General features: G+C 39.3%; 50 protein-coding genes, 2 tRNA genes, 3 rRNA genes and 2 pseudogenes (2 of these 57 only partly in view). 19 read left to right on the top strand and 38 right to left on the bottom strand.

The window, feature by feature from the left end:
- The 5 genes and pseudogenes from EL101_RS13790 to agrA form a co-directional block, all read left to right on the top strand.
- Positions 1-118, top strand: a pseudogene (locus EL101_RS13790) (quorum-sensing sensor histidine kinase AgrC); its annotated part reaches 464 nt to the left of the window's first position; the annotation flags it as partial.
- A 157-nt stretch (positions 119-275) separates the two neighbouring features.
- On the top strand, positions 276-1472 hold the full coding sequence (istA, locus tag EL101_RS04155) for an IS21 family transposase (protein WP_241971460.1): 1197 nt from the start codon (positions 276-278) through the stop codon (positions 1470-1472).
- An 11-nt stretch (positions 1473-1483) separates the two neighbouring features.
- Complete coding sequence (gene istB, locus EL101_RS04150; RefSeq protein ID WP_096596554.1) at positions 1484-2251, top strand: IS21-like element helper ATPase IstB; 768 nt, start codon at positions 1484-1486, stop codon at positions 2249-2251.
- Between the two features lie 61 nt (positions 2252-2312).
- Positions 2313-3032 (top strand): annotated as a pseudogene (locus EL101_RS04145) (sensor histidine kinase); the annotation flags it as partial.
- A gap of 13 nt (positions 3033-3045) precedes the next feature.
- Entirely contained in the window at positions 3046-3762 is a 717-nt protein-coding gene (agrA, locus tag EL101_RS04140; RefSeq protein ID WP_019166403.1) for a quorum-sensing response regulator AgrA, read from the top strand.
- Between the two features lie 59 nt (positions 3763-3821).
- Here agrA and EL101_RS04135 read toward each other — a convergent pair whose 3' ends face one another.
- The 3 genes from EL101_RS04135 to EL101_RS04125 are packed head-to-tail and all read right to left on the bottom strand — an operon-like array spanning position 3822 to position 7257.
- Positions 3822-4766 carry a carbohydrate kinase family protein gene (locus EL101_RS04135; RefSeq protein ID WP_096598723.1) on the bottom strand — a complete coding sequence of 315 codons (945 nt, stop codon included), beginning with the start codon at positions 4764-4766 and terminating at the stop codon, positions 3822-3824.
- Positions 4767-6254 (bottom strand): sucrose-6-phosphate hydrolase, encoded by a 1488-nt coding sequence (locus EL101_RS04130; RefSeq protein ID WP_096598725.1) that lies wholly within the window; start codon positions 6252-6254, stop codon positions 4767-4769.
- A 55-nt stretch (positions 6255-6309) separates the two neighbouring features.
- Entirely contained in the window at positions 6310-7257 is a 948-nt protein-coding gene (locus EL101_RS04125) for a LacI family DNA-binding transcriptional regulator (RefSeq protein WP_096598727.1), read from the bottom strand.
- 233 nt (positions 7258-7490) lie between these two features.
- Between EL101_RS04125 and EL101_RS04120 the strand changes: the two genes are divergently transcribed.
- Together EL101_RS04120 and EL101_RS04115 are read left to right on the top strand one after the other, a co-directional pair.
- On the top strand, positions 7491-8576 hold the full coding sequence (locus EL101_RS04120; RefSeq protein ID WP_096598729.1) for a YeeE/YedE family protein: 1086 nt from the start codon (positions 7491-7493) through the stop codon (positions 8574-8576).
- 24 nt (positions 8577-8600) lie between these two features.
- The gene (locus EL101_RS04115) at positions 8601-8825 is read left to right on the top strand and encodes a sulfurtransferase TusA family protein (RefSeq protein ID WP_096542339.1); all 225 of its coding nucleotides are present in this window, start codon (positions 8601-8603) and stop codon (positions 8823-8825) included.
- 120 nt (positions 8826-8945) lie between these two features.
- On the opposite strand, the gene EL101_RS04110 is transcribed toward EL101_RS04115, so the two are convergent.
- Positions 8946-9593: a redox-sensing transcriptional repressor Rex gene (locus tag EL101_RS04110; RefSeq protein ID WP_019166397.1), complete on the bottom strand. Its 648-nt coding sequence runs from the start codon at positions 9591-9593 to the stop codon at positions 8946-8948.
- Between the two features lie 152 nt (positions 9594-9745).
- Here EL101_RS04110 and EL101_RS04105 point away from each other — a divergent pair, with 152 nt between their 5' ends.
- On the top strand, positions 9746-11698 hold the full coding sequence (locus EL101_RS04105) for an ABC-F family ATP-binding cassette domain-containing protein (protein ID WP_096598731.1): 1953 nt from the start codon (positions 9746-9748) through the stop codon (positions 11696-11698).
- Positions 11699-12061: 363 nt separating this feature from the next.
- Positions 12062-13645, top strand: a complete 1584-nt coding sequence (locus tag EL101_RS04100; protein WP_096598733.1) for a MutS-related protein — start codon at positions 12062-12064, stop codon at positions 13643-13645.
- A gap of 806 nt (positions 13646-14451) precedes the next feature.
- Here EL101_RS04100 and EL101_RS04095 read toward each other — a convergent pair.
- The 5 genes from EL101_RS04095 to tsaE form a co-directional block, all read right to left on the bottom strand.
- Positions 14452-15651 (bottom strand): IS110 family RNA-guided transposase, encoded by a 1200-nt coding sequence (locus EL101_RS04095; RefSeq protein WP_338419002.1) that lies wholly within the window; start codon positions 15649-15651, stop codon positions 14452-14454.
- Positions 15652-15992: 341 nt separating this feature from the next.
- The gene (tsaD, locus tag EL101_RS04090; protein ID WP_096598665.1) at positions 15993-17015 is read right to left on the bottom strand and encodes a tRNA (adenosine(37)-N6)-threonylcarbamoyltransferase complex transferase subunit TsaD; all 1023 of its coding nucleotides are present in this window, start codon (positions 17013-17015) and stop codon (positions 15993-15995) included.
- Positions 17008-17433: a ribosomal protein S18-alanine N-acetyltransferase gene (gene rimI, locus EL101_RS04085; protein WP_164715591.1), complete on the bottom strand. Its 426-nt coding sequence runs from the start codon at positions 17431-17433 to the stop codon at positions 17008-17010. The genes tsaD and rimI overlap by 8 nt, the downstream gene beginning before the upstream one ends.
- Positions 17434-17456: 23 nt before the next feature.
- A complete protein-coding gene (gene tsaB / locus EL101_RS04080; RefSeq protein WP_096598663.1) occupies positions 17457-18113 on the bottom strand; it encodes a tRNA (adenosine(37)-N6)-threonylcarbamoyltransferase complex dimerization subunit type 1 TsaB in 657 nt (218 codons plus the stop codon).
- Complete coding sequence (gene tsaE, locus EL101_RS04075; protein WP_096598661.1) at positions 18094-18552, bottom strand: tRNA (adenosine(37)-N6)-threonylcarbamoyltransferase complex ATPase subunit type 1 TsaE; 459 nt, start codon at positions 18550-18552, stop codon at positions 18094-18096. Before tsaE ends, tsaB begins: the two co-directional genes overlap by 20 nt.
- 543 nt (positions 18553-19095) lie before the next feature.
- On the opposite strand from tsaE, the gene ilvD reads away from it, so the two are divergent.
- From ilvD to ilvA, 9 genes are read left to right on the top strand one after another with little or no spacing between them, the layout of a single operon-like run.
- Positions 19096-20784, top strand: coding sequence for a dihydroxy-acid dehydratase (gene ilvD, locus EL101_RS04070; RefSeq protein ID WP_096542326.1), 1689 nt, complete (start codon positions 19096-19098; stop codon positions 20782-20784).
- 20 nt (positions 20785-20804) lie between these two features.
- Entirely contained in the window at positions 20805-22559 is a 1755-nt protein-coding gene (ilvB, locus tag EL101_RS04065; RefSeq protein ID WP_096598659.1) for a biosynthetic-type acetolactate synthase large subunit, read from the top strand.
- Entirely contained in the window at positions 22556-23029 is a 474-nt protein-coding gene (gene ilvN, locus EL101_RS04060) for an acetolactate synthase small subunit (protein WP_096598657.1), read from the top strand. The genes ilvB and ilvN overlap by 4 nt, the downstream gene beginning before the upstream one ends.
- 35 nt (positions 23030-23064) lie before the next feature.
- A complete protein-coding gene (gene ilvC, locus EL101_RS04055) occupies positions 23065-24069 on the top strand; it encodes a ketol-acid reductoisomerase (RefSeq protein WP_096598655.1) in 1005 nt (334 codons plus the stop codon).
- A gap of 21 nt (positions 24070-24090) precedes the next feature.
- Entirely contained in the window at positions 24091-25623 is a 1533-nt protein-coding gene (locus EL101_RS04050; RefSeq protein WP_096598653.1) for a 2-isopropylmalate synthase, read from the top strand.
- The gene (gene leuB, locus EL101_RS04045) at positions 25620-26669 is read left to right on the top strand and encodes a 3-isopropylmalate dehydrogenase (protein ID WP_096598651.1); all 1050 of its coding nucleotides are present in this window, start codon (positions 25620-25622) and stop codon (positions 26667-26669) included. The genes EL101_RS04050 and leuB overlap by 4 nt, the downstream gene beginning before the upstream one ends.
- Positions 26670-26672: 3 nt before the next feature.
- Positions 26673-28046 carry a 3-isopropylmalate dehydratase large subunit gene (gene leuC, locus EL101_RS04040; RefSeq protein WP_096598649.1) on the top strand — a complete coding sequence of 458 codons (1374 nt, stop codon included), beginning with the start codon at positions 26673-26675 and terminating at the stop codon, positions 28044-28046.
- A complete protein-coding gene (gene leuD, locus EL101_RS04035) occupies positions 28046-28618 on the top strand; it encodes a 3-isopropylmalate dehydratase small subunit (RefSeq protein WP_019166383.1) in 573 nt (190 codons plus the stop codon). Before leuC ends, leuD begins: the two co-directional genes overlap by 1 nt.
- A 12-nt stretch (positions 28619-28630) precedes the next feature.
- The gene (gene ilvA / locus EL101_RS04030) at positions 28631-29899 is read left to right on the top strand and encodes a threonine ammonia-lyase IlvA (RefSeq protein ID WP_096598647.1); all 1269 of its coding nucleotides are present in this window, start codon (positions 28631-28633) and stop codon (positions 29897-29899) included.
- A 69-nt stretch (positions 29900-29968) separates the two neighbouring features.
- Here ilvA and EL101_RS13470 read toward each other — a convergent pair whose 3' ends face one another.
- The 23 genes from EL101_RS13470 to EL101_RS03920 all read right to left on the bottom strand — a co-directional run bounded on the left by EL101_RS13470 (position 29969) and on the right by EL101_RS03920 (position 52074).
- Complete coding sequence (locus EL101_RS13470; RefSeq protein ID WP_240622768.1) at positions 29969-30532, bottom strand: MFS transporter; 564 nt, start codon at positions 30530-30532, stop codon at positions 29969-29971.
- 76 nt (positions 30533-30608) lie between these two features.
- Entirely contained in the window at positions 30609-31154 is a 546-nt protein-coding gene (locus EL101_RS13465; RefSeq protein WP_240622767.1) for an MFS transporter, read from the bottom strand.
- A 386-nt stretch (positions 31155-31540) separates the two neighbouring features.
- Positions 31541-31655 (bottom strand): 5S ribosomal RNA (gene rrf / locus EL101_RS04020).
- A gap of 78 nt (positions 31656-31733) precedes the next feature.
- Positions 31734-34655, bottom strand: a 23S ribosomal RNA gene (locus EL101_RS04015).
- A gap of 544 nt (positions 34656-35199) precedes the next feature.
- Positions 35200-36751: ribosomal RNA gene (locus EL101_RS04010) — 16S ribosomal RNA — on the bottom strand.
- The 16S, 23S and 5S rRNA genes sit together here with 2 tRNA genes alongside, the layout of an rRNA operon.
- A 134-nt stretch (positions 36752-36885) precedes the next feature.
- Positions 36886-36959 (bottom strand) — tRNA-Gly (locus EL101_RS04005).
- 30 nt (positions 36960-36989) lie between these two features.
- Positions 36990-37072, bottom strand: a tRNA-Leu gene (locus tag EL101_RS04000).
- A gap of 352 nt (positions 37073-37424) precedes the next feature.
- The gene (locus EL101_RS03995; protein ID WP_096597938.1) at positions 37425-37877 is read right to left on the bottom strand and encodes a SprT family protein; all 453 of its coding nucleotides are present in this window, start codon (positions 37875-37877) and stop codon (positions 37425-37427) included.
- Entirely contained in the window at positions 37870-40020 is a 2151-nt protein-coding gene (locus EL101_RS03990) for a Tex family protein (RefSeq protein ID WP_096597940.1), read from the bottom strand. The genes EL101_RS03995 and EL101_RS03990 overlap by 8 nt, the downstream gene beginning before the upstream one ends.
- 279 nt (positions 40021-40299) lie before the next feature.
- Positions 40300-41070 (bottom strand): RNA polymerase sigma factor SigB, encoded by a 771-nt coding sequence (sigB, locus tag EL101_RS03985; protein WP_096597942.1) that lies wholly within the window; start codon positions 41068-41070, stop codon positions 40300-40302.
- Positions 41045-41524 carry an anti-sigma B factor RsbW gene (gene rsbW, locus EL101_RS03980; protein ID WP_026067010.1) on the bottom strand — a complete coding sequence of 160 codons (480 nt, stop codon included), beginning with the start codon at positions 41522-41524 and terminating at the stop codon, positions 41045-41047. Before rsbW ends, sigB begins: the two co-directional genes overlap by 26 nt.
- Positions 41524-41850: an anti-sigma factor antagonist gene (locus EL101_RS03975; RefSeq protein WP_096597944.1), complete on the bottom strand. Its 327-nt coding sequence runs from the start codon at positions 41848-41850 to the stop codon at positions 41524-41526. Before EL101_RS03975 ends, rsbW begins: the two co-directional genes overlap by 1 nt.
- Before the next feature lie 78 nt (positions 41851-41928).
- The gene (locus EL101_RS03970) at positions 41929-42933 is read right to left on the bottom strand and encodes a SpoIIE family protein phosphatase (RefSeq protein WP_019165832.1); all 1005 of its coding nucleotides are present in this window, start codon (positions 42931-42933) and stop codon (positions 41929-41931) included.
- Between the two features lie 57 nt (positions 42934-42990).
- Complete coding sequence (locus tag EL101_RS03965; RefSeq protein ID WP_014613379.1) at positions 42991-43344, bottom strand: type II toxin-antitoxin system PemK/MazF family toxin; 354 nt, start codon at positions 43342-43344, stop codon at positions 42991-42993.
- Complete coding sequence (mazE, locus tag EL101_RS03960; RefSeq protein ID WP_014613378.1) at positions 43345-43515, bottom strand: type II toxin-antitoxin system antitoxin MazE; 171 nt, start codon at positions 43513-43515, stop codon at positions 43345-43347.
- A gap of 83 nt (positions 43516-43598) precedes the next feature.
- Positions 43599-44747 carry an alanine racemase gene (gene alr / locus EL101_RS03955; RefSeq protein ID WP_096598058.1) on the bottom strand — a complete coding sequence of 383 codons (1149 nt, stop codon included), beginning with the start codon at positions 44745-44747 and terminating at the stop codon, positions 43599-43601.
- A gap of 33 nt (positions 44748-44780) precedes the next feature.
- A complete protein-coding gene (gene acpS / locus EL101_RS03950; RefSeq protein WP_096597946.1) occupies positions 44781-45131 on the bottom strand; it encodes a holo-ACP synthase in 351 nt (116 codons plus the stop codon).
- Positions 45128-45646 carry a PH domain-containing protein gene (locus tag EL101_RS03945; RefSeq protein ID WP_096597948.1) on the bottom strand — a complete coding sequence of 173 codons (519 nt, stop codon included), beginning with the start codon at positions 45644-45646 and terminating at the stop codon, positions 45128-45130. The genes acpS and EL101_RS03945 overlap by 4 nt, the downstream gene beginning before the upstream one ends.
- The gene (locus tag EL101_RS03940) at positions 45630-47159 is read right to left on the bottom strand and encodes a PH domain-containing protein (protein ID WP_096597950.1); all 1530 of its coding nucleotides are present in this window, start codon (positions 47157-47159) and stop codon (positions 45630-45632) included. Before EL101_RS03940 ends, EL101_RS03945 begins: the two co-directional genes overlap by 17 nt.
- A complete protein-coding gene (locus tag EL101_RS03935; RefSeq protein ID WP_096597952.1) occupies positions 47152-47625 on the bottom strand; it encodes a PH domain-containing protein in 474 nt (157 codons plus the stop codon). Before EL101_RS03935 ends, EL101_RS03940 begins: the two co-directional genes overlap by 8 nt.
- A gap of 235 nt (positions 47626-47860) precedes the next feature.
- The gene (gene cshA, locus EL101_RS03930) at positions 47861-49348 is read right to left on the bottom strand and encodes a degradosome RNA helicase CshA (RefSeq protein ID WP_019165826.1); all 1488 of its coding nucleotides are present in this window, start codon (positions 49346-49348) and stop codon (positions 47861-47863) included.
- Between the two features lie 279 nt (positions 49349-49627).
- A complete protein-coding gene (locus EL101_RS03925) occupies positions 49628-50992 on the bottom strand; it encodes a UDP-N-acetylmuramoyl-tripeptide--D-alanyl-D-alanine ligase (protein ID WP_096597954.1) in 1365 nt (454 codons plus the stop codon).
- A gap of 11 nt (positions 50993-51003) precedes the next feature.
- Entirely contained in the window at positions 51004-52074 is a 1071-nt protein-coding gene (locus EL101_RS03920; protein ID WP_096597956.1) for a D-alanine--D-alanine ligase, read from the bottom strand.
- Positions 52075-52227: 153 nt separating this feature from the next.
- Here EL101_RS03920 and EL101_RS03915 point away from each other — a divergent pair, with 153 nt between their 5' ends.
- Positions 52228-53436, top strand: coding sequence for an FtsW/RodA/SpoVE family cell cycle protein (locus EL101_RS03915; RefSeq protein WP_096597958.1), 1209 nt, complete (start codon positions 52228-52230; stop codon positions 53434-53436).
- A 49-nt stretch (positions 53437-53485) separates the two neighbouring features.
- On the opposite strand, the gene EL101_RS03910 is transcribed toward EL101_RS03915, so the two are convergent.
- The 6 genes from EL101_RS03910 to csoR form a co-directional block, all read right to left on the bottom strand.
- Positions 53486-54220 carry a peptidase gene (locus EL101_RS03910; RefSeq protein ID WP_096597960.1) on the bottom strand — a complete coding sequence of 245 codons (735 nt, stop codon included), beginning with the start codon at positions 54218-54220 and terminating at the stop codon, positions 53486-53488.
- Positions 54221-54674: 454 nt separating this feature from the next.
- The gene (locus tag EL101_RS13460) at positions 54675-54782 is read right to left on the bottom strand and encodes an Lmo0850 family protein (RefSeq protein ID WP_394371199.1); all 108 of its coding nucleotides are present in this window, start codon (positions 54780-54782) and stop codon (positions 54675-54677) included.
- Between the two features lie 124 nt (positions 54783-54906).
- Positions 54907-57087, bottom strand: a complete 2181-nt coding sequence (locus EL101_RS03905; protein ID WP_096597962.1) for a heavy metal translocating P-type ATPase — start codon at positions 57085-57087, stop codon at positions 54907-54909.
- Between the two features lie 100 nt (positions 57088-57187).
- Complete coding sequence (locus EL101_RS03900) at positions 57188-57394, bottom strand: cation transporter (RefSeq protein WP_096597964.1); 207 nt, start codon at positions 57392-57394, stop codon at positions 57188-57190.
- A gap of 3 nt (positions 57395-57397) precedes the next feature.
- Positions 57398-57619 (bottom strand): putative copper chaperone CsoZ, encoded by a 222-nt coding sequence (gene csoZ / locus EL101_RS03895; protein ID WP_096543014.1) that lies wholly within the window; start codon positions 57617-57619, stop codon positions 57398-57400.
- A 12-nt stretch (positions 57620-57631) separates the two neighbouring features.
- On the bottom strand, positions 57632-57671 hold the end of the coding sequence (gene csoR, locus EL101_RS03890) for a copper-sensing transcriptional repressor CsoR (RefSeq protein ID WP_019165818.1). It continues 248 nt past the right edge of the window; 40 of the gene's 288 nt are visible here — the last part of the coding sequence; its start codon lies off the right edge, out of view; its stop codon occupies positions 57632-57634.

Below are 57671 nucleotides of genomic sequence, written 5' to 3'. Positions count from 1 at the left end.
TTTAGCTTCAGGATTTCTAAGCTTTTTCTCGTTATTGAATAAAACTGTCGGGGACTTATATGAGTTTCGAAATTTTGGTATCATTTATTTTATTTCTTTTTCGGTTTTCGCTATTGTAAATGGCGGTTATAAAATGTAGGAAAATGGCGGAATGAAAATGCTGTTTTTCCTACATTTTTTATTTTCTAAAATATATAATCATGTCTTAACTCAATCTTTGAATGGAGGTTGTTTGATTGAGACATGATATATACGAAGGAGTGTCATTTTACATTATGAAAGGCATAAAACCAAATTACGCTGAACTGGCTAGACAATATCATTGTGATCCAAGGACAGTAAAAAAATATTATGAAGCTGGGAAAGGCAATGAGTTGAAAAAATTAAAAACAAGGAAAACGACAAAGAGAGTATCAAAATTAGAACCCTATAAAACGCTCATAGACGAAAAATTAGAGCTAGGTTGTACGGCTATGGCGATTTATAAATATATTACTAAAAAAGGATATGAAGGCAAATATACGATTCTTAGAGAATATTGTAAGAATAAAAAAGGAAAGGAAATTAAAAAAGCAACTATACGGGTAGAAACACGCCCCGGTATAGCTGCTCAAGTAGACTGGAAAGAAGATATGGTCATGCATGATAAATTTGGGAAACGTTATCAATTTAATATCTTTCTTTACGTTCTACACTATTCAAAAATGAAGTATATCACATTAACTTGGGATAGAAAACAAGATACATTATTTCAATGTTTGAAAGAATCTTTTGAGTACACTGGAGGTGTTCCTAAGGAAATATGGTTCGATAATATGAAAACGGTCGTTGATCGTCCTAGAACACAATATAGAAAAGTGGTATTTAACACCCTTTTTCATCAATTTAGTAAAGATGCAAACTTTGAACCCATCGCGTGTAGGCCTTATAGGCCGCAAACCAAGGGCTCTGTGGAATCTTTAGCTAAATTTGTGGAACAACGTTTAAGGCCCTACGATTACGAATTTTATGACGCTGTTGAACTTATCAGTCTTGTCAATCACTTTTGTCATGAAATGAACCATAACGAAATATCGCAAGCAACTGACTGCTATCCAATTGATTTATTCAATTCTGAAGAAAAACATCTATTGAACCCGTTTAATGTGCAGTTACTAAACACCTATGTCGAAGATGAATGCATTCGAATTGTTTCTAAAGAGTCGATGGTTAATTTTAGAAAAGGTAAATATTCAGTACCTACAAAGTTTATTGGTGAGGAGGTTGAATTAATCTTTAATGAATTGACTGACAAATTATCCATCTACTTTGATGCCGAGTTAATTAGAACCCATCATTTATCGGAAAAGAAATTCAATTATGTTACCAAAGATATGTGTGAGATATTGAAGTCTGACGCATTCAAGCACAAAGACGATCAAGAAATTCTTACGTATATCGAAGATTCATTATTAAAATATGACGAGGTATAGGAGAAACAGATATGTATACAGACCATCAAAAGCTATTAGAAAACTTTCAACAGCTCAATCTAAAAATGATTAAAGACTATTATCCGAAGTATTTAGAATCACTATCCAAGAATCAAAAATCTTTAACTGAAATTTTACTTGAGTTGACAGAAAAGGAAGTAGAATATCAAGCTGAACAAAAATTTAAACGTGCTATTAAGTTAGCACGTTTCCCTAAGGTTAAATATTTAAATGACTTTGATTTCACGTTTCAGCCAAGCATTAATAAACAAGAAATACTCACATTAAAATCCATGCATTTTCTAGAGAAGAGTATCAATATATGCTTCTTAGGTAATAGTGGTGTCGGTAAGACACATCTAGCAATATCGCTAGGCGTAGAAGCTTGTAAACAAAATATCAAAACTCGATTCTATACTTTTAAAGAATTAATTGAACTCTTAACCACTTCAGAGGAGAAAGGAATCATCAATAAAACTTTAAAACAATTAAACAGAATTGAACTACTTATTATTGATGAGATAGGCTATACACCCATTTCAAAAGAACAGGCAGACCTCTTCTATCAATTGATGTCACTAAGATATGAAATGAAATCCACGATCATAACGACGAATATCCCTTTTTCTAGTTGGGGCGACTCATTTAGTAACAAGATAGCGTCAGCAGCCATTATTGATAGACTTATTCACCATTCAAAAATATTTAAAATTACAGGCGATTCATACCGACTTAAAGACTATAAAAGTGAAAAAAGTTTAAACATACGTCATTCTTAAACCGCCAAAAAACGACATTTTCAAACCGCCATAAAACAACATTTTCAAACCGCTATTGACAGCTATATTAATTATAGCAACCACTTTAACGATAGAACGCGAAATCAATTATAAACGGAAAAAGCAAGAATTAGATGATTATTATAAATATACAGTACAAATTGAAAAAATTAACAACAAAATGCGTAAATTCCGACATGACTATACGAATATTTTATTAACGATGTCCGAATATTTACGTGAAGATGATTTAGAAGGTTTGAAGAAATATTATCATGAACATATTAGTCCTTTAAAAAGCGAATTTGAATCCAATACGATGCGACTGAATGGTATTGAGAATCTAAAAGTCCGTGAAATTAAAGGCTTAATTACGACAAAAATTTTACAAGCGCAAGAAAATAATATTGAAATCACTGTTGAAGTGGCGGATGAAATCACGCAAATTGATATGGATGCGATTCAACTTAGCCGTGTACTAGGTATTATTATGGATAATGCGATAGAAGCTTCCAATACGATTGAGGACCCTATTATTCAAATCGCATTTATTAAGACGGATGAGTCCGTAATGATTATTATTATGAACAAAGCGCCAAAAGATATGCCTAAGCTACATACCTTGTTCCAGGATGGCTTTTCAACTAAAGGAAACAATCGAGGTATAGGATTAACAACATTAAAAGAGATTATTGATCAAACGGACAATGTATTCCTTGATACGACGATCGAAAACCATTATTTTATTCAGAAACTAGAGATTATGAACGATTACGAATAAGGATGTGTGTATCATGAAAATTTTGATTTGTGAGGATGATCCTAAACAACGCGAACGCATGGTGTCCATTATTGAAAACTATATTATGATTGAAGAGAAGCCGATGGAAATTGAGCTTGCTACTAATGACCCTTACGCTATTTTAGAAACTTCTAAAAACATGACTGATATTGGCTGCTACTTTTTAGATATTCAATTAGAGTCTGATATTAATGGGATTAAATTAGGGAGCGAAATTCGTAAACACGACCCTGTCGGGAATATTATTTTTGTGACGAGTCATAGTGAACTGACGTACTTGACGTTTGTCTATAAAGTGGCTGCCATGGATTTTATTTTTAAAGATGATCCTGAAGAATTAAGAACACGCATTATCGATTGTTTAGAAACAGCATTAAAACGGCTTGATTTATTAACAAAAGATCATACTGTTGAAACTTTGGAACTCAAACGTGGGACGAGCTCGGTTTACGTGAACTATGATGACGTGATGTTTTTCGAGTCCTCACCGAAGTCACATCGTTTAATCGCGCATTTAGACAATCGTCAAATCGAGTTTTACGGCAATTTGAAAGAGTTAGCTCAACTCGATGACCGGTTCTTCAGATGTCACAACAGTTATGTGCTGAATAGAAGGAATATAACGCGTGTCGATACGAAAGAACGGATTGCTTATTTCAAAAATGAAGAATTTTGTTACGTCTCGGTGCGTAATTTGAAGAAAATTTAAAAGCGCTATCTCGCATTAAAAAGCCAATCTCCCACCTATCCGGGAACTTGGCTTTTTAATTAAAGTTCTTCTAATGTTGGTAAGCTTGAAATGGCGCCGTATTGCGACACGACACAACCTGAAACTTGATGTGCAAATTTCAAAATATCATGCCCGTGTTGGCGTAGCGTATCAATAGGCTGTTGCTCAGACTGACATAATTTCGCATTGATAGCACCGATAAATGCATCTCCTGCGCCTGTAGTATCCACCACTTGTGCTGGCGGTGTCGGCACTTCAATTGTTGCGCCATCTTTGAAAATTAAAGATGCCCCGCGACTACCTTTCGTGTAAATGACTGCTTGAACATTGCCGACAAACAGTGATTTTAATGCTTCCGTTTCATCATCTTGTCGTGTAACAAATGACAGTTCCTCATCTGAAACTTTAACCACATGTGCGCGTGGTAAAAATGCTTGCAATGTGTCGTAATAAAGATCATGGTCATCCCATAAAGGTAAGCGTACATTCGGATCAAACACAATCGTTGCGCCGACTTGTTCCGCTTTATCCAGTAATCTTAAATGCGCTTCTTTCATAGGACTATCGACTAATGCAACCGAACAAAAGTGTATTAAATCACCTTGTTGCAACTCAATGGTGTCGATATTTTTAGCTTCATACAGCATGTCTGCACTCGGTTTTCGATAAAATGAAAAGTCTCGTTCCCCTTCATGAGATAAACTGACAAATGCAAGTGCTGTATTCGCTTTTTTTGTCGTTAAAACATGTGAGGTGTCGACTTCAACCCCTTGTAACGTCTCGATGATTTTGTCACCAAAAGCGTCTTCCCCCACTTGTGTGATCAAATGACTGTTGCCACCTAATTTTTGAACAGCTGCAGCTACGTTACAAGGCGCACCACCGACTTGTGGTTCAAACCCTGTCACATCTTTTAATGACGTCTCTCTTTGTGTAGGAATAAAATCGATGAGTGCTTCACCTATTGCATAAAAACGTTTCATTTATGATTCTCCTTCCACAATATCGTATTTGGTCATTTTTAAATACACTTGACCTGAATCGGTAACGACTTTAAACTTGTTTGATGTTGCTTTAGGGAATATACGTGACGTCAACACACGTTCCCCTTCATTACAAAAGATTTCAATGCTTGATGTATCCACGAAAATACGTAATTGCTTCAAATCCGTATGTAATTGCGTCACCCTCATCGTTCCTTCAACTGGATACGGTAATGCCCCACTATCAAAGCGCTCCAATGAAACCTGACGTGTCGTTGCATCATACCGAATCGTTGTGGATTCATTGCGTGATGCACGGAGTTGTAATTCAAAAGCAGAAGCCTCATTTTCTAAAATATCAACGACAAGTTCATACTGCACCCCTTCATAAGGATGGAGTTGTTTAATAAATTTGTTCGCGTAACCGAGCGCAACTTCTTCATTTTTACGTAACTTTCTTAAATGCATATGTGGTTTTTGTTTTAATTTACCATCTTCAATCGTCAATGTTCTTGGCAAAGTTAAACAGTGCGCCCAACCGTCATCATCTGTCGGATATTCGGTGTCAGGTAGACCCATCCAACCGATTAACACACGTCGTCCCGCTTCATCAGTCATCGTTTGCGGGGCATAAAAATCAAACCCGTGGTCAAGTTCAATAAACGGACCATGATCAAATGCTAACGTATCAAAATTTAACGTTCCCATTATATAACCACTTTGGTAAATATTTTGATACGCATCGCCTTTAGATTCTAAGCCTTGTGGACAGAATAGCAAAATATCTTTTCCATGAATTTGAAAATAATCTGGACATTCCCACATATAACCAAAATCTTCTAATTGCGTTTGAATTTCACCTTTAAACTGCCACGGTCCTTCAGGGCGTTCAGCTTCGTATAATACGGCACACCCTGTTTCATTTTCACGTTGTGCCCCTAGCAATGCATACAGTTTTCCATCTTTCTCAAACACTTTAGGATCGCGAAAGTGCTGTGTATACCCTTGAGGAGGTGCCGGAATGGCTGGAGGTAACAATTTACGAACCGACCCATCTGCTTGTACTTCTGCTACGATTTGACTACTGTGACGGTTCCACTCATTGTCACGGTGATTACCTGTGTACATATAGTACAATTTTTGATTAAACGAAAATGCACTCCCACTGTACACGCCATGACTATCAAACGTTTGATCAGGACGTAATACGACACCACGATCTTCAAACTGTACGAGATTGTTACTTGTAAGCAAACGCCAATATTTTAAACCATGTACTGCACCTAACGGAAACCATTGATGTGCGATATAATATTGACCATTAAAAAAGATCAGGCCGTTTGGATCATTTAATAATCCTGTTGGGGGCTGAATATGGTAGGTTTGTCGAAATGGCGAGCGCTTCACTTTGGCCGTTAATATCTCCATTTCTTCATGTGTTGCTTCTTCATACTTTCGATAACGCTTTTCTCTACTCCATTGTTCCATGATGTACCTCCTTTTAACGATTTGGTAACGGTTCCACCTCTTTTAAGATAAATCCTCAACATTTGGAATCCACGTCAAGTTGACGACTTTGAATTAAATCTGGCTGTTCCATTTGAAGCTGTAATTGTTCAAATGCGATACGTCCTGCCGCTTCATATTGGTAAGGTATGGTGAAAATCGCTGGATGAACAATTTGTGTCAGAGGATCTCCGCCAAAACCAGCAATCCACGGCGTTTCTGTCATGTGGTCGTGCATCAACGCTTGATAGAGCGCCAACGCAATCGTATCTGTCGCACCGACATACGCCACAGATGGTTGTTGCGTGAGCTGCCCTTTAATCGATTGTAGTGCAGTTTCATAATCAAACGATGCTATCAATGTCTCATATGTGATGTGATGTTCGGTTAACACTTCCATTAAACCCTGAAAACGTTGCTCACCAACCGCGACGTCATCTTCTTGAATACTCGCATAAATGACATGTTGCTTCCCTTGTGCCACAATTTCCCGTCCCATTAATTGACCAGCTTGATAATCATTGTGGTAAACCGAGCTTAACGACGCATGTGCTTGACCAATGATGATAACTGGTTTATCAATTTCTTGAATGACAGACATATGTGCATCTGTCACAGTAGTCGCCATAAATAAAATGCCATCTACTTTACTTCTTTTAAAAGATTTCAGCGCATCCAGTTCCTGTTCCACATGACGCTCAGTCAAATTCATTAACATTTGATAGCCAAATGCGTCACATTTCGCTTTAATCCCTTTAACCGTTTGGGACACGGCATGAGAATACATTCGCGGGAAAATAATGCCAATCATCATGCTTTTTTGTGCTCTTAAACTTTGAGCAAACTGGTTCGGTTCATAACCGTATGTATCAATGACGTGTTGAATTTTTCGCTTTGTCTTTAAACTAATCGACCCTTGATTCAAATACCTTGAAACTGTACTTTTAGAAACACCCGCTAGATTGGCAATATCCTGTATATTCAATTGTTCATCACCTCACAGTCTCAATAGCTATTTTATCATAAAACCCCTCATGATTACTGTATAAAATACGATGCAGTGTAAAAATAAAGTGTAGCATTCAAGTCTTAGTGAGCAATTTCAGTATGTAGTGACGCATGCGTATTTTCCAAAATTATTTTATGGATTATATTGCATTCTTTTTACATATACCATATAATACCTATTTAAATAGTCGGATATAGAAAGGAGTTATTTTGATGTGGACAATAATTAGTGGTTTAACTGTTGGGGTTTTACTCGGTTTCGTGATGCAACGTACACGATTTTGCCTAACAGGAGGCTTTAGAGATATGTATGTGCAAAAAAACAATAAAATGTTCTATGCCTTACTGGTTGCTATTTCAATACAAGCGGTCGGGTTATTTGTTTTAACGTCCTTAGGTGTGTTGACGATACATAATGGTACCTTCCCTATTATCGGCACCATCATTGGATCATTTATTTTTGGTGTAGGTATTGTATTGGCTGGTGGATGTGCAACGGGAACGTGGTATCGTGCTGGTGAAGGCCTTATAGGAAGTTGGATTGCACTAGTGATGTATGGATTGTTTGCTGCGATTTCAAAATTTGGCATTTTATTACCACTGAAAAATGTGGTTAACAGCCAAACTGTCGCTAATGCAGATATTTCTACTTCAACTGGTATACCGAGCTGGGTTTGGACCACCGCTTTAGTAAGTATTACAGTATTTTTAGTCATCAAAACTTTACGTAAGCCAAAACCTAAAGTGATGATTCCGAAATTAAAATCACGTTATACAGGTGTACGTTACTTTTTATTTGAAAAACGTTTCCATCCATTTGTTGCAGCGATTGCAGTAGGACTAATTGCGTTAATCGCTTGGCCGCTGAGTTATTCAACTGGTCGTGAAGGTGGGTTAGGTATTACGACACCTTCTGCACATATCATTCAATTTTTAACTACAGGCGATTTCTCTCTAATCGATTGGGGTGTCTTTCTTGTTTTAGGAATTTTCTTAGGTTCTTATGTTGCTGCGCGTGGTGCAAAAGAGTTTAAATGGCGTCTACCAGATATTAAAACCATTCGTAACAGTGCTATTGGCGGCGCTTTTATGGGGTTTGGTGCAGCAGTCGCTGGAGGTTGCTCTATCGGTAATGGCTTAGTTGCTACAGCAGCACTTTCATGGCAAGGATGGTTAGGTTTAGCTTCAATGATACTAGGGACATGGTTCATGAGTTATTTCTTATTTGTAAAACCATTAAATGCCGCACGACGTCAAACGCAAATTGTTAGTACTTCAGCAAATGCATCTCATTAAATTATTAAAGAAAGGTGATAAAAAATGAAACATGAATTAGGCACTATTGGAATGGTATGCCCTTTCCCATTAATAGAAGCACAAAAGAAAATGGAAGATTTAAATATTGGTGATGAGTTGAAAATAGATTTCGATTGCACACAAGCTACAGAAGCTATACCTCAATGGGCAGCAGAACAAAATTATCCCATTACTGAATTCGAGCAATTAGGTGATGCTTCTTGGACCATTACCGTTCAAAAAGCTTAATGATTGACACACAAAAAAGCAACGCCTACCTTATTCACAAGGACGTTGCTTTTTTGTGTTCTAGTCATTATTAGCAAACGCTCAACTGAGCTATTGTTTATAAGCTCAGTTCGTCAATTTTTATTCTTCCGTTACACCATAATTTTTCATAAAGAAGAGTAGCGATTGGAGTTCAATCCCTAAGTCAATTTGATGTACTTGTACTGATTGTGGCGCGTGAACACGTTTAGGCGTAAAATTCAAGATACCTTTGATACCTGCTTCGACTAATTGATCGGTCACTGCCTGTGCTGCTGATTCAGGTGTCGCAATTATGACAACTTCTAATTCTCCTGAAGCAATGGTTTCTTTAATGTCATCCATCGACTTAATCGTAATATCCCCAACTGTCGTACCGATGATGTCTTCTCTAATGTCAAAGGCTTCTGTAATGGTCATATCATCATGGATTGAAAAGTTATACGAAATTAATGCTGTACCTAAGTGACCGACACCGACGATACCAATTTTGATAATATCTGAATCACTTAATTCTGATTTAAAAAATTCTAATAAACTATCAATATTATAACCGTAACCTTTTTTGCCTAATTCACCAAAATAAGAAAAATCTCGACGTATTGTGGCTGAATCTATATTTAAGCCTTCACTAATGGCTTTTGAATTAACACGATCTTCGCCTTTCGCTTTTAAAGTATTCACAAATCGATAATACAAAGGGAGACGTTTTAAAGTCGCTCTAGGAATTTTGTTCATTGATTTTCCCATTTTGAAGTCCTCCGATATGATTTCTAATGTGTGTGATAGCTTTCACAGTCTGTTTTTTAATTATAACTTAATTTATATAATAAGGAAACATTTAGTATTTGATACATATAGGGTTTGTTGTACAATAAATAAGAACGAAAGGAGTATGCCCTATGATTTTAATGCAGTTAAGTCAGATTACGAAATCGTTTGATGGCGAAGAAATTTTTGAAGGCGTTAATTTTGAAGTGAAAACAGGGGAGCGCATTGGTATCGTAGGTCGAAACGGTGCGGGTAAATCCACATTGATGAAAATTATCGCAGGTGTAGAATCATATGACTCAGGCCACATCTCAAAAATCAAAGGTCTTAAACTCGGCTATTTAACACAACAAATGACTTTAAATACTGAAAATACGGTTTTTGAAGAAATGGCAAAACCTTTTGAACAAGTGAAAGCGCTTGGCAAACGTATGCAAGAAGAAACCGACTGGCTCGCTGCACATGCGGAAGCTTATGAAACGACGGAATATCAAACGCATATCGCAAAATATGAACAATTATCCAATGAATTTGAACAACTCGGAGGCTATCATTATGACAGTAAAATCAAAACTGTGTTGAATGGCCTTGATTTTAGTGAGGCAGATTACGACCGACCTATTAATGATTTTAGTGGCGGTCAAAAAACACGGCTCTCACTCGCACAAATGTTATTGAGTGAACCAGACTTGCTTTTACTCGATGAACCGACAAACCATTTAGACATGGCGACTACAGAATGGTTAGAAGATTATTTGAAATATTTTAAAGGTGCTATCGTCATTATTTCACACGACCGCTTCTTCCTCGATAAAATTGTGACGCAAATTTATGACGTCTCACTAGGCGAAGTGAAACATTATGTCGGCAATTATGCGAAGTTTATCCAGTTACGAGATCAATACTTTCAAAAGCGACTCGCGGAATATGAACGTCAACAAAGCGAAATCAAACGACTGGAAACGTTTGTCGAAAAAAATATTACCCGTGCATCTACAAGCGGTATGGCAAAAAGTCGTCGTAAAATGTTAGAAAAAATGGCACGTATCGAAAAACCAATGCTTGATGCGAGAAGTGCGAACATCCAATTTGATTTCGATCGCAATACAGGCAATGACGTCATGCATATTCAAGATTTAGAGATAGGTTACAGTACACCGATTACAGCACCGATTCGTTTTGAAATTAATAAAGGCGATCACATTGGCATTATCGGTCCGAATGGTATTGGGAAATCGACATTAATTAAAACTTTAGCGAAACGACTTCCTCCTCTCTCGGGTCAAATCATTGAAGGGGCTAACTTGAAAATGGGTTATTACGACCAGAAACAAGCAGAGTTCCGTTCTAATAAAACCATTTTAGATTTTGTCTGGGATCAATACCGTCATATGCCTGAAAAGGATGTGCGTGCGGTTTTAGGACGCTTTTTATTTACACAAGATGAAGTACTCAAAGTGATTAACGACCTTTCTGGTGGCGAAAAAGCGAGACTCCAACTGGCATTATTAATGTTAGAACGTAATAATGTATTGATTTTGGACGAACCAACAAACCATCTCGACATCGATTCAAAGGAAATGTTAGAACAAGCGTTAAAAAACTTCGAAGGGACTTTAATTTTCGTATCACACGATCGTTATTTTATTAATGAACTTGCCAATCGTATTTTTGACTTAAATGAAACGGCTGGCCATCTGTATTTAGGTGACTACCAATATTACCTAGAAAAGTTAGAGCAGCAAAATGCCCTTGCTGCATACGAAGAACAACGTGAAGATAACAATACCAATGACGACACGGCTCGTTCACAAAATACGTATCAAGACCAAAAAGCGTTACGTCGTGAAAAGCGTAAAATCGAACGCCAAATCGAAGCAGAAGAACACAAAATTATGGAATTAGAAGCACGTATCGAAGCAATTGATGTTGCAATGACCGATGACGCAACAATGAATGATTATGAAAAAACACAAGCTTTAGCTGACGAACGAACAAGTATCGAACAATCTTTAGAACAAGTCATGACAAATTGGGAAGAATTACAACTTACATTAAGTGAATTTGAAGATGAGATGAATTGAGCGTGGTAGAATTTTCTACTCCGCTCATTTTTTTATAGTCGAAATACAGACAATTCATCCACAATAAGAAACAGATAATACCAACTATCCACAAAGTTATTCTATTTATCCACAAGTTGGAGAGAGCTAATTTCTTACTTTATACACACTTATACGCACTTTATCCACAAAAATACACCGTACTTATACACAAGTTGTTCACAAAATGTGTATAAGTACGCACGTTCCCTCTTGACAGATTTCTTACTGCATGAATTTGAAATAACGTCCCGATGATTCAAACGCTTTCACAATTCATTGCTTTCTTCGACGTATTGTGTGAAAATTTATATGGCCTTTAAAATATTGAAAGGATTTATACATATGACTTCGAACACTTTTTTCATTTTACTGCTTGTTGTGGCACTCGTTGGTATGACACTAATAACAGAAACTGTGCGTCGTATCCGCCATCAACGTATGTTGACTTATCACTTAGAACATTTCACACGGTTTGATACAACTGAAAATCCGCATGCTATTTATGATGCATATTTCAAATCTCAACATATTGCTAAAAATATGATGATTGATGACAAAACATGGTCAGATTTATCCATGGATCTCGTGTTTGACAAACTCAATGCGACATACACGTCAATGGGTGAAAATCATTTATATAGTGCGTTACGATTACAAACACCCCTCGTTCATTATGAATTTTTAGAGCAGCTACGCAAACACCCGAATCAGCATCGAGAAATTGTGAAACGGCTCGTTGATATCGGAAAGTCGATTTATCCCAATTATGATAAGGACATATTCGAACAACAATATCAGGGGATTTATGCATTTTTACTTGCTATGCCGTTTGTAGGCATGGTAATCAGTTTTTTCAATTTTGGCACTGGCCTTTTATGGATTTGTTTTGCTTTCTTTCTCAATATTATTGTTAGTTTTCGTTACAATTACTATGTAGAAAAAGATTTAAAGCAACTTTTTATAATGGGACGTGTCGTACGAGAAACTGAAATACTTTCAAAAATGACAATAACGCCTGAGTTCAACCATTCATTAAAACCATTAAGTTCGATTTCACGGTTGCGCTTTTTATTAATTAACGTCGAAACGATTCCAGGATATTTCGTGATGGTTTTTAAATATATGTTTTTAGTTGATATTCATTTATACGCCACACTCGTTCGTCGTTTTATGAAGCATTATGATACCGTTTTAGAATGTTACCGTTATATCGGAGAATTGGATAGTTTATTAGCAGTGTATCAATATCGTTATCATCACGATACGACGGAGCCTGTTGAAACAGATCATGTCACATTTGAAGGTTTGACCCATCCACTGATTGATGATGCGGTACCGAATGACTTCGATTTCAATCAAAATGTTTTGTTAACAGGGTCCAATGCTTCTGGTAAGTCTACATTTATGAAAGCTGTCGCATTGAATCTCATCATGGCTCAAGCGATACGCACAGTGACCGCTGACAAGTTTCAGTACGTCCCTGGCATGGTAAAAACGACAATGGCAAATGCTGATGATGTCACAAGTGGCGACAGTTACTTTATGGCGGAATTGAAATCACTCAAACGTTTGTTTCATCAAGACGCAGCCGTTCAACATTATTATTTTATTGATGAAATTTTCAAAGGGACGAATACTACTGAACGTATTGCCGCTTCACACGCCGTTCTTGATTATTTAAATCAGCTCCCCCACTTAAAGATTATCGCTGCGACCCACGACATTGAATTAACAGAAGTTTTAGCTGATCAATATGCCAATTATCACTTTAATGAGCATGTGACCGACGGAGAAATTGTGTTTAATTATCAAATTAAATCAGGACCGGCAAATACGAGAAATGCGCTAGAATTAATTCGGATCATGCAGTTTCCAAACCGTATTTACACGGATGCTCAAGCATATGTGAAGCAACTTGAAACTTAAAACGCAAAGGGAATAGGACATAAAAATTTTTGATGCTATTGATGCAATATTTTTGTTAAACTTGCCCTCCCTATGATTTGTGGCTTTAGATTGCCTTCATGGCTTCGCGTTTCCTAGGGGCTGAGGGGAGGTTGTGACAAAAGCGCTTAGGATTTGAGCAGAACCGAGCGATGAGCAAAATTGATTTCCAAATTTTGCCGAAATCGCGGGAGTTCTGTCGAAAATCCTGTTTTTGGAACACCGTTTATTGATTCCCAGCGCACCCATTCATTGCGGATTTTGGGAGCAGTACAGAAATCTCATGTGTAACAAAGATTTCGTCGTACTGCCCCCGCAAGGCTGACTAGACTTCTCAAAAGTGTATACGTTGAGAAGTCAGACAGCTACTGCGATAAACAGCAACCACTATTAAAGTAAAGAAGCGACTGTCAGCAGTATGCACGCATTCCCTCAGGAGTCTCAGCCTTCTGGGCAATCTTATATCAAATACACAGAACTGAAGGCAAGTTTATGAAATCAAGAAAACAATAGCATCAATTTTTATCCCATTCACGCTCATTTTCCAACCGTTTTAAAGTCATTAATGAATATGCAATCTATGTATGGCTTGAGGCTTAATTTTTTTAAGCCTCATCCCTTGGTATACACAACAAAATATAGTAAAGGAGCTGAGGAATCTTAATGCCCCAGCTCCTTCCTACGATTTGTCAAGGGCGTGTTAATTAAAAATGACATTACTGAACTAAACCGTCCAATTTTTACTTTTTTGAATAAGGTGTTATGATGTATATGATTATATGGTTTCGTTAGTGTGGTGCTTTCTGATAATCATATAATTTATCATTGACTATCAAGTAGTGAATGGTCTTTAATAAGCGATTGATACTCGCTATTACGGCAGTCTTGTGGGGTTTCCCATGAGGCTGCTCTCTTAATTTGTAATAATAATCCACAATATGGCTTTGATAATGATTTCTTCCCCTAATAATGTTCATAATGATTAAGTACAATAAACGTCTTGCTTTTTTATTTCCTCTTTTGTTGATCGTATCCCTACTTTTTGAAGTTCCTGATTGATACCGTTTAATATCAATACCTACAAATGCATTCAATTGTTTATTTGTTTTAAAATTTCTAATATCACCAAGCTCCCCAATAAGCAATGCAGCTGTGAGTTCTCCGATGCCAGGAATTGAAATAATGTTTTCAAACTCAGTCGTATTTTTTGCTAGATCAATCATTTCCTGATCAAATACTTTCTTTTCTTCTATCGCAATAAGCAGTTTGTCACATAGGTATTGGACTTTTTTTATGAGAAAAGAAGACTTGTCCACATTCGGAAAAGTATTATTCTTGATCTCAATTAATTTTTGGACATACTTGTGAGCTTTATTAACTGAAATGCCTTTATCAGTTGAATGAAGCACTTTTTCGACTAATTCATCATCAGACAACATGCTTACATAATCAGGATGAGGGAATGTTTTAGCTATATTTAATGCGATTTTTGAATATCTGTTAGTAAATAACTTTTCTAACCCTGGAAATGTTTGATGTAGTGTTTCGACTAACTCAACTTTGAGACGATTTTGGTTCGTCTCCATTTCTAAGTGAAAGCGTGCACGTTCTCTCAGTTCAAAGTATATCTCTTCGGACTGACGTTGTACCTTTGAATCTTTCATTCTAAAGGCAAGAAGTGCAAGTTTATGTGCGTCTGATTTATCTGTTTTCCATGATCTTAATGAACTCATTTTGAACTTGGCTTCTAGGGGATTCATTTCTAAGTAATCTATTTTGTGAACTGTACAGAAGCGTTTCATGCCCCTTGAATAAATACCTGTTGATTCAAAGAGGATAAATAGGGAATCAAGATGCTTGATATAATTTTCAAGATGACGATAGCCATTTTGATTATTTTGAATGACCAATTCTTTAACCAAAACTTCATCCTTATAATGTGCGACCACACTTTCTGACTTACTTACATCAATGCCTAAACAGTTGATAAAAATCATACCTTTCTTTATTGAATTGAGAAGATTTTAACTTTACTTAGCCTTTTTCATTTCATTTTCCTATACACGGTTTCTAGAACCCAACATACTTCAATCGAATTTCAAAAGGAGAGTAAAGCTGATCAGTTTATTTTACGGATTCAAAGATCCACGGAGCTGCTCGATCTACTTCTCTCTACAACTATAAAAAATAGCTGTGAAGAAATCTATCGTCATAAATTTCTTCACAGCTAATCTTAGTATGTTTGATTATATTTTGTTGGAAAATACAGAATGGTTCAGCAATCTCATGAACCTCTACATAATCGAATGTTCAAGACCTACCTAATAACTTAATCTCGATACATCTCGATATCCATACTGCTTTGGCCGTTCAACGCCATATCTCCACGAATGCCTTTTAAATAAATTTCATGCGCTGCCGCACCAATCATCGCCGCATTATCAGTACATAACTTTGGCTCTGGAATCGCAAGTTCTATCCCTTTCTCAGCAGTCGCGACTTCTAACGCCTGACGCAAACCTCGATTACTTGCAACACCGCCAGCAACGATGAGTTGTTTGACACCATACGCTTCACACGCACGCATTGCTTTTCCCACTAAGACTTCAACAACACTATTTTGGAAGCTTGTTGCGACATTTTCCGGAATAATCGGTTCACCTTTTTGTTCTAGTTGATGCAATTTATTAATGACTGCACTCTTTAAACCACTAAAACTAAAGTCATAGCTATCAGGTTCTAACCACACTCGCGGAAAGTCGTACGTGTCTTCTCCTTGAGCGGCAAGTCGGTCAATTGCAGGGCCACCTGGATACGGTAAGCCAATTTTTCGTGCAACTTTATCATATGCTTCACCAACTGCATCGTCGCGTGTTTCCCCTATCACTTCAAATTGTAAATGACTCTCCATGTAAACGAGCTCTGTATGCCCCCCTGATACAATTAAGGCAATCAATGGAAATTTCAAGCCACTTTGAAGTTGATTGGCATAAATATGACCGGCAATATGATGTACTGGAATAAGTGGTTTGTCATTCGCAAAAGCCAGTGCCTTCGCAGCATTCACACCAACGAGTAACGCACCAATCAGTCCTGGTCCTTGTGTCACTGCGACAGCATCCACATCTTTAATTGATGTATGGGCTTGTTGTAGCGCTTCTTCAATCATGACCGTAATATTTTCAACGTGATGACGACTCGCCACTTCTGGAACGACCCCTCCAAAACGTTGATGACTTTCAATTTGGCTTAATACGCTGTTACTTAAAATCGTTTGACCATTTTCAATGACACTGACACTTGTTTCGTCACAACTTGTTTCAAGTGCAAGAATCTTTGTTTGTTCATTCATATAAATTCACCCACATGACTAATGCATCCTCTCCATCACCATAATAATTTTTTCGTTTGCCTCCAAATTGGAAACCGAGCTTTTGATACACATGTTGTGCCACGACATTATCGACACGTACTTCTAAACTCATTACTGTTGCGATTGACCCCGCAAAGTTCATCCCATATTTTAATAGCATCTGTCCTAAACCATGACCTTGATAGGCTGCATCTATCGCAATGGTTGTCACTTGTGCTTGATCGACCACAATCCATAAACCTAAATAACCGATAATACGTTGGTCATATTCGAGCACGAAATAATGTGCAAAGTTATTTTGTTCCAGTTCATAATAAAAGGCATCAATCGTCCATGAACTATGTTGAAAACTCGCCTGTTCTAGATCAAATACTTCAGGCACATCTTCATGCGACATACGTCTAATTTGAAGCTGATCTTCTATTTTTGTTGATTCAGCCAATTTTGTTCCGCCTCCGATAATTTTAAATATTGCGGTGTAAAGGTATGAATATCGCGTGGCTCTCCTTTATGTGGGTACATTTGATCCGCTCGAGGGGGCGCACTTATTCGTTTATAGGACGCTAATTCCGTTTCAAATTGTGCCACATCTTCACCTACAAAGATAACGTTGTCGTGTGTTACCCATTGTTCAATTAACATATCGAGTGGCATATATTGATCCGCCAATACATTGACAAGTTCTCCTTGTTGCCATTGATAAACACCCGCATAAACGTGTTGTCGTCTCGCATTAATGATTGGAATAATATACGCATCAGAATATTGAATTTGTGCGGCAATCGCTTTTAATGATGACACGCCATACAATTGAATATTCAAAGTGTAAGCAAGTGTTTTCGCTGTCGTCACCCCGATACGTAATCCTGTATATGATCCTGGCCCTTCTGTGACAATAATTTCATCTAAATCTTTCGGCTTCAATTGTGCTTGTTGTAATAACCATTCAATGAGTGGCATGAGCTGCACCGAGTGATTGCGTTTGATCGTTGTCGTATGCGTTATCAATACGTGACCCTCTTGCATAAGCGCTACTGATAATGGTTGGTTGGCACTATCAATCAGTAAACTGTACATGTTCGATGACCTCCTTTATCTCTTCAAAATGTGAGCCACGTGCTTCAAAACTCAGCTCTCGTTCTGTTTCATTTATCGTTTGAATGTTGATTTTTAAATAATGTGATGGCAAATAATCTTGGATAAATTGACTCCATTCCACAACAGTCACCGCTTCGTCCTCAAAAAACTCATCAAATCCTAAGTCTTCATCAGAATCTTCTAATCGATAACAATCCATGTGATGAAATTTCAACTGGGTGCCTCGATACGATTTGATAATATTAAAAGTCGGTGAACTAATATGACGTTTTACACCTAACGCCTGCCCGATAAACTGACTTAAAGTTGTTTTTCCAGCACCTAGGTCTCCGTCTAATAACAATACATCTTGTGCTTTGAGATAAGTTGCAAGTTGATTTGCAAATGCTTGCATCGCTGTTTTGTTTTTAATTCTCATTTCGTTCGCACTCCTGACTCGATTTTCTAACCTATTGTAACAAATTTTTATCATTTTGACCTTATCAACTTACTATAACGTTTAAAGCGCACCATTGTTGGAGGTTTCCGCTTCATCGCGCACCTCAAATATTTTCAGAATTTTTTTGATTTACTGTTGACTTCTTTTCTAATATAGGGTAAATTAATGACATCTAATTTTTAGACAATTCTTTCTATTCGAAACATTAAAGTGTGTTTAATTTTAATTCACACATCTAACCGTCTACATGGTTTACGAGATGAACAGTTAACGATGTAGCGAGATTGACCCATTCACGACAGAAAAGGAGCGTATGTACAATGAAAAGACATGCAATGATGACCCATACCGTACAAAATCATAATATTGTCATTTTATTATTACGCTCAGGGCTGGAGCTTTAGTAGCAATATTACTAAACGCTTAAGTCCTATTTCTAGTTGAATGGGACTTACAAGGTACGTCCCAGATTCAATTTTGGGGCGTACCTTTTTTATTTGAAAAACCGAGGAGGCAGTTGAGATGAGAAGTGACATGATTAAAAAAGGAGATCACCAAGCACCGGCGAGGAGTTTGTTACATGCAACAGGTCAAATAAAATCCCCTACTGACATGGACAAACCATTTATCGCAATTTGTAATTCTTATATTGATATCGTTCCGGGACACGTGCATTTACGTGAACTAGGCGATATTGCGAAAGAGGCCATTCGTGAAGCTGGCGGTGTGCCATTTGAATTTAATACGATTGGCGTGGATGACGGCATTGCAATGGGTCATATCGGTATGCGTTATTCATTACCGAGTCGTGAAATTATTGCAGATGCGGCTGAAACCGTTATTAACGCGCACTGGTTTGATGGGGTCTTTTACATTCCGAACTGTGACAAAATTACACCGGGGATGTTGATGGCTGCGATGAGAACGAACGTCCCTGCGATATTCTGTTCTGGTGGTCCAATGAAAGCCGGTCTGTCAGCTCAAGGGAAAGCACTCACTCTCTCATCTATGTTTGAAGCGGTTGGTGCATTTAAAGAAGGCGCGATGACTAAAGAGGAATTTTTAGATATGGAACAAAATGCCTGTCCGACTTGTGGTTCTTGTTCAGGCATGTTCACAGCGAACTCGATGAACTGCTTAATGGAAGTATTAGGTTTAGCCCTACCCTACAACGGGACAGCACTAGCAGTCAGTGACCAACGTCGTGAAATGATTCGTGCCGCTGCGAAACAACTTGTTGAAAATGTTAAAAATGACTTAAAACCGCGTGATATCGTAACAAAAGAAGCGATTGACGACGCATTTGCATTAGATATGGCGATGGGTGGCTCGACAAATACTGTACTGCACACGCTTGCCATCGCTAAAGAAGCAGGCATTGATTATGATTTAACACGTATTAATGAAATTGCGAAAAAGACACCTTATTTATCTAAAATTGCGCCAAGTTCATCGTATTCTATGGATGATGTCCATCAAGCGGGTGGTGTCCCAGCCATCATTAATGAATTGATGAAAAAAGAAGGCGTACTCCATCCAGATCGTATCACGGTAACTGGTAAAACATTAAGAGAGAACAACCAAGATAAAGCCATTACGAATGATGTCGTGATTCGCCGTTTAGATAATCCATACGATCAACAAGGGGGGCTGTCAATCCTTTACGGTAATATTGCTCCAGATGGTGCGGTGATTAAAGTCGGTGGTGTTGACCCGTCGATTAAGACTTTTAAAGGAAAAGCGATTTGTTTTAACAGTCATGATGAAGCGGTTGAAGCGATTGATAATCATACGGTGCGTGCTGGACATGTCGTTGTCATTCGCTATGAAGGGCCTAAAGGTGGACCAGGCATGCCAGAAATGTTAGCCCCTACTTCATCTATCGTTGGACGAGGTCTCGGGAAAGATGTTGCATTAATTACAGATGGCCGATTTTCAGGTGCCACAAGAGGTATTGCAGTCGGTCACATTTCACCAGAAGCCGCTGCAGGAGGTCCAATCGGCTTAATTGAAGATGGTGATGACATTACGATTGATCTCGTAAATCGCGACCTGACTTTACATGTTGATGATGCGGTACTCGCAGAACGTCAAGCACATCGTCAACCATTCAAAGCGAAAGTGAAAACGGGTTATCTCGCACGTTATACAGCATTAGTGACGAGCGCCAATACAGGTGGCGTAATGCAAGTGCCTGAAGACTTACTTTAATAAAAATGGAGGGGTTCCCAATGACGCAAACTCATCAAACTGTGCCACAAGATCACAATGAGTCACAAGAAGCAACACTTCAACCTAATATGAACGCTTTAAAGTCTGGTGCACAATTGTTAGTCGATGCATTTTTAGAAGAAGGCGTTGAGTACATATTCGGTTATCCTGGAGGGGCTGTACTCCCCCTTTACGACACATTTTACAACGAACAAATCAAGCACATTCTCTACCGTCACGAACAAGGTGCAACCCATGCGGCTGAAGGTTATGCACGCGTAAGTGGCAAACCAGGTGTCGTTGTCGTAACGAGCGGTCCTGGCGCAACGAATGCGATTACAGGCATTGCAGATGCGTACAGTGATTCACTGCCACTCATCGTCATTACTGGTCAAGTGGCGACACCAGGCATTGGTAAAGATGCTTTCCAAGAAGCGGACATTTTATCAATGACAACGCCGATTACGAAACATAATTATCAAGTTAACGATGTGAAAGAAATTCCGCGCATTATTAAAGAAGCCTTTCATGTCGCAAACTCTGGTCGTAAAGGCCCGGTAGTGATCGATTTCCCGAAAGATATGGGCATTTTATCAACCGATTCACCCATCGATAATACAGTCAATACACCTGGCTATTACGTCAATACAAAGCCGGACATTGATGAAATCCAAAAGCTAAATGATTATTTAAAAACGTCAGAGCGCCCTGTCATTTTAGCTGGTGCAGGGATTCATTTCTCTAAATCGAATGCGCAATTACAGCAGTTAGTCGAAAAATATCAAATTCCTGTCGTGACAACGCTTCACGGTTTAGGTGCGATTCCTTATGATGACCCTCACTTCTTAGGTATGGGCGGTATGCACGGTTCATATGCAAGTAATATGGCATTAACGGAATGTGACTTACTCATTAACTTTGGCTCGCGATTTGATGACCGTTTAGCAAGTAATCCAGATGAATTTGCACCAAATGCAACCATCGTACATGTCGATATTGACCCGTCAGAAATCGACAAAATCATTAAAACTGACCTCGGTATTGTAGCAGATGTTAAAAATGTAATTGAAGCGTTATTAAAATATGATACGGAAAAAATTAATCACGACGCATGGCTGACAACGGTAAAAGGTTATCAAGACGAACATCCTTTCAAATATGTTGATGATCCGCTTGACAAGTTTTGTAAACCTCAACGTGCGATTGAATACATCGGTGAAATTACACAAGGTAAAGCTTATGTGGCCACAGATGTCGGTCAACACCAAATGTGGGTTGCTCAGTTCTACCCTTTCCAAACGTACGGTCAACTGATTACAAGTGGTGGACTCGGAACCATGGGCTTCGGTATCCCAGCCGCTATCGGTGCAAAATTTGCAAAACCGAATGAAACTGTCGTCGCATTCGTCGGTGATGGCGGATTTCAAATGACAAACCAAGAAATGGCATTGCTGAATGAATTTAACTTAAATATTAAAATCGTGTTGATTAACAACGGTACGCTCGGAATGGTGAAACAATGGCAAGACAAATTCTTTAATCAACGTTTTTCACATTCAGTATTTAACGATCAACCTGACTTCATGAAAATGAGTGAAGCCTATGGTGTTAAAGGCTTTTTAATCGATGACCCGAAATGTTTAAAAGCACAAATCGATGCGGCATTTTTACACAATGGTCCAGCATTAATTGAAATTCGCATTTCACCTGTAGAACCTGTATTGCCTATGGTACCAAGTGGCAAAGCGAACCATGAGATGGAGGGACTGTTATGAGACGAACATTCAAATTACGCGTTTTCGATAAAGCCGGCACACTCAACCGATTAACAAGTTTATTCGTCAGACGTCAAATCAACATTGTGACGCTGAATGTAACACCGACGTTAGATGAAGGAATTTCAGAAATTACCTTTATCGCTGAAGTACCTGATGACGAAAAACAACGCACAATCATTCAACAGTTAATTAAGCAAGTCAATACGTTGACAGTTGAAGATATTACGAACATTAATACGTTTAATCGCGAATTATTGCTCATTAAATTGAAAAAGCCGATACCACAACAGCAAATTGAAAAAGTATTACAACCGTATGATGCGCTAGTTTCTATTTTGAAGGAAAACGGTCAATATTTGTATTTACAAGCTACTGGCCCGCAATACACATTGAACCACCTTTTAGACGATCTATCATCATTTCATATTGATCAAGTTGCACGTACTGGTACAGCTGGAATTATTTGAAAAATCAAAAAATTATTATTTGGAGGCATTTTAATATGACAAAAGTTTATTATGATTCATCAGTAGAGAAAGATGTATTACAAGGTAAAAAGATTGCGGTTATTGGTTATGGTTCACAAGGTCATGCCCACGCACAAAACTTAAAAGACAATGGCTATGATGTCGTTATCGGTATTCGCCCTGGACGTTCATTCGACCAAGCACAAGAAGATGGCTTTAATGTTTACACAGTGGCAGAAGCTGTCAAACAAGCCGATGTTGTGATGGTGTTACTCCCTGATGAAATTCAAGGTGACGTGTACAAAAATGAAATCGAGCCTAACTTAGAAGCAGGCAACGCATTAGCATTTGCGCACGGCTTTAACATTCAATTTGACGTCATCCAACCACCGAGTGATGTTGATGTTTTCCTCGTTGCGCCAAAAGGTCCAGGTCATTTAGTTAGACGTACATTTGTTGAAGGTTCAGCCGTACCCGCATTATTCGCTGTGCAACAAGACGCAACAGGTGAAGCACGTGATTTGGCATTAAGTTACGCCAAAGGAATCGGGTCCACACGTGCAGGCGTATTAGAAACATCATTTAAAGAAGAAACGGAAACGGATTTATTCGGTGAGCAAGCTGTCCTTTGTGGTGGCGTAACACGTCTTATCCAAAGCGGTTTTGAAGTGTTAGTCGAAGCAGGTTATCAACCAGAAATCGCCTACTTTGAAGTGTTACATGAAATGAAATTAATCGTTGACTTAATGTATGAAGGCGGACTTGAAAACATGCGTTATTCTATTTCAAACACTGCAGAATTTGGTGACTACGTATCTGGTCCACGTGTCATTACTGAAGAAACGAAAGAAAATATGAAAGCTGTATTAAAAGATATTCAAGACGGTACATTTAGCGATCGTTTCATTAAAGATAATCAAGATGGCTTTAAATCATTTAAACAAATGCGTGAAGCACAACAAGGACATCAAATTACAACAGTCGGTCAATCTTTACGTGAAATGATGCCATTTATTAAATCGAAAAGCATTCAAAAATAATTTTTTAAGGAGTGATTGAAAATGTCTAGTCATATTCAGATTTTTGATACTACACTACGCGATGGCGAACAAACACCAGGAGTCAGCTTTTCCTTTGAAGAACGATTAAAACTTGCAGAACAACTCGAAAAATGGGGTGTCGATGTCATTGAGGCAGGCTTCCCCGCTTCAAGTCAAGGTAGCTTTGAGTCTGTACAAGCGATCGCTCGGACTTTAAAACATACGACTGTTACAGGTTTAGCACGTTGTTTAAAGTCTGATATTGACGCCGTATACGAAGCGACAAAGGATGCTGTTTCCCCTTCTATCCATGTCTTTATTGCGACGAGCCCTATTCACTTAGAGTCAAAGCTTCATATGACAGAAGCAGAAGTTCTCGAAGCGATTACAACACATGTCAGTTATGCAAAAGAACGTTTTGATATCGTTCAATTTTCACCAGAGGATGCGACACGGACACCGCTGCCATTCTTAATCCAAAGTGTACAAACTGCAGTAGATGCGGGGGCAACTGTTATCAACATTCCTGATACAGTGGGCTATACGTATCCAACTGAATATGGCAACATTTTCAAAGCACTCACAGAACAAATCAAATCGGAAGTCCCAATTACGTATAGTGCGCATTGTCATGATGACCTCGGCTTAGCTGTCGCAAATAGTATGGCTGCCATCGAAAATGGTGCGACACGTATAGAAGGCACGGTCAATGGGATTGGTGAACGTGCCGGAAATACTGCGCTTGAAGAAGTCGCATTAGGTTTATACGTCCGCCAAGATCATTATCAAATTCAAACGCAAATTCAACTCGAATTGACGAAACAAACATCTGATATGGTCGCGCGCTATGCCGGATTGAGAGTACCTCGTAATAAAGCGATTGTTGGGAAAAATGCGTTTAGCCATGAGTCAGGCATTCATCAAGATGGTTTCTTGAAAAATCCGGAAACGTATGAAATTATGACGCCGCAACTCGTTGGTGTGAAAAAGACGGAACTACCTCTGGGCAAATTGTCAGGTAAACATGCGTTCCAAGATAAATTGAAACAACTCGGCTATGACATTGATTTGGAAGAACAAAAAGTGTTGTTTAAAGCGTTTAAAGGCATTGCCGACAAGAAAAAACACGTCACTGATCAAGATATTCACGCGTTGATTCAAGATAGTGAGCATGCTAAACATGTCGCTTATCATCTTGAAACACTCCAACTTCAATTTGTATCGAATGGTCTTCAAAGTGCTGTTGTCGTCGTTCGCGATAATGATGGTCAACATTATCAAGATTCAAGTATTGGCACGGGCTCCATTGTTGCAATTTATAATGCCGTGGACCGTATCTTTAATGTTGAATCTGTCCTGTTAGACTATCGTATTGATGCCGTATCTGAAGGCCGCGATGCACAAGCTGAAGTGCATGTACAAGTAGAAGTCGATGGAATCGAATATACAGGTGTGGGTTTTGACCACGATATTTTATACGCATCATGTAAAGCCTATGTTGAAGCGGTGAGTAAATCGGTGCAGTCCATTCAAAAAGAAGGTGTCGCACAATGACTTTTAAAATTGTAGCTTTACCTGGGGACGGCATTGGACCAGAAATCATGTCAGGTACATTGGATTGTTTAGACGCACTTGCAACTCAATTTAACTTTGATTATAAGGTAGACAGTTATGCGATGGGAGGTTGTGCCATTGATCAATATGGCACGCCCCTACCTGACGCAACATTAGATGCTTGTCAACGTGCAGATGCCATTTTACTTGGCGCGATCGGTGGCCCTCAATGGACGAATCCACAATGTCGTCCTGAACAAGGTTTACTGAAATTGCGAAAAGCATTGCATTTATATGCCAATATTCGACCTACACGTGTGACAGCTGACATGGCGCATTTATCACCGTTAAAACCATCTATTGTCGAACATACCGACCTTGTTATCGTTAGAGAGTTGACGAGTGGCATCTACTTTGGTGAACCACGTTATTTGAAAGACGATGAAGCACGTGATTCATTGACTTATACGAAAGAGGAAATTACACGTATTGCGCATGTCGGTTTTCAATTGGCTCAATCACGTCGCCATAAGCTCACATCGGTTGATAAAGAAAATGTACTGGCCAGTAGTCAGTTATGGCGTCGTACGGTTAATGAAGTCGCTGAACACTATCCTGACGTTACGGTCGAACATTTACTCGTCGATGCATGTAGTATGCATTTAATCAAACGACCTGCTGATTTTGATGTCATTATCACTGAAAATTTATTTGGCGATATTTTAAGTGATGAAGCATCGATGCTACCCGGTTCATTAGGGCTCTCCCCTTCCGCAAGTTTTAGTGCAGGTGGACCGAAATTATACGAACCGATTCATGGCTCAGCACCAGACATCGCCGGTCAAAATAAAGCAAATCCGTTTGGCATGTTGTTGTCACTTGCCATGTGTTTACGAGAATCAGCTGAACGTGATGATATGGCAACAATTATTGAAACAACGGTCGATACATTAATAGCTAAAGGGATCACAACAGCTGATCTTGGGGGGCAATACGGCACTACGGATATTTTCAATCATTTTAAAGCATTTATTAAGGGGGCATAACGAATGGGGCGTACACTTTTCGATAAAATTTGGGACCAACATACGATTACCGGGCAACAAGGTGAACCGCAATTATTATACATTGATTTGCATTTGATACATGAGGTGACGTCACCGCAAGCATTTGAAGGGCTCAGAATGCAAAAACGGACTTTACGACGACCTGATTTAACGTTTGGCACATTGGATCATAACGTGCCGACCATTGATATTTTTAACATTACAGACGATATCGCAAACAAACAAATTCAAGCGTTACAACAAAACTGTAAAGACTTTAACGTCACATTGTTTGATATGGGCTCTGATGAACAAGGGATCGTCCATATGGTCGGACCTGAAATGGGGTTAACGCAACCGGGTAAAACGATTGTTTGTGGCGACTCACATACAGCTACCCATGGCGCATTTGGTGCGATTGCTTTCGGTATTGGTACAAGTGAAGTGGAGCATGTGTTTGCGACACAAACGTTATGGCAAACGAAACCGAAAAATTTAAAAATTAACGTAACCGGACAACTTCCTAAAGGCGTTTATGCGAAAGACATCATTTTGCATTTAATCAACCAACACGGCGTTGACTTTGGTACAGGTTATGCACTGGAATTTGCAGGAGAAACGATTCGTAACTTGTCGATGGAAGGCCGTATGACCATTTGTAATATGGCGATTGAAGCAGGCGCAAAATACGGACTGATTCAACCGGATGACACGACTTTTGCATACCTTGAAGGACGTCGATACGCACAAAATATTGAGGACAAACTTGATGATTGGCGCGAGCTATACAGTGATGACGACGCGCAATTCGATAAAATCATTGAATTAGATGTCACAGCATTAGAACCACAAGTTACTTGGGGTACGAGTCCTGAAATGGGTGTCAGCTTTAGTACACCATTCCCAGAGATTCAAAATGTCAATGACGAACGTGCGTATCAATATATGGGTTTAAAACCAGGTCAACTTGCAACAGATATTCCGTTAGGCTATGTGTTCCTCGGTTCATGTACGAATGCACGTATTTCCGATTTAGTTGAAGCAAGTCATATCGTCAAAGGCAATCACGTACACGAAAACATTACAGCGATTGTCGTACCTGGCTCACGACAAGTGAAGAAAGAAGCTGAAGCAATGGGACTGGATACGATTTTTAAAGATGCTGGTTTTGAATGGAGAGAACCTGGATGCAGCATGTGTCTTGGTATGAACCCTGACCAAGTACCCGCTGGTGTCCACTGTGCATCAACGAGTAACCGTAACTTCGAAGGGCGTCAAGGTAAAGGGGCAAGAACACATTTGGTATCCCCTGCTATGGCGGCAGCTGCGGCTATTCACGGACGCTTTGTCGATGTGAGAAAGGTGGTTGAAGCGTAATGGAAATCAAACCAATTACACAATATACGGGCAAAACGGTCCCATTATTTCATGACAATATTGATACCGATCAAATCATTCCAAAAGTTCATTTAAAGCGGATATCTAAAACAGGTTACGGCCCTTTTCTTTTTGATGAATGGCGTTATTTAGAAGACGGTTCAGACAATCCTGATTTTGTCTTAAATCAACCTGAATATGCAGGGGCATCCATTTTAATTACCGGTGACAATTTCGGTTGTGGTTCGAGCCGTGAACATGCCGCATGGGCGTTAAAAGATTTCGGTTTTCAAGTGATTATCGCGGAAAGTTTCAGTGACATTTTTTATATGAACTGCACGAAAAATGCACTGTTGCCGATTCGACTTGACCGTGCATCACGAGAAGCGATTGCGCGTTATCCTGAAATCACGATTGACTTGCCACAACAAATCATTCAAACACCCGAGCAAGACTATCACTTTGACATTGATGAAACGTGGAAAGAAAAACTCGTGAATGGCTTAGATGATATTGCCATCACATTAAAATATGAAGCATTAATCAAAGACTATGAACTAAAACATACTTAAGGAGTGGGAACAATGTCTGTAAAAACTACACCTGTTCAAGCACAAGATGTTGAAGATGCATTTTTACGTCTCAACACAATTGTTAAAGCAACACCATTGGAAAAGGATCATTATTTATCGCTCAAATACGATTGTAATGTCTATTTAAAGCGCGAAGATCTTCAATGGGTGCGTTCATTCAAACTACGTGGCGCTTACAATGCCATTGCTGTATTACCAGAAGAAAAGAGAAACCAAGGTATCACATGTGCAAGTGCCGGAAACCATGCGCAAGGTGTGGCGTTTACAGCCAAATACCTCAACTTACATGCGGTTATCTTTATGCCTGTGACGACACCAAAACAAAAAGTCAATCAAGTTCAATTTTTCGGTGGTGACAACGTTGAAATTAAACTAGAGGGCGATACATTTGATGATTGCTTAAAGTCGGCGCTGAATTATACTGAACAACACGATATGACCTTCATCGATCCGTTTAATAATGTGCATACAATTGCGGGTCAAGGGACATTAGCGAAAGAAATAATCGAAACAGCAAAAGCGGACAATATCACAATTGATTACATTTTTGGTGCTATTGGTGGCGGTGGGCTTATGTCAGGTGTAGCGACTTATTTTACAGCACATTCCCCTTCTACCAAACTGATTGGCGTGGAACCATTAGGCGCGAGCAGTATGTATCAATCCGTCCAAGCAGGCGAAGTGGTGACATTAGACAATATCGATAAATTTGTCGATGGCGCTTCTGTCGCACGTGTGGGAGAAATTACATTTAACATTTGTCGCCAAACATTAGATGATTATGTGCAAATAGACGAAGGGGCAGTCTGTTCAACTATTTTAGACATGTATTCGAAACAAGCCATCGTTGCAGAACCTGCCGGCGCATTAAGTGTCAGCGCCCTAGAACAATACCAAGATCAAATTAAAGGAAAAAATGTCGTCTGTATCGTTTCTGGAGGGAATAACGATATTAACCGAATGAAAGAAATTGAAGAGCGCTCATTATTATACGAAGAAATGAAGCATTACTTTATTTTGAACTTCCCACAACGTCCAGGGGCACTCAGACAATTCGTGAATGATGTGCTCGGACCACACGATGACATTACGAAGTTCGAATATTTGAAGAAGTCTTCTCAAAATACCGGAACAGTCATTATCGGCATCCAACTTCAAAATCGAGCAGACTTAGACACACTCATTCGTAACGTCAATCAATTTGACCCTAAAAATATTTATATTAACGAAAACAAAATGCTGTATTCGTTATTAATTTAAGATGATTCAAAAGGAGCAAACTTGAGATAACCACCTCTCAGATTTGCTCCTTTTTAAATTGTTGAGATATTAGTCAAATCGATACTTTCTCATGACGATACTAAACCCAGTTAAGACGACGAGCATCAATATCGCATCAATCATAAAAACTTGTGCTGCATTATCATTAAGTATAAAGCCAAAAAAGCTCAATGAAACAGGTATAATCGCTTGTGCAATGGATAAATTCAGCGAAAAGACGCGCCCTTTATATTCGTCCTCTACTGCCTTCTGTAAATAGATGCCATAAGGTGTATTAATGATCGGCAAACTTACACCAATCAACATATACGTCGCAATCAGAAAGATAAATGACGTCAAATTTTGATGTGGGAACAATAAAAAGACGCCAAGTGAAAATAAAGTGACAATATCAATCAAAATCCCAATCTTATAATATAATGTGACCCTTCTTTTCACAGGATAAATCGACATCACAAATGACACTAAAAATAACGCAATCGTGTAACCCGATTCAATCATCCCAAACTGTGTCGATTTAAGATGTAGCTGTTGTATCGCAATAATCGGTACGCCAACAACTAAGACATTGATTAAAAAGTTGTTTAACATGGCACAAACGAGAAATGTCATAATTTCTTATTTCTTTACTAAGTATTGCACACCTTCTTTAAAAGAGTGCACTAACTGACTTTTCAGTTGTTGATGATTAATAATCGGTAATGATTGTATGAGGAAAATCGAAATCGCTTCCGTTATCATATTCATCATCCCAATGACTTGTAGTGGTATAAACGCAATGACAATGCCCCCCAATGATTGGAGAAACAAATCTTGTCAATGTCGACACCGTTTGTCTAATCGAAATCACACGCTCCAAATTGTCTGTCACAATACGTTGTAAGTTTTTCTGGATAATGACAGAGTTAATCCCATCAGGAATCGTTAATAAGATACCTAAACAAATAATCATATATACATTGTCATCGTATAACAAAGAAAAAATGATCAGTCCAGCCACACTTGATAATTGAGAATACAAAATTAACCGTTTATTGTTGACTGAATCTATAAACACACCACTAATTGGCGTAGAAAGAATCGTCGTGATCACAATCAAAGTTAAATAAATACTGTACAAACAACTATTTTCTGTGTTTTTCAAAATATGGAAGGCACAAGCGAAACTGAAGACACTTGAACCAATGGTAGAAATAAAACCAAAGATGACTAATTTATAAGCATTACGTGTCAAAGTACAACACCTCCAAACATTATATTCTTGATGCCTGCGTGAATCGTGTAATGGAGGTTATTTAATACAGCGAAATGATAGTTTGAATTTTCTTAATATTAAGACGATGATTGTCTATAGTATATTTTATTTCATTAGACAGGACAAGTGTCAGTTAGATTGAAATTGAAAATATGTCATAGTGACCGGCATAGCGTTCTAATTGGGTATTGTAAAATAATCGCTACACAGTGAAAGGATGACGGGAATATAAGCGATAGTTGAACAAAGGAATTAATGGCGCGATATCACATGTCACCTGTATGTATGATTAGGATGACGGGAGATCTTGACGATAAAGAAAAAAGCCCCGAAACAATGATAATTGCTTCGAAGCTTTTGAAATAACCTGGCACCGTCCTACTCTCGCGGAACGTAAGTCCGACTACCATCGGCGCTAAAGAGCTTAACTTCTGTGTTCGGCATGGGAACAGGTGTGACCTCTTTGCCATTGGCACCAGATTAAGTTGTTGAATGTTATACATTCAAAACTAGATAGTAAGTATATTTATCACAAGCATTACCTTATGAACAATTATTTTGATTAAGTCTTCGATCGATTAGTATTCGTCAGCTCCACGTATCGCTACGCTTCCACCTCGAACCTATTCACCTCATCATCTTTGAGGGATCTTATAACCGAAGTTGGGAAATCTCATCTCGAGGGGGGCTTCATGCTTAGATGCTTTCAGCACTTATCCCGTCCATACATAGCTACCCAGCTATGCCGTTGGCACGACAACTGGTACACCAGAGGTATGTCCATCCCGGTCCTCTCGTACTAAGGACAGCTCCTCTCAAATTTCCTACGCCCACGACGGATAGGGACCGAACTGTCTCACGACGTTCTGAACCCAGCTCGCGTACCGCTTTAATGGGCGAACAGCCCAACCCTTGGGACCGACTACAGCCCCAGGATGCGATGAGCCGACATCGAGGTGCCAAACCTCCCCGTCGATGTGAACTCTTGGGGGAGATAAGCCTGTTATCCCCGGGGTAGCTTTTATCCGTTGAGCGATGGCCCTTCCATGCGGAACCACCGGATCACTAAGTCCGTCTTTCGACCCTGCTCGACTTGTAGGTCTCGCAGTCAAGCTCCCTTATGCCTTTACACTCTATGAATGATTTCCAACCATTCTGAGGGAACCTTTGAGCGCCTCCGTTACTCTTTAGGAGGCGACCGCCCCAGTCAAACTGCCCGCCTGACACTGTCTCCCAGCACGATAAGTGCTGCGGGTTAGAAATCCAATACAATTAGGGTAGTATCCCACCAATGCCTCCACGTAAGCTAGCGCTCACGCTTCTAAGGCTCCTACCTATCCTGTACAAACTGTACCGAATTTCAATATCAGGCTACAGTAAAGCTCCACGGGGTCTTTCCGTCCTGTCGCGGGTAACCGGCATCTTCACCGGTACTATGATTTCACCGAGTCTCTCGTTGAGACAGTGCCCAAATCGTTACGCCTTTCGTGCGGGTCGGAACTTACCCGACAAGGAATTTCGCTACCTTAGGACCGTTATAGTTACGGCCGCCGTTTACTGGGGCTTCGATTCGTAGCTTCGCTTGCGCTAACCACTCCTCTTAACCTTCCAGCACCGGGCAGGCGTCAGCCCCTATACGTCACCTTACGGTTTAGCAGAGACCTGTGTTTTTGATAAACAGTCGCTTGGGCCTATTCACTGCGGCTCTTCGAAGCGTGAACCTCAAAGAGCACCCCTTCTCCCGAAGTTACGGGGTCATTTTGCCGAGTTCCTTAACGAGAGTTCGCTCGCTCACCTTAGAATTCTCATCTTGACTACCTGTGTCGGTTTGCGGTACGGGCACCGTTATTCTAGCTAGAGGCTTTTCTCGGCAGTGTGAAATCAACGACTCGAGGAACAAGTTCCTCTCCCCATCACAGCTCAATCTTAAGAGTGCCGGATTTGCCTAACACTCAATCTCACTGCTTGGACGTGCACTCCAACAGCACGCTTCGCCTATCCTACTGCGTCCCCCCATCGCTTAAAACGAATAATGGTGGTACAGGAATATCAACCTGTTATCCATCGCCTACGCCTGTCGGCCTCAGCTTAGGACCCGACTAACCCAGAGCGGACGAGCCTTCCTCTGGAAACCTTAGTCAATCGGTGGACGGGATTCTCACCCGTCTTTCGCTACTCACACCGGCATTCTCACTTCTAAGCGCTCCACATGTCCTTGCGATCATGCTTCAACGCCCTTAGAACGCTCTCCTACCATTGTCCAAAGGACAATCCACAGCTTCGGTAATATGTTTAGCCCCGGTACATTTTCGGCGCAGTGTCACTCGACTAGTGAGCTATTACGCACTCTTTAAATGATGGCTGCTTCTAAGCCAACATCCTAGTTGTCTGGGCAACGCCACATCCTTTTCCACTTAACATATATTTTGGGACCTTAGCTGGTGGTCTGGGCTGTTTCCCTTTCGAATATGGACCTTATCACCCACATTCTGACTCCCAAGTTAAATTATTTGGCATTCGGAGTTTGTCTGAATTCGGTAACCCGAGAGGGGCCCCTCGTCCAAACAGTGCTCTACCTCCAATAATCATCACTTGAGGCTAGCCCTAAAGCTATTTCGGAGAGAACCAGCTATCTCCAAGTTCGATTGGAATTTCTCCGCTACCCTCAGTTCATCCGCTCACTTTTCAACGTAAGTCGGTTCGGTCCTCCATTCAGTGTTACCTGAACTTCAACCTGACCAAGGGTAGATCACCTGGTTTCGGGTCTACGACCAAATACTCATTCGCCCTATTCAGACTCGCTTTCGCTACGGCTCCACATTTTCTGCTTAACCTTGCATCAGATCGTAACTCGCCGGTTCATTCTACAAAAGGCACGCCATCACCCATTAACGGGCTCTGACTACTTGTAAGCACACGGTTTCAAGTTCTCTTTCACTCCCCTTCCGGGGTACTTTTCACCTTTCCCTCACGGTACTGGTTCACTATCGGTCACTAGAGAGTATTTAGCCTTAGGAGATGGTCCTCCCAGATTCCGACGGAATTTCACGTGCTCCGTCGTACTCAGGATCCACTCAAGAGAGAATTTGCTTTCGACTACAGGATTATTACCTTCTATGATTAACCTTTCCAGGTTATTCGTCTAACAAATTCTTTTGTAACTCCGTACAGAGTGTCCTACAACCCCAATAAGCAAGCTTATTGGTTTGGGCTCTTCCCGTTTCGCTCGCCGCTACTCAGGGAATCGATTTTTCTTTCTCTTCCTCCGGGTACTAAGATGTTTCAGTTCTCCGGGTCTGCCTTCTTGCATGCTATGTATTCACATGCAGATAACACGACATAACTCGTGCTGGGTTTCCCCATTCGGAAATCTCTGGATCAAAGCTTACTTACAGCTCCCCAAAGCATATCGTCGTTAGTAACGTCCTTCATCGGCTTCTAGTGCCAAGGCATCCACCGTGCGCCCTTAATAACTTAATCTAAACGTTATGATAAGCGTTCGCATTCTGCCTTATTTCTTTCTTCGCTTGTTCATTTACAGAAAGTAAACTTCACTGCGCGCATCAAGAAATGCGTTGACTGACAAACGCTTTCATTAACGTTTGGTCAATCCATAAATACGTCACCTATCACAATAATATTTTGGCAAACGTTCGCATTCGGCTTCATCACTTCACATTCACTCAGTTACTTACGCGTAGTAAGCGCCTTCGCTCATGCTTGCGATTCATAGACTGACAAACGTTTTCAAAACATCATGTCTGTCTACCGAAATACAATCTTGTCCAAAATCACCAGTTATTAATTATGTGAGTCGTCATTTGACGACTAGCGATAATTTTTTGTTTCAAGCTTTTAAACGCTTGTCACTCGGTTTTGCTTGGTAAAATCTATACTTACTTATCTAGTTTTCAATGTACAAATCATTCTGAATCCTCAAATGAATGAGCATTCAAAACTGAATACAATATGTCACGTTAATCCGCTTATCACCTAATGGTGATATTCCGTATATTATCCTTAGAAAGGAGGTGATCCAGCCGCACCTTCCGATACGGCTACCTTGTTACGACTTCACCCCAATCATTTGTCCCACCTTCGACGGCTAGCTCCAAAATGGTTACTCCACCGGCTTCGGGTGTTACAAACTCTCGTGGTGTGACGGGCGGTGTGTACAAGACCCGGGAACGTATTCACCGTAGCATGCTGATCTACGATTACTAGCGATTCCAGCTTCATGTAGTCGAGTTGCAGACTACAATCCGAACTGAGAACAACTTTATGGGATTTGCTTGACCTCGCGGTTTCGCTGCCCTTTGTATTGTCCATTGTAGCACGTGTGTAGCCCAAATCATAAGGGGCATGATGATTTGACGTCATCCCCACCTTCCTCCGGTTTGTCACCGGCAGTCAACTTAGAGTGCCCAACTTAATGATGGCAACTAAGTTCAAGGGTTGCGCTCGTTGCGGGACTTAACCCAACATCTCACGACACGAGCTGACGACAACCATGCACCACCTGTCACTTTGTCCTCCGAAGAGGAAAGCTCTATCTCTAGAGTTGTCAAAGGATGTCAAGATTTGGTAAGGTTCTTCGCGTTGCTTCGAATTAAACCACATGCTCCACCGCTTGTGCGGGTCCCCGTCAATTCCTTTGAGTTTCAGTCTTGCGACCGTACTCCCCAGGCGGAGTGCTTAATGCGTTAGCTGCAGCACTAAGGGGCGGAAACCCCCTAACACTTAGCACTCATCGTTTACGGCGTGGACTACCAGGGTATCTAATCCTGTTTGATCCCCACGCTTTCGCACATCAGCGTCAGTTGCAGACCAGAAAGCCGCCTTCGCCACTGGTGTTCCTCCATATCTCTGCGCATTTCACCGCTACACATGGAATTCCACTTTCCTCTTCTGCACTCAAGTTTTCCAGTTTCCAATGACCCTCCACGGTTGAGCCGTGGGCTTTCACATCAGACTTAAAAAACCGCCTACGCGCGCTTTACGCCCAATAATTCCGGATAACGCTTGCCACCTACGTATTACCGCGGCTGCTGGCACGTAGTTAGCCGTGGCTTTCTGGTTAGGTACCGTCAAGATGTGCACAGTTACTTACACATTTGTTCTTCCCTAACAACAGAGCTTTACGATCCGAAGACCTTCATCACTCACGCGGCGTTGCTCCGTCAGGCTTTCGCCCATTGCGGAAGATTCCCTACTGCTGCCTCCCGTAGGAGTCTGGACCGTGTCTCAGTTCCAGTGTGGCCGATCACCCTCTCAGGTCGGCTACGTATCGTCGCCTTGGTAGGCCGTTACCCCACCAACTAGCTAATACGGCGCGGGTCCATCTATAAGTGACAGCAAGACCGTCTTTCACTGTAGAACCATGCGGTTCAACATGTTATCCGGCATTAGCCCCGGTTTCCCGGAGTTATTCCAGTCTTATAGGTAGGTTACCCACGTGTTACTCACCCGTCCGCCGCTAACGTCAAAGGAGCAAGCTCCTTATCTGTTCGCTCGACTTGCATGTATTAGGCACGCCGCCAGCGTTCATCCTGAGCCAGGATCAAACTCTCCATAAAAGAAGTAAGCTTGATATAGCTCGTTGATTGTTTAAGTCAATCACTCTTGAAAGTACTTTTGAAGTACTCAAATTATTGGAATTAACGTTGACATATTGTCATTCAGTTTTCAATGTTCATTTCAATTTAATTTATGGAGCGGGTGATGAGAATCGAACTCACAACATCAGCTTGGAAGGCTGAGGTTTTGCCATTAAACTACACCCGCATATTTAATTTTAATTTAAGTAATGGTTGATGCGGCCGAGAGGACTTGAACCTCCACGGGATTTCTCCCACTAGGCCCTCAACCTAGCGCGTCTGCCATTCCGCCACGACCGCTTGGAAAGACGTTTTCGTTTTTTAGAACGATATTTATTATATTATATCGTGTTAGTAGTGTCAACACTTTTTTAATATTTTTTTAATGTTTGTAATCTGTCTTTAACAATCACTTTTTGCGACGTATTTTAGAATACAACATTTCGTCATCATTGTCAAACATCATTTTGAACTGCTTGCAACTTTTTTTGACGACTTTGTTATTATAATCAGTCTCACAAACAATGTCAATACATATCCCCCTATTTTTCTAACTTTTACTCCTCATACAACACATATTACAAAAATAGAATTAAGTTAAAAAAGGCACTATCGCTCACCTTCTTCAGTCAGCATATAGTGCCTCAACAACTTATAAATACCTTTTCAATTTCAAACGACCGCCACATCGACCACACCGCATTTTAACAACATTTACTTTTCTAATGCGAACATAACTACTATGACACGATTGACATTCATATTCATAGTTCGCTCTTGATGCATAGCTTTCGGTCGGTTGACAAAATCTGGGTGCACCTACTTTTTCGGCTAATACTTTAAAATCTCTATCTTTATGTTGATGCCCTCTCCCACTCAGATGCAAAAAGTAGTGACACAATTCATGTTTAATAATATCAACAAGTGCTTGCTCACCAAAATGTTCGTATTGCTTAGGATTAATTTCAATATCATGTGAAATTAGCATATAACGTCCACCCGTTGTACGTAAACGTCGATTAAAGTAAATACGATGTCTAAAAGGGATTCCAAAATGCTCTATTGCAAGTTGTTCAGTAAGTTGCTGCAAAGATTCATTATTCATTTGGATCAATCATTGTCAGAGCAACTTTCCCTTTATTTTCATCAATATTCTCAATCCACACTTCTACAATGTCACCAACACTGACAATGTCCATCGGGTGTTTGACAAACTTTTTAGAGAGTTTTGAAATGTGTACCAAACCGTCTTGCTTAATACCGATATCTACAAAAGCACCAAAATCAACTACATTGCGTACTGTTCCATTCAATTTCATACCTTTCGATAAATCCTCTATGGACAATACATCTGACTTTAATTCAGGTGTTTCATAATCATCACGAGGATCTCGGTTTGGTGTAATTAATGACTTCACGATGTCTTCTAACGTAGGAACACCAATGTTTAGCTGCGTTGCATAACTTGCTATATCCAATGTTGATAATGCTTTGGCTAAAACGGGTGTGCCAATATCTGTAATTTTGAGCTCTAAACTTTCTAATAATTGATAAGTCGCATCATAACTTTCTGGATGAATTGCTGTATTGTCTAACGGTTCTTGACCATTCACAATACGTAAAAACCCGATACTTTGTTCAAACGTTTTTGCACCTAATCGTTTCACTTTATTCAGTTGACGATGATGGGTAATGGCACCGTTTTCTTCACGATACAACACAATGTTATCTGCAATTTGTCGTGATAAACCTGACACATGCTGCAGTAATGTACTCGAAGCTGTATTGACATCCACACCGACTTGGTTAACGGCAGTTTCGACTACAAAGTCAAGTGCAGCATCTAACTCCTTTTGGTTCACGTCATGTTGATATTGTCCAACACCTATCGACTTAGGATCAATTTTAACGAGTTCACTTAAAGGATCTTGTACACGTCTTCCAATCGATACGGCACTCCGCTCTTCCACTTGAAAATCAGGAAATTCAGTACGCGCAATCTCAGACGCAGAATACACGGACGCCCCTGCCTCATTCACAATAATATACTGTACATCAAGTTCATGTTCTTGAATCATACGTGCTACAAACTGTTCCGTTTCACGACTCGCTGTCCCATTTCCTATTGCAATTAAATTAATGTCGAAATCTTTCACCATTTTTAAGAAGATTTTTTCACCTTCAGCCACTTTAGATACAGGTGGATGTGGGTACATCACTGATTTTTCTATAAATGTCCCATACGGATTAATGACTGCGAGTTTACATCCAGTACGAAACGCTGGATCGACGCCTAAAATTTGCTTCCCTTTTAATGGCGGTTGTAACAACAGATTTTTCAAGTTTTCACTAAATAATGTAATCGCTTGTGCTTCTGCGCGCTCTGTTAGATCTGTTCTGATTTCACGTTCAATGGAAGGGAAGATTAAACGTTTCATCGCGTCATCAATCGCTTCTCCTACAATTATTGATAATTCGTTATGACCTTTGACTTCTCGTTTTTTAATATTTTGTGCCAAAGTCGCTTTGTCCATTTCAATTTTGACTTGCAGTATTTTTTCATTTTCACCACGGTTCATCGCTAAAATACGATGATTCGCAACTTGACGGAGAGGTTCTTGATAATCATAATACATTTCAAACACGGCTTTTTCGTCATCAGCGTTTTTCTTTTTCTGTGCTGTCATGAACCCTTCTTTTTGCGTCAACTTTAAAATTTGTCTGCGATATTGCGGATGATCTGCAATTTTTTCAGCAATGATATCCTGCGCACCTTGAATCGCTTCGTCCACTGAGGTTACTTCATCAGTTAAAAACGCCTGTGCTTTCTCCCCTAAGTCAGCGTCTAACTTTTGTCTATAAATCCATTCTGCTAGAGGTTCGAGGCCTTTACGTTTCGCCTCTGTTGCACGCGTCTTTTTCTTTTGCTTATAAGGACGATACAAATCTTCCACACGTTGCAATTTCGTTTGCTGTTGAATGTCACGTCGAAGCTCATCCGTCAGTAATCCTTGTTGTTCAATGCTATGTATCACTTCATCTTTTCGCTTTTGCAACTGTTCCATATAGTGATATTCATCAGCAATTTGTTTGATTTCGACTTCATCTAAACCGCCCGTCACTTCTTTACGGTAACGAGCAATAAAAGGCACAGTATTTTTTTCTTCTAATAATTTCAGTACCGCTTCAATATGTTTAACTGGATACTGATATTGGTTATGTATTGCTTGTACAAAATGATTTGCCAAAAATATTCACCGCTTTCTCAATCTTTTCTTCTATATTTTAACATGTATCCCTAAAAGGATGTCAGTGAGAACGTAAGTGCATGTGGATCATAACCCGTATCAACCATGCTAATATGACGTTGATCATACCTGGAAAGCTCAATATCCGCTCTACCTCACTGATAATGGGCTTAGGATGTCCTCTCTATGTTTAAATCAACGCCACAGATTGCAAAATTCAAGTTGCCAAAAACACAAAAAAGGACCGGAACCCCACATCCCAATCCTTTAATCACACTACTATTTTCTCGCAGCTTCTTGCAATTTCTTTATGGCTGTTCTTTGTAATCGTGAGACATGCATCTGACTTAATCCGATACGTTCTCCCGTTTCTTTTTGACTCAATCCGTCAATAAATGTACATTGAATAATTTCTCTTTCACGATCTGTTAAAATAGGAAGTATTCGTTCTAATATCATTCGCTTCTCAGTCAACTCATAATTGTCATCTTGTTGGCCCATAATATCCAACAATGTCACTGTAGAACCATCTTTATCCGCTTCAATCGAATGGTCGACACTTAAAGCGTTATAACTTTGCCCCATTTCCATTGCTTCTAACACATCTTCATCCGAAACTTCAAGACGTTCTGCAATTTCACTGATTGACGGTGAACGTCCTAATTCATTTGTTAACTCATCGCTCACTTTTTTGATTCTCGGCCCTATTTCTTTAATTCTACGCGGGACGTGGACGCTCCATGTTTTATCCCTTAAGTAGCGCTTAATTTCACCTATGACAGTGGGGACTAAAAAAGCTTCGAATTTTCTATCAAATGATAAATCAAATCGATTAATCGCACCAATCAGCCCTACCATACCAACCTGTACTAAATCTTCGTGATGTGATTGACCTTTTGAGTATTTATAAGCTAAGGATTCGATCAGTTTTTCATAATGTTTCACAAGTTTTTCTTGCGCTTCATCATCCTCATTGTTCTGATACGCTTGAATCCATTGGTTGATTTGTTCAGGTGAAACAGCACTAGCTGATTTCGACTCTTTCGTCATTATTTCGCACCTGCTCTTTTTTGATATACTTAATCATACTAATTGTAACACCTGTCTCTTTATCGACCGTTACTTCATCCATTAAAGATTCGATTAAGAATAAACCGAGTCCCCCTTCTCTCAAGAAATCAATACTTTCATTTTCTTGATATGGACCTAGTTTTTGTTTTGTTTCTTGATAATTAAAACTATCGCCTTGGTCAGACACTACAATTTTAATGCGATCTGATGCGAGTTCAAAACAGACGTGAATGTAGCCTTGTTCTTCTTTATCTTTATAAGCATGTTTCACAGCATTCGTCACTGCTTCACTCACAGCAATTTTAGCGTCTTCAATGTCATCATAATGCGCACCAGCACGTGTAAACACACCTGATAAAGTCAAACGAATTAAACTGACATACTCAGCAGAAGCAGGAAGCCGCATTTCAATGATATCATTGGATTGCATCATCATTCGACCTCCGTTCCTTCGTTGACATGCATCAAATCATTCAGTCCTGTAATTTCAAACAGCCTTTTAATACGATCGTTCACACCTAAAATGTATAATTCTTTTTCGTGCTGATTTAACGCTTTTAAAGTTCCAACAAATAATCCTAAACCTGTTGAGTCCATATAGTTTAACTTTTCTAAATTAACATAAATATCGTGCGTCCCTTCTTGGCGAATAGGAACGAGCACTTTTTCAAGTTCCGGAACTGTAGCGACGTCTAATTCACCGGCTACTGCGACATCATAATGTGTTTCATGCTTTTCGGTTTCTATATTAAGGTTCATTATTGATTACACTCCTACTTTATTCTCTACTTGTTCAGTTTACCCATTTCAATGCATTAGTAATCTCATTTTTCAACTTTAGTGCACGCGCTTAATAATTAAAATGGTTAAATCATCTCGTTTGCCTGTTTTTTGCAATCTCAGTAATTCTTCATACAAGAGTTGGACGATATCTTGTGGATGTAATTGTTTGTATGCAAGTATAAAATCAAGTAAATAACAAGTATCAATAAACTCGCCGTCTTCTTTTCGAATTTCGGTTACACCATCTGTAAAAACGATAATCATATCATCAATGTTAATGGCTATTTCTTGTTGTTGATATCTTACATGCGGGCTTACACCTAATACACGACCTCGAACTGTAATTTCTTCAAAAGTGTCAGATTCCGCTCTAAAAATATAACCTGGTTCATGCCCTGCCGAACTACAGTAAAGGACGTGATTAATCTCTTCATAAAGTCCATAAAACATGGTTACGAACATATTTTGATTGATGTTTTTTTCTACGACGCGATTTAAACGTTTCAAACCGTCATTAGGGAGTTGAGAATGACCGTACGAATCCATGCCAAACTTAATCATACTCATCGCTAATGCAGCTGGAATCCCTTTACCAATGACGTCCGCAACCGCAAAACTCATCGTGCCATCTTTATGATCAATTAAGTTAAAATAATCGCCACTCACATGCTGTGCCGCAACAGAAATGACACCGATTTGAATGCTGTCAAACTGTGGGATATTTGTTTTTAACATCGTTTGTTGTAAACGTGAAGCGACGTCCAATTCCTTATCATGAACTTCAACACGGTCAACCAATGCTTTATAGTCTTCATAATCATAACCAAAGCTACCAATCACCGCTCTTAAAATATCTAAAATCGCAATCATGTCTTCACGTGACAACTCGTACTTCTGAACGTATTTTCTATGTATATCTACAAATTCTTCTGGCAATAATGCATCATCAGATAAATTTTCAGAAAAAGAATGCGCTTGATTGAGAACACTGGATTTACTTTCACTTTGCAAAAATTGATCAACAAGTTGAAAGTATCGCGATTCATTCTGATTTGTCATTAAACGTTCTCCTTCCACTAAAAACTGTAAAAGGCTTTAGGAGCGTTATCCTAAAGCCTATTTATGATGATTCATGTGCAGTCCTAAACTAATACCAATCGCATTATTAACTTCTTTCATCTTCTTCTCAGACAAAAACGTTAACTTTTCTTTTAATCGTTTCTTATCGACTGTTCGAATTTGTTCTAGTAAAATAACAGAATCTTTATCGAGCTTATATTTATTTTTTTCGATTTCGACATGCGTTGGTATCTTTGCCTTATTAATCCGACCAGTAATTGCGGCTACAATCACAGTGGGACTATACTTATTACCAGTGTCATTTTGGATAATGACCACGGGCCTTACTCCCCCCTGTTCAGAGCCCTGTACTGGTGATAAATCTGCTAAATAGACGTCTCCGCGCTTCATTTAGTCTTCCTTATAATCAGTTGTCAAGTGTGATTCATTACAATCGCAAGCTTCACATTCAACTGGATACGCCTCAGTGGCTAGGGAGAGATTTAAATCTGCCATCTGTACATAACCTTCTTTTAACGACTGTTCTAAATTTTTAAATCTTGTTTGATTGAATGCTGACATAAATAGGACCTCCATATCAATACAACACATTAAAAACTCTTTTATTATGTCCATCATAACAAAAATAGAGCGGAATCACCATACTATTTTAACAATTCGTTGGATATTTCAACCATTTCTTGTACAAAATACACACGCGGCACTCGTCTTCCGATATTACATAACACTTCATAATTAATCGTTTGTTGTTGTGCTGCAAGACTTTCTACAGATTGTGACGTATGGGCTTGATCATCAATTAAAATGACCTCATCCCCCATTTGCACTGTTGCCGGCACACGAATGGCTGTACGGTCCATACTTACGCGTCCCACAATTTCACATTCCGTTGTGCCAATTCTAACATTCGCCCCTTGCATCGAACGTAAATAACCGTCCGCGTAGCCAATCGGTAACAACGCAATCGTCATATCTTCAGGTGCTGTGTATGTTTGACCATAACCGACCGTCTCACCTTTAATGAGTGACTTCACTTCCATCACTTCTGTAACGAGTTGCACTGCTGGCGCTAATTGTGCCGTCGCATTTTTTTCAATGAACGCTGATGGATAGTAACCGTATAATGCAATACCTGGTCTGAATGCATTACATAATGACGGATTAAAACGTAACGTTCCCGCAGAATTTTGCATATGAATGTAGGCAGGATGATCCGTACTTTCGATAATTTCTTCAAACCGTTCATATTGCATGTGCGCGGAATCATTGTCCTCATCAGCGGAATGGAAATGTGAGAAAGCTCCTTCAAAGACGAGATTTTCATGCGCATGAATGAAGTTGATAATATCGTGATACGCTTCTATATCCTTTACACCGAGTCGATTCATACCTGTATCCACTTTAATATGTAACCATAACGTCTTTTCATTATCTTCATCAATTTCAGCAGTCGCCGCTTCTAACCACGCTTTTGACGGTACTGTAACAGCAACACGATGCTGAATGGCTTTATTAATAGCATCGGGTGGAATGCTCGATAAAATCAAAATTTTCTCTTTTATCCCGTGCATTCTCAACTCAATCGCTTCATCCAAAGTGGCGACACAGAAAAATTCAGCACCTATTTGGCTTAAATGCTGGGCAATTTGGATACTTCCTAAACCATATCCATTCGCTTTCACGACAGGCATCATTGTTTTATTCGGTTGTAATTTCGTTAATGCATAATAATTCTCTGTAATCGCATCTAAATTCACTTTCATCGTGGTGGTGCGATAATATTTTTCTGACATGATTGTCATCCTTCCTCTTTCTATATTCGTCCATTATTGTTCTAAAATCACTTGTGCTACTGCATAATGTTCTGTATGTGTAATAGAAACATGTACATGGTAGCCTGCCATCTGAATCGTAGGCTTACCGAGTGCATCGTTTTCACAATGAATTTGTTTAAACGTAATCTCTTTGCCAATCCCCGTACCTAACGCTTTACTGAATGCCTCTTTGACTGCAAATCGTCCGGCTAAAAATTCGATACGGCGACGTTCAGTCGTATAATTGTGATAACGTTCAAGCTCTTGTTCTGATAAAATGCGTTCTGGAAAGCGGGGTTGGCGTTGTACAGTGTCCATAATCCGAGCTATTTCAACTAAATCAAGTCCTACACCATATATCATAAAGGTTCCTCATCTTTTTCGTCTTGGTCTACTATCGACATTGCTTCTGCTGTTGGTGCTTTCGCATCCTTGTTTTTTATAAATGCCATCACTTTTTGAGCAGTTGCTTTATCGATCAACGTCACATCGACATTACCTCCAGCTGTGGAAAGTGTTAATGTCGCTAACTGATATTTTCGCATTAACCATCCTTCTTTAAAATCGACGTTTTGAATTCTAAAGGTTGGAATACGTGTTTGTTTAATCATGATAAACCCTTTTCGTACTGTAACGATATGTGAATCATATGTGTAGCCAAACGTACGAAATTTATAAATTGGTTTAAGCCACACATCGACAATAAGTTGGAGGAGCAGTACGATTGCCAAGATGATGATCAGTACAATCACGAATCGATCCCAATCTAAGAAATAGCCTAATACGATAGCGCCAATGAATAATAGCGCGATGATGGCTGACACGATTAACGCAGCGATACGCATCACTTTAACGCCACTTTCACTCATCTTTTCCATTGACATCTCCACCTCCTAAATACCATTGTTTGTTACGTGTAACTTTGGCCTGATTTTCAAAGCGTAACCCGAAATCTTTAGAAATTGAACCACTTGCGATTGTAAAATCAAAATGCGCTAACTGTTTCCGTTGCATCAAAGGATGTGCCGTTTGTTGGAAACCTAAAATTTTATCCTTTTTAAAAGTCGTCGTTTTAAAACCAAACCATGTCACCTTTCGAATCGATACTTCTTCATCCGTCAACGCTGAACCTGACATGCGCGTCGCAATCACACTATGAATAATCAAATACAAAATAATGACTGCGATCGGTATCCATATCCACACCCACCAATAATAATGAATGAGTGCACCGATGCCGATTAAAATGACTGACGGAATCCAAAAGCGTCGATGAAAACCTTGCCAAGGCAGACCCATTTCAACCGGCTGAAACGCATAAATCGGTAGCAGTGATGCCAATATTTTCGTTCCTTCGCGTTGTTTAATGAACGGTAACACCATAATTTCACCAGTCGCAAAATCATCCTCCATATCGACTTCCATATCACTTGTAATAATAAAATGATATGACGTAAAACCGAACAAATGTCTAAAAAAGGATTTCTTTTCCTGAACCGCTTGCAATTTAGCGATAGGCAGCGATAAGTTGGTCACTTTTAATAAGCCATAACGAATTTTTAAAAAGTCACCTGAACGTGTTAATGTGAATCGATAATATCTCACCATTGTAATGATGACGCCTACAATATAAGCAATCACGAGTATCCCAAACACTAATGTAATGACTAACGCCACTAAATTCTGAATCCAACTCTCAACCTGACCGAAAACCCCTTTCCACGGGATAATATCTTCAAAAGCAGTGACAATCGGACCTACTGTGGCTAATGTGACAAAAACCGCCCCACTCGTCATCGCCATTAATAATAAATTTTGGGTAGATAATTGATAAATCATTTCTGTAGGTGCGTTTGTTTTAATGATAGGTGGCGCTTCATAGTGTACATCTGTACCGATATTTGAATGCTCAGACTGCACCTGTCTTCCATCTTCACTTTCTATTCTCGATTTGGCTTTCTCTATCTCCTCTTGAATCCATTGACTCTGCCTTTTCGTCACCATATTTAAATCAATACCATCACTCGGTGTTTTAATCGTGAGTTTCACACCGCCTACTAATTGATGCACAATCGGTTGTACAGTGTCCATGGATTGAATACGACGAATATTAAGTTCTTTTTGTTCCAAGTTAAACAAGCCACTTTTCACAATAAAATAATCGCCTTCAATCCAGTAGCGTGTGCGATAGATTTCAATCGTCCGGTTAATAAAAACAAGAGTAAACGATATTGCGATGAAACCTGGCCATATGTAATTGGTCCAATCTGTAAAATCAAAGCTATCGAGTTGAAACAATACAAAAATGATAATAAAAAGAAAATTACTTTTTACCGCTTCAATAATACTTAAAACGTACGAAATAGGATGCAACTTTTGAGGACTATACATCGCTGTCACCCCCTTTGAGTTGCGCAAGACAGAATGATTCAATCTCTGTGATTGTGTCGTCATAAAGTAACGGCAACACTAACTCATGTCCAGCTGTATAAAAAGTCAATCGGTTCAGTTGAAAACGTCTCATCAATGGTCCCGCTTTTCTTCTCACATACTGGATACGCTCAATTTGAATCACTTCATTGCGTTTAAACCACCAATTCTTTTGAATTTCAATATAACTGTCCGTCACGCGATAATAATAGTAACGGTAAAGGAGTATCGGGTGAATCAGATAATATAAAATATCAATCAGCACGAGTCCGATGAAAATATAAGTCCCGTAAAATGGCATGTCGTTATAAAACCATATCGCGAGTGCAGCGGATAAGATGATTAAAGTTACGATGAATTGACAAAAATACCATAACTTTAAATAACGACGAGCAGGTTCGGGACTTTGAGTAAATTCAAGTTGCATGATGACAGTCACTCCCTAGTAAATTTAGCATTATTATATCATAAACGTTTTTCATTCTGATAGTTTGATATGGTGGCGTTAGATAGAATTCATGACAACTTTCGTCTTTTAAAATTACACAGTTCTCCTTATCACTCGGAACATGTACGTCGTCTTAAAAACCATAAAAAAACAGCACGTACATCTCTATTGAAATGCACTGTGCTGCTGTTTTATTTAAGTGAACGAACGCTGATTATTTTTGATGATCCGCAAATGTACGTCCTTTTTTCACTTTTGTTTCTCTTTTATGTTTGAAATTGCCCTTTTTATTACCACTTGGCTTATGGTTACGTCCTGCTTTTGAATGACGTTTGTTGTTGCCACCTTTACGATTGCCTTTTGGTGAACGACCATTTTTACGTGCCAATGGTTTTTCAAATGTTAATTGTACATCGACTTCATCATTAGATTCCACTAATTCTTGTAATAACGCAGTCACAAGTTCTGTTTGATCATACGTTTCAAGAAGTTGTTTCGCGATGTTTTCGACACGTGGTTCTTTCGCAGCGTCCATCCAACTTTGAACTTTGCTCTTAATTTCATCTTCACGTGCTTTTAAAACTTCTTTACGATGTGGCGGTCTTAACGCACGCATTTGACGACGGTTTGTTTGCTCGATTTGACGGATATAATCCATTTCAATTGGGTTGACAAACGTCACGGCGATACCATGTTTACCCGCACGACCTGTACGTCCAATACGGTGTGTATAACTTTCTGTATCTTGTGGAATGTCAAAGTTATAAACGTGACTCACACCTGAAATGTCTAATCCTCTAGCCGCAACGTCTGTCGCAACTAAAATATCAATTTGGTCGTTTTTAAACTTTTTCAATACTTCCAAACGTTTCGCCTGTGTAATATCACCGTGTAAACCTTCAGCTTTGTAGCCTTTTGAAAGTAAAGCACTTGTTAACTCATCGACACGGCGTTTTGTACGACCGAACACAATCGCTAACTCAGGTTGATGTACATCTAAGAAATTCGTAAATGTATCGAATTTTTCAAGTTCTTTAACGATAGTGTAATATTCGTCAATTTGTGGGTCAGAAATTTCATTATTCATTGTTTTAATGATACGTGGCGATTTCATAAATTTTTGTACTAATTCTTGAATCGCTTTTGGCATTGTTGCCGAGAATAACATCGTTTGACGGTTTTCTGATGGCAATTTATCCATAATATAACGCATATCGTCAATGAAGCCCATGTTCATCATTTCGTCCGCTTCATCTAAAATTAACGTTTCGATTTGTTGTGGTTTTAATGTACGGCGATTAAGGTGGTCAATCACACGACCTGGTGTACCCACTACGATTTGTGGTCCGCGTTTTAATGATTTAATTTGACGGTCGATTGGCATACCACCAAATACAGTCACGACTTGGACTTTTTGACCACGGCTGAATTCACGTAATTGTTCAGCTACTTGCATCGCTAATTCACGTGTAGGTGCTAAAATTAAAGCACGCACGCCTTCTTGCCCAACAACTTTTTCGATCAATGGGATACCAAAGGCACCTGTTTTTCCTGTTCCGGTCTGCGCTTGACCTAGGATATCAATGTTTTCGAGTGCGAATGGGATACTATCTTTTTGAATGGGTGTCGGCTCCGTAAATCCCATTGCCTCGAGGGTTTCAGCTGTACGTTCTGAAACGCCTAATTCTGTAAATTTTTGCAAAGTAATTCTCCTTTTTTGAATCATCATTCTTATATATTTTTGTCAAATAAGTTTAATCTAACTTCTACATATTACCATTTTCGTCACAATACCGCAATAAACGAAAGTTCACTATCATTTAAATTCTTATATATTCTCTATGCTTTTAATTCGTGTCACTGTAGGGTTTAAACCCAGTTTACACACATCCAATAATTTTTAATGCGTTCATTTTATTTTTTTAAAATTAAAAATGGAACAAAGACAGTGATGACTCACGGCTCTGTTCCATACTTGATGTTATTCTGCTTGTACGAGTGCTTCGACAACTTCTTCTAAATGCATCCCTCGAGACGCTTTCACGAGGACGACACTGTGTTGTTCGACGATAGACGTCAAATAACGTATCAACTTCTCTTTTTGATCAAAATGAATCGCCTCATTCACGAACGTCTTGCCCTTTTCATGAATCGCCATCGCACCTTCACCAAACGTATACAGTTGATGTATGCCTTTATTTTCAAGGTAAGCCCCAACGCTCGCATGCAATTGACGTGACTGATCACCAAGTTCAAGGACATCACCGAGCACGAGAATGGTATCCCCTTTCATATGACTCAACGTATCAATCGCAGCCTTCATACTTGTCGGGCTTGCATTATACGCATCATTAATGACGATTGCACCATTTGGCATCATAAACTTCTGCATGCGCATATCTGTCAGCTTAAGCGACGTCAATTGCTGTTGAATTTGTTTATCTGTTAAGCCCATAATGCGGCCTACTGTAATAGCAATCGTCGCATTACGCATATTATGTTCGCCTAAAATAGGAATCGTATAGGTCACGTCATCATTCACAGTGAACGTAATGCCGTCTTCAAGATGTGACACCATTTGACATTGCATATCATTCGTAGCTGACAAACCGACACTCACTTGATGTGCAGATGTTAACGTCTCTACGTGCGGTTTTAACAATGGTTCGTCCCCATCGTAAATGAAATAACCGTCTGATTTTAAACCTGTCACAATTTCAAATTTCGCTTTGGCAATCCCTTCTCTTGACCCTAAATCTTGCATATGAGATTCGCCGATATTTGTAATCACTGCAAAATCCGGTTGTGCAATGTTGGATAGTAATTCTATTTCACGAAAACCTGACATGCCCATTTCTAAAATTGAAACTTCCGTATCTTCGTTTAACTCTAAAATCGTTAATGGCATGCCGATTTCGTTATTGTAATTGCCTTGCGTTTTTTGTACACGGAACTTTCCTGATAAGACGTTTTCCAACATATCTTTTGTCGTCGTCTTTCCGTTTGAACCTGTGACAGCAATCACTGTGGGCGCCACATGTTGTAAATACGCCTTTGCCAACTGTTGCAGTGCAGTCAATGTGTTTTCTACAAAAATGACTGGTCCGTTCGTCGGTGCAGTTAGTGTACTATCTTGTTGGAAAAACGTCGCACCTGCCCCATCGTTCAATGCTTGTTCACTGTACTGATGGCCATCTACATTTTCACCTTTAAAAGGGATAAATAACTGTCCTTGTTGAATATGTCTTGAATCAATTGTGACACCTTTAATTTCAACGTCTAAGTATTGCGTATCAATATCACAGTCTACCCATTCTGCAAGTTGTTTCAACGTTATATTTATCATAGTCAAAACTCCTAATCAATTCGGTGTTTATTTTTTTGCTTATCTTCGTAACGTGCCTTCGCAAGATCAATTAACTTTGTAATCAATTCCGAATAAGAAACACCCATATTTTCCCATAATTTTGGATACATACTATACGCTGTAAATCCTGGCATCGCATTCGTTTCATTAATGTAGATTTGGTTATCTGCTGTCACGAAAAAGTCTGCACGTAACAATCCTGAACAGTCCGTCGCTTTAAATGCTTCTACAGCCATGTTACGGAGCGTCAGTTGTACTTCTTGATCAAGATCAGCCGGAATTGCCAGCTTCACTTTGCCATCTTTATATTTTGATTTATAGTCGTAAAATGCGACATCTTTCACAACTTCACCTGGCCATGTCGTTTCAGGATAGTCATTGCCTAACACGGCCACTTCGATTTCACGCGCATCCACACCTTGTTCAATGACAAGTTTACGGTCGAATTGAAACGCTTCTTCAATCCCTTTAATCAAGGCCGCTTCATCTTCACATTTACTAATCCCGACACTTGAGCCTAAATTCGCCGGTTTAACGAACACTGGGAATTCTAACTTGTCATGCACGAGTTTAATAATATTTTTGCGATATTTTTCGTATTCACTTCTTAAAAAGCTCACATATGGCAATTGTGGTAAACCGCGATGTGCAAACAATTGTTTCATCACTAATTTATCCATTGAACTTGATGCCGCTAACACCCCATTACCTACATAGGGAATGTCCAATACTTCGAATAGCCCTTGAATCGTCCCATCTTCACCATTAGGTCCATGTAATAATGGGAATACCGCATCATAACGCCCACCTTGACTACTTTGTGTTAACATCGCTGAAATATCACTCGTCGGTACGTCATCAATGCGTAACGCTTCAACATCAGTAATGTCTTCGATAATATTGTCCATTTTTTTCCATTGACCATCATTAGTAATATAAATAATATCGATGTGGTAACGCGCTTTATCAATTGCATTCAATACATTTTGTGCGGTTAAAATTGACACATCATGTTCGGCACTTTTACCACCATAAATGATACATAATGCTTCTTTCGACATAACTCCGCCTCCATCATTTTTATCTAAACTCCATATTACCATGACTCTCATTTGTATTGCATTTATTTTCCGAGAATATTAGCAATTTGATTACAACTTATGTAAAATCGGTATATAATGACAATATAGAATTTATGTGTAAAGGAGATTGGCATGGTATCCTCTCGTCAACTAACGCAGAAGTCGTTTTTGCGCCGCTTAGATTGGCCACTCATCGCACTGATTACAATCCTTTGTATCATTAGTGTTACGACGATTCATTCGGCAATGGGTGGCGGTCAATATAGCCTTGATTTCGGTGTCAGACAGATTTTTTATTACATACTAGGTGCAATTATTGCGTTCATGATTATGTTGTTTTCACCTAAAAAAATTCGCAATTACACTTATACGGTATACATTATTTTTAATATTTTACTATTTGGATTAATACTCCTACCAGAATCTTCCATTACACCTGTGATTAACGGGGCAAAAAGTTGGTATCGTTTCGGTCCAATCAGTATTCAACCTTCAGAATTCATGAAAATTGTACTCATTCTCGTCATTTCTAAGGTTGTCGCACAACATAATCGATTCACCTTCAACAAATCATTTCAAACAGACATCATGTTATTACTGAAAATTGCAGGTGTGAGCTTAGTGCCGATCCTCCTCATACTGTTACAAAATGACTTAGGAACGACACTCGTCTTTTTAGCGATTATTGCAGGTGTCGTGATTGTAAGTGGCGTCACATGGAAAATTTTGGCCCCTTTATTTGGTAGCGCAATCGTTTTAGGTGGCGGCTTAATCTTGTCTATTATTTATAAACCAAGCTTGATTGAAAATGTAGCCGGTATTAAAACGTATCAATTAGGACGTATCAACTCTTGGCTCGATCCATACGCATACAGTTCAGGCGACGGGTTCCACTTAACAGAGTCGTTAAAAGCTATTGGTTCTGGTCAGCTCATCGGAAAAGGGTTAAATAACGGCGAAGTGTATATTCCTGAAAATCATACAGACTTTATTTTTTCAGTTATTGGAGAAGAATTCGGCTTTTTAGGCTCAGTCATCTTATTAGGTGTCTTTTTATTATTACTCCTTCACTTAATTCGTATGGCAATGAATTCTGATGATCTGTTCAACAAATCATTCATTATCGGTTATATTAGTTTATTGCTGTTCCATATTTTCCAAAACATCGGTATGACAATTCAACTTTTACCGATTACAGGGATTCCGTTACCATTTATTAGTTACGGTGGGAGTTCACTCTGGAGTCTCATGTCAGGCATCGGTGTGTTGTTGAGTATTCATTACCATACACCGAAAAAGTATAACGATGAAACACCTACACAAAAACGTACAACTTCATAAAAAGGAAGAGGCTGAGGAACTAATAACGTTTCCCCAACCTCTTTTTTAATTATTCATTTATTTTGCGTCGTCGTGTGAAGAACGCGATGACACCTAATGCGATCATTGAAAGTGCCAGCGCTGTTTGACCGATTGCATTCACTTGTGGTTCCCCTGCTGCTGGCAACATTTTTGCTGCTTTGTCTTGTTGTTTCATCGCTTTGTTTCTATTTACTTGTTGTTTCGCTGATGCCATTTTTGTAGTCGCCATCATTTTATCTGTTTTTGCTTGTGCCGTTTGCGCTGTGACGTCTTTTTTCTTCTTATCTTGTACTGATGCTTTTGAAGATTTTGTTGCTTTTTGATCATCGCTAGATTGCGCATCTCCCGTAGCATCAATGTGTTTAACACTTGTTCCTACTAATGCTGGCGGTTCAATTTGTAAATCACTAACTGTCGCATCTTGATCATCTGCCGGTGCAAAAACCGAAGCTTTCATCGCATTTGGATCTTCAATTTGTAAAATATCGTAATGTGGATCCGTATTCGCTTCTGTAATCGAGCCATCTTTATTCAACACACCGTATGGAACTGCGCCTTTTGGTGGATGCGTTGACATACGTTTTAAATATGCAACATCATCTTCTCCCTCTAAATGCGGGTAAATGTACGTAGGTTTATGGATGATCGGTGTCCCATCTTTTTTCGCCTCATCCTTAACCATCACTTTCGGCGCATCTGTAGCATTCTTTTCCGCTGCTTGTGTGTCATGCGTATAAACTTGTGCAACTGCTGCTGTAATCAAACCTGTAACAACTAATTTTTTAACATGTGCACTCTTCCCTTTAAAATTATTTTTTCACTGTAACTGAGCGACAAATTAATCCATCCGTTCGTTCAAAACGTTTTTTAGATGGACACCATATTATCTTTAACTTTATTATATGAATATCCTAATTTAAATTCAACAATGTAATGTTTTATTTATAAATTATTTTTTTATTTTTAGCAGCCTCACATAGTAAACATATTTAAGATCGGTTCTGCTCAAATCCTAAGCGCTTTTGTCACAACCTCCCCTCAACCCCTAGGAAACGCGAGTCCAAACGTCGCATTCACCCACATCAATTTATACCAAACTACAAAGGTCTGGTTGACGCAATCAAAGATTGTTTCTACATCACCAAAGTAGTTCTAACAAAAAATAAAAAGCACCTAGACATGACATCAGTCAACATCCAAGTGCTTCTCAAACATACTTAATAAGGTTTCAATTTCTCAGTTGCAGGATTAGGTTTGGGTAATGATCGCATAATATCTAATCGGGGCTTCGTTTTTTTCACCTTCACACCGATTGAAGATAACATTTGGACCACATTTTGAAGCTTATCATTCTTTTTCGCCATTTGATCACCCCGTATTCTGCTATCTACTCCTTTATCTTACCCTAAATTGTAGCGCTTTACTACACCAAATTGTAAATTCATAAAATTATTTTTTCACATTTTTTAATCGTAATGCATTTAATACAACTGAAACTGAACTAAATGCCATCGCTGTACCTGCAACCCAAGGCGCTAAAAAGCCTGCTGCAGCAATAGGGATACCAATCAAGTTATAACAAAAGGCGAAAAATAAGTTTTGTTTAATATTTTTAATCGTAAGGCGACTGAGTTGAAGGGCTTCGGCAATACCACCTAAATGATTACGTACGAGTGCAATGTCTGCGGATTCTAATGCGATATCTGAGCCAGAACCCATTGCGACGCCGATATCACTTTTCATTAATGCCGGTGCATCATTAATACCATCGCCGACCATCATGACGCGTTGACCTTCATTTTGGAGTGCTGAAACAACTTTAGATTTTTCATCCGGTTTCACTTCTGCAATGACACGTGTAAAGCCGAGTTCACGACCGATTGCTTGTGCTGTCTGTTCACTATCTCCACTTAACATGACTAAGTCGTAATTTTTGTTTAACGTTTCAATGACTGCTTTCGCTTCCGCTTTCGGTTCATCTCTCACACCGATGATTGCGACAAGTGTTTCATTGATTGTCATGCCAACAACTGTTGCGCCTTGTTCTGCCAACGAATGCATGCTATCTTGTTGGTCTTGAGTTAAGTCATTGTTTGTAACGAAACGCATGGAGCCGATACGCACACGATTGTCGTCAATGACACCTGAAATACCGCTTCCTGCATGTGTCTCATATTGCGAAACAGGGCGGACCGCTTCGTCATTATAATAATCCACTAATGCTTTAGAAAGTGGGTGTTCAGATTGCATTTCCAAACTTTTAACATAAGCGCCAATCATTGCTTCTTCTGTTTCAAGGTACACGTGTACGACTTTAGGTTCACCGTTCGTAATTGTACCGGTTTTATCAAAGACAATCGTATCGACATGTTGCGCTTGTTCTAATGCTTCTGCTGTTTTAAATAAAATACCAGATTCTGCTGCACGACCTGATCCCACCATAATCGAAGTCGGTGTCGCAAGGCCTAAAGCACAAGGACAGGCAATGACGATGACAGCGATAAAAATTTCAAATGCTGCCGTAAATTGAAACGGTGTGACAACGAAAAACCATACGATAAATGACAGTAATGCCAAAACAACGACAGTCGGTACGAAAATATTTGAAATTTTGTCCGCTAACCGTTGAATTTGTGGTTTATCATTTTGCGCTTCTTCCACGACTTTAATGATTTGATTCAATACTAAGTCTTCACCGACATGCGTCACTTGAAGTTTAATAAAATTCGTTTGGTTGATTGTACTTCCAATGACAGTGTCGCCGATATTTTTTTCAACAGGCATACTTTCCCCTGTCAACATCGCTTCATTGACCGTTGTGGAACCTTCAATCACTTGACCGTCTAATGGGATTTGTTGACCACTTCTCACCCATACAATGTCACCTACACGGACATCATCAATGGCGATCATTTCAGTCTTACCCTCACGTTCCACTTCCGCATCTTTCACTTGTAGTGCAGCAAGTTTACTAATCGCGTCACTTGCATGTCCTTTTGCACGCATTTCGAAATATTTACCTAATAAAATGAGCGTAATTAATACCGCACTCGTTTCAAAATAAAGTGGCACATGACCGCTATGGCCCAGATGTGTCAACATTAAATAAAGACTATAAAAGTAAGCTGCTGAAGTTCCCATCGCAACGAGGACATCCATGTTCGCACTTTTACTTTTTAACGATTTGTATGCTCCGACATAAAATTGCCAACCGAGTACAAATTGAATCGGTGTTGCTAAAATAAATTGAAACCAGCCGTTCATTAAAAGGTCTGGAACTGGAATAAAACTTAAAAATGAAAAATGCCCGAACATCGTATACAGTAAGGGTAATGCTAAAATTATTGAAATAATGAATTTTGCTTTTTGTCGCTTCAATTCATCGCTTTTGCGTTTAGCTGTTTCATCTTTCGTCTCCATTGGAAAAGCTTCATACCCGATTTTAGCGACACGTTCATAAATCTCTTCAATCGTAATCTGGCTCGGGTCATACTTCACAGTTCCATTTTCCATGACTAAGTTGACATTAATTTGATCAATTCCGGCTTCACGCTGGAGGACCCGTTCAATACGCGCCGAACAGGCGGCACATGTCATACCTGCAATTTTGAAAGTTTCTTCTTGAGTCATTATGTCATCTCCTATAACTATAGAGGGTATATTTTAAATACGAAATGAGGGCTTACCTCTCATCTCTTCAATGAAAAACTAAGCCCTAATTGATGCTGAATTATGATACAACGTCATAACCTTGATCGTAAATACGTTGCTTCACATCTGCTAATGCACTGTCATCTGTCACTTCAACTTCTACTCGGTTGTCAGCTGGAAATGCTTCAACGTATGTCACATGCGCGTTTTCCCTCACTGCACCTTCAACTGCTGCTTTACAATGTGCACAAGTCATACCTTCTACTTCGATCATATGTTTTGCCATCAGTTACACTCCTTTATGTGATTGGATAACAGGAAATCCTGCATCATAAATTTCTTTTTCTATCGTGTTCAAATTTGCTGGCGTGTCATAAGTGAGCGTCAACGATTGTGTTGCCAAATCAATAACAACACTCTCGACACCAATTAAACGAAGCAAACGATCAGATAGCTGTTGTTGCTGTGCTTCAGTTGTCAGTTGTGTTACTTTAACATAACCATTTTCCATAAATGTACCCCACTAATCTTTCATGAGTTTTTGAAACGTTACTAATAACTCT

Origin of the sequence: Staphylococcus delphini, from assembly GCF_900636325.1 — a bacterium.
Taxonomy (GTDB): domain Bacteria; phylum Bacillota; class Bacilli; order Staphylococcales; family Staphylococcaceae; genus Staphylococcus; species Staphylococcus delphini.
The sequence above is the reverse complement of the archived record's forward strand: the minus strand, read 5'-3'. Positions and strand labels throughout refer to the sequence as shown.

Bases quoted from the DNA above. Each gene is read 5' to 3' on its own strand.
- ilvD (WP_096542326.1), top strand. From the start codon at position 19,096: ATGAGAAGTGACATGATTAAAAAAGGAGATCACCAAGCACCGGCGAGG.
- EL101_RS13460 (WP_394371199.1), bottom strand. From the start codon at position 54,782: ATGTTATCTTCAATCGGTGTGAAGGTGAAAAAAACGAAGCCCCGATTA.
- ilvA (WP_096598647.1), top strand. From the start codon at position 28,631: ATGTCTGTAAAAACTACACCTGTTCAAGCACAAGATGTTGAAGATGCA.
- leuD (WP_019166383.1), top strand. From the start codon at position 28,046: ATGGAAATCAAACCAATTACACAATATACGGGCAAAACGGTCCCATTA.
- EL101_RS03915 (WP_096597958.1), top strand. From the start codon at position 52,228: ATGGTATCCTCTCGTCAACTAACGCAGAAGTCGTTTTTGCGCCGCTTA.
- istB (WP_096596554.1), top strand. From the start codon at position 1,484: ATGTATACAGACCATCAAAAGCTATTAGAAAACTTTCAACAGCTCAAT.
- istA (WP_241971460.1), top strand. From the start codon at position 276: ATGAAAGGCATAAAACCAAATTACGCTGAACTGGCTAGACAATATCAT.
- tsaB (WP_096598663.1), bottom strand. From the start codon at position 18,113: ATGTACAGTTTACTGATTGATAGTGCCAACCAACCATTATCAGTAGCG.
- leuC (WP_096598649.1), top strand. From the start codon at position 26,673: ATGGGGCGTACACTTTTCGATAAAATTTGGGACCAACATACGATTACC.
- csoZ (WP_096543014.1), bottom strand. From the start codon at position 57,619: ATGGAAAATGGTTATGTTAAAGTAACACAACTGACAACTGAAGCACAG.
- EL101_RS03995 (WP_096597938.1), bottom strand. From the start codon at position 37,877: ATGAATAATGAATCTTTGCAGCAACTTACTGAACAACTTGCAATAGAG.
- EL101_RS03945 (WP_096597948.1), bottom strand. From the start codon at position 45,646: ATGGAAAAGATGAGTGAAAGTGGCGTTAAAGTGATGCGTATCGCTGCG.
- EL101_RS03970 (WP_019165832.1), bottom strand. From the start codon at position 42,933: ATGACAAATCAGAATGAATCGCGATACTTTCAACTTGTTGATCAATTT.
- EL101_RS03935 (WP_096597952.1), bottom strand. From the start codon at position 47,625: ATGCAACTTGAATTTACTCAAAGTCCCGAACCTGCTCGTCGTTATTTA.
- leuB (WP_096598651.1), top strand. From the start codon at position 25,620: ATGACTTTTAAAATTGTAGCTTTACCTGGGGACGGCATTGGACCAGAA.
- rimI (WP_164715591.1), bottom strand. From the start codon at position 17,433: ATGTCGCATGAAGATGTGCCTGAAGTATTTGATCTAGAACAGGCGAGT.
- rsbW (WP_026067010.1), bottom strand. From the start codon at position 41,524: ATGATGCAATCCAATGATATCATTGAAATGCGGCTTCCTGCTTCTGCT.
- sigB (WP_096597942.1), bottom strand. From the start codon at position 41,070: ATGACGAAAGAGTCGAAATCAGCTAGTGCTGTTTCACCTGAACAAATC.
- EL101_RS04135 (WP_096598723.1), bottom strand. From the start codon at position 4,766: ATGAAACGTTTTTATGCAATAGGTGAAGCACTCATCGATTTTATTCCT.
- EL101_RS13470 (WP_240622768.1), bottom strand. From the start codon at position 30,532: ATGACATTTCTCGTTTGTGCCATGTTAAACAACTTTTTAATCAATGTC.
- tsaE (WP_096598661.1), bottom strand. From the start codon at position 18,552: ATGAGAATTAAAAACAAAACAGCGATGCAAGCATTTGCAAATCAACTT.
- ilvN (WP_096598657.1), top strand. From the start codon at position 22,556: ATGAGACGAACATTCAAATTACGCGTTTTCGATAAAGCCGGCACACTC.
- EL101_RS03920 (WP_096597956.1), bottom strand. From the start codon at position 52,074: ATGTCGAAAGAAGCATTATGTATCATTTATGGTGGTAAAAGTGCCGAA.
- EL101_RS04115 (WP_096542339.1), top strand. From the start codon at position 8,601: ATGAAACATGAATTAGGCACTATTGGAATGGTATGCCCTTTCCCATTA.
- EL101_RS03965 (WP_014613379.1), bottom strand. From the start codon at position 43,344: ATGAAGCGCGGAGACGTCTATTTAGCAGATTTATCACCAGTACAGGGC.
- ilvB (WP_096598659.1), top strand. From the start codon at position 20,805: ATGACGCAAACTCATCAAACTGTGCCACAAGATCACAATGAGTCACAA.
- EL101_RS03940 (WP_096597950.1), bottom strand. From the start codon at position 47,159: ATGTATAGTCCTCAAAAGTTGCATCCTATTTCGTACGTTTTAAGTATT.
- EL101_RS04110 (WP_019166397.1), bottom strand. From the start codon at position 9,593: ATGGGAAAATCAATGAACAAAATTCCTAGAGCGACTTTAAAACGTCTC.
- EL101_RS03905 (WP_096597962.1), bottom strand. From the start codon at position 57,087: ATGACTCAAGAAGAAACTTTCAAAATTGCAGGTATGACATGTGCCGCC.
- EL101_RS03925 (WP_096597954.1), bottom strand. From the start codon at position 50,992: ATGATAAATATAACGTTGAAACAACTTGCAGAATGGGTAGACTGTGAT.
- EL101_RS04100 (WP_096598733.1), top strand. From the start codon at position 12,062: ATGACTTCGAACACTTTTTTCATTTTACTGCTTGTTGTGGCACTCGTT.
- EL101_RS03900 (WP_096597964.1), bottom strand. From the start codon at position 57,394: ATGGCAAAACATATGATCGAAGTAGAAGGTATGACTTGTGCACATTGT.
- EL101_RS04105 (WP_096598731.1), top strand. From the start codon at position 9,746: ATGATTTTAATGCAGTTAAGTCAGATTACGAAATCGTTTGATGGCGAA.
- EL101_RS03975 (WP_096597944.1), bottom strand. From the start codon at position 41,850: ATGAACCTTAATATAGAAACCGAAAAGCATGAAACACATTATGATGTC.
- acpS (WP_096597946.1), bottom strand. From the start codon at position 45,131: ATGATATATGGTGTAGGACTTGATTTAGTTGAAATAGCTCGGATTATG.
- mazE (WP_014613378.1), bottom strand. From the start codon at position 43,515: ATGTCAGCATTCAATCAAACAAGATTTAAAAATTTAGAACAGTCGTTA.
- agrA (WP_019166403.1), top strand. From the start codon at position 3,046: ATGAAAATTTTGATTTGTGAGGATGATCCTAAACAACGCGAACGCATG.
- alr (WP_096598058.1), bottom strand. From the start codon at position 44,747: ATGTCAGAAAAATATTATCGCACCACCACGATGAAAGTGAATTTAGAT.
- EL101_RS04050 (WP_096598653.1), top strand. From the start codon at position 24,091: ATGTCTAGTCATATTCAGATTTTTGATACTACACTACGCGATGGCGAA.
- ilvC (WP_096598655.1), top strand. From the start codon at position 23,065: ATGACAAAAGTTTATTATGATTCATCAGTAGAGAAAGATGTATTACAA.
- tsaD (WP_096598665.1), bottom strand. From the start codon at position 17,015: ATGAATGAACAAACAAAGATTCTTGCACTTGAAACAAGTTGTGACGAA.
- EL101_RS04130 (WP_096598725.1), bottom strand. From the start codon at position 6,254: ATGGAACAATGGAGTAGAGAAAAGCGTTATCGAAAGTATGAAGAAGCA.